The sequence below is a fragment of the Dietzia sp. 2505 genome (assembly GCF_040546785.1).
Lineage (GTDB): Bacteria > Actinomycetota > Actinomycetes > Mycobacteriales > Mycobacteriaceae > Dietzia.
Genome location: NZ_JBEPON010000001.1, coordinates 113,704 through 170,076 on the forward strand (window position 1 = coordinate 113,704; position 56,373 = coordinate 170,076).

The following is a 56,373-nucleotide window of genomic DNA, read 5'->3' on the forward strand; positions in this document are numbered from 1 at the left end:
GCGCCTCATGCGCACCGCCCCCTGATCGGGTCTGGCCAGGCGGGCCCGCGCAGGGGTGGGCGTAGCCTGCTCCGGTGACCACGAGCCCCGCCACCGGCGCCGCGCCCACCCCCCGTCGCGTGGCGGTCGCGATCCTCGCCCTGGCGCTGGGCGGGTTCGGCATCGGCGTCACCGAGTTCGCGGCGATGGGGCTGTTGAGGTCGATCGCCGACGACTTCGGGCTCACCGAACCGCAGGCGGGACACGTGATCACGGCCTACGCGCTCGGCGTGGTGGTGGGCGCGCCGCTGTTGACCGTGTGGACCTCCCGGTGGCGCCGCCGCACCCTGCTCCTGGTGCTCATGGCGTTGTTCACCGTGGGCAACACCGCCGCCGCCTTCGCGCCTTCCGCCGAGATCCTGGTGGCCGCCCGCTTCCTCGCAGGCATCCCGCACGGGGCCTACTTCGGTGTGGCCTCGCTGGTGGCCGCCTCGCTCGCCGGTCCGGGCAAGCAGGCACGCGCGGTGTCGCTGGTCCTGCTGGGTCTGTCGGTGGCGACCGTGATCGGTGTCCCCGCGGCCACGTGGCTGGGGGAGGCCGCCGGGTGGCAGGCGGCCTTCCTCGCGGTCGGGGTGATCGGGGCACTGACCGTGGCGGCCATCTTCGTCGTCGTTCCCGAACCGTCGGGCGCGGTGGTGGTCAGGGCGCGCGAGGAGCTGGCCGCGCTGGCCCGCCCCCAGATCCTGGCGACCCTGGCCGTGGGCGGTGTGGGATTCGGCGGGATGTTCGCCGTCTACACCTACATCCAGTGGACGATGGTCGACGTCGCCGGAATCGACCGCGGCTGGATGCCCGCGGTGCTGGCCATCTACGGCCTCGGGATGGTGACCGGCAATCTGCTGGGCGGCGTTGTCGCGGACCGGGACCTCGACCGCGGGTTGGTCGCGATCGCCTCGGCCATGACCGTGGTCCTGGCCCTGTTCGCGGTGGCCGCGCACCATCCGGTCACGGCACTGGTGGGTCTGTTCCTCGTGGGGGCGACGGGGTCGGCACTCGTGCCGGGCCTGCAGGCCCGGCTGATGCAGTACGCGGGCCGGGGGCAGACGCTGGCGGCGGCGCTCAACCACTCTGCGCTCAACGCCGCCAACGCCCTGGGCGCGTGGCTCGGCGGAGTGGTGATCGCGCTGGGCTTCGGCTACACCGCCCCGGCGCTCGCGGGCGCCGCCCTCGCCGCGGTCGGACTGGCGATCCTCGTGGGCGCGGTCGTGGCCGCGCGCCGACCGGACAGGGGCGGGGTCAGCGGCGGGGTCAGGACGGAGTGAGCGCGGGCACGAGCCACCGTTCGAGCAGCGCGCGGACCTCGTCCTCCGGGCGCGGCACCTCCGTGGAGGAGTCCAGCAGGGAGATGAGCAGCCGCATGATCATCTCGGCGAGACCGTCGAGGTCGGCGTCGGAGACCCCGGCGTCGGCCCACTCCACGGGGAACCGGCGCAGCATCGCCGAGCCGTAGTCGAGCATCATCGGCGAGGTGGCCGCCCGGCTGAACGTGGCGGTGTCGCCGAGTTGCAGCAGCAGGTTGAGTCGCGGGTCGCTCGGCACCGTGCGCAGACAGAACAGGATGCCCTCGACCACGGCCTCCGCGGGGGTCCGGCTGCCCTCGAGGTGGGAGACCATCCGGTCGACGAAGTCCTCTGCACCACGGGCCGCCACGACGCTCACGATCTCGCCGATGCTCCCGAGGTGTCGGTACACCGTCTGCCGGGTCACACCGAGCTCGGCCGCGACGTCGGAGAGCGTCGTCTTGGCGACCCCGTGCCGGTCGATCAGTCCGGCGGTGGCGTCGATGATGCGCTGACGCGCCTCCTCCTCGTCCTTCGGGGGCCGGCCGCCCCACCCGTGTCTCGCCATCGGATCAGGGTGTCACATCGGCCCCGCGCGGCCGCTGCTCACCCGTTCCCGTGGAGGTGCCGGAGGTGGTGCCGGCGCTGCCAGAGGGGCCGGTGGTGGTCCGGGTCGCGAGGACGGCCGCGACGACGAACCAGGTGGCGGCTGCGAAGCAGGCCAGCGCGTACCACCCGCTCCCGATCGGGGTGCCTTCGGCGGTGACCCCGGCCGTCGCTCCCAGGAAGGCGGGGAGCGCCGCGATCCAGAACAGCGCGTGCACACCGACGTAGAGGGCGGGGTAGACGCGGACGAAGGCGGGTGAGGCGACCGGTGGCGTGGAGCCCCGCCACGTCCGGCGGGTCCCGTCCGCCAGCAGCCACAGGCCGACGAGCCAGAGGATGCCGAGGAGCGTCCAGAGGACCGTCCGTTGGAGGGTTCCCTCGCCCTCGGCGTCCACGCCGACCCTGGTGGGCGCGGCCAGGATCACCATGAGCACCGGGGTGAGCACCCCCGCGACGACGGTCCGCCAGGCCAGCGACCCGCCGCCCATGGGCGTTCCGGTGCGCCCCGGCCCGCCCAGGAGCTTCACGACGAGCCACACCATGACGCCGAAGGAGACCGAGGCGAACACCCACATGCTGTTCATCGGGACGGAGGCGAGCATCGGTTGGTTAATCATGTTCTCGGGGTTCCACGCCCACCACTTGAGCTGCGGCCCGAGCTGGTCGAAGATCTCGTAGAACACCTGGCTGGCGAAGGCGGTGGCGATCGCCCCGATCGCGGGCCCGCGTCGTTCGAAGATCCCCAGGGCCCGGACGAGCTCGTAGGTGAGCTGTGAGATCACCGGGTAGAACGCCACGATGTACAGGGGCAACCGGTCGAACATGAACTGCACGGTGAAGACGTTGTGGGAGAAGATGAATCCCACGTAGTCCTGCAGGCCGAACCACTCGGGGAAGTACAGCGGCGGCTCGATGACCGCCAGGTAGATCAGGGAGGCGAACCACAGCCCGAGGTTGACCGGGTCGCCGTCGCGCCGCCAGCGCCGCCACGCGTGGACCAGGGCGAAGACCGCACCGGCGATGATCAGCACCTCGAGCAGGGGCATGGTCCAGTGCTCCAGCGCGAACGGTGAGCGAACGGCCCCCACGGGGTGTGCGTCGTCGCAGGCGAAGCCGAGGAGATCGGCGACCTGCCGGGCATGGGGTTCACAGGAGTACGCCATGGCTCAGCCCTTCGTCTGTCGGGTCGCGGGCCGGGCGGCGGCGGCCGTCGGCTCCACGGGGTTGCCTGGATCGGAGTAGTCGGTACCGGGCGGGTCGAGGCGGATGTCGAAGCCGCCCGGCACGCGGGTGCGGCCCAGCGCCTCGCGGACCTTGTGGCGCAGGAGGCCGTAGACGAACCGCGGGTCCGTCATCATGTCGCGCAAGGACTTGTCGAGGTTGAACACCGCGGTGAACGTCTGCTCCACGTGGTCGTCCTCACGGGCGGCGGCGGTGATGGCGTTGAACACCGGCCACGACACCCGGGACATGATCCTGCGTCGCCACGCGGGCGCGACCTCCGTGCCCTCGGCGAAGTCGTATCCCTGGTCGCGGGCCATGGCCAGCATCCACGGCACCTCCAGCGACGTGCGCTGCCGGTCGAGGAACGCGCGGGTGAACGAGGAGTCGAGTGACCGGTGCTCCGCCAGGACGTCGGAGAGCACGACCGCCGAGCGGGCGGCAGAGCTCATACCCTGGGCATAGAACGGGTTGAAGGCGCAGGCCGCGTCCCCGACGGCCACGAGACCCAGCGGTGGGTGGGCCAGCTCGTCGTAGCGGCGCCACTTGTTGCCCGTGGCGCGGGTGAGGTGCACCTCCGAGATCGGGGTGCCGGCGCGCATGGCGGCGGCGAAGGTGGGCGCGCGGAGTCGGTCGGCCGCGGCCTCGAACGTCTCGGGCCTGCGAGGCATCTGGATCCCCCACGAGCCCATACACGCGATCGCGCGGTCCCCCTCGACGGGGAATAAGTTGGAGAGGAACTCGTGCTCCTGCGGATGGGGGCCGGTGTCCTGCGTGGGGGTCAGGACCAGGTGCTTCCACCACCAGTTCGGCGGTCTCTCCGAGGCGTCCGGGAGTTGGTACCAGCGGGAGGTGTAGGTGACCTTGGCGTCGAGGGTCTTCTCGGGAACGGCCGGCCAGCCGGCGGCCGCGAGCCAGTCCCTGACCGAGGAACCGCGGCCCAGGGCGTCCACCACGAGGTCGCCCTGGAGAGTCCGGGTCTCGCCGTCGGCCTCGCGGTACTCCACCCCGGTCACGCGCCCGGCCGGCGTCCCGCCGCCGGTGGTGGTCAGCCCCGAGGCGGTCACGCCCTCGCGGATCTCGATGGTCGGCAGGTCGCGGACCTTCTCCCGCAGGACGCGCTCGATGAGGATCCGGGAGGAGTAGATCATCGTCATGGTGCTGGCCTTGCGCGGCCCCCAGCCGTCCATCTCGCCGTAGGCCGCGTCCATCGACGGCATCAGCAGCATTCCGCCGGCCGCGATGAGCGACTCCTCGAACCCGGGGAAGATCGTGCCGATCGCGCGTCGCCCGGCGTTGAGGACGAAGTGCGGGTGCTTGCTCTGCGGTACCCCGCGCCGGTGCTCGGCACCGGGTGGCAGTTCGTCCCGCTCGAGGACCACCACCCTGTCGAATTGCGGCGCCAGGACGCCGGCCGAACACAGGCCCGCCACGCTTCCGCCGAGGACCACTGCCGTCGCTCCGTGCATCCTTGTCGTTCCCTTCATTCATACAATAATTGTCTTAATGTATGAATGTGCGAACCGGGTGTCAACGGATACGTCGGACGGGGTCGGTAGCCTGAGCGCGTGAGCCTCACCGTCAGCACCGTCAACGTCAACGGGATCCGCGCCGCCGTCAAACAGCGGTCGGAGACCAACCTCGGATTCCTGCCCTGGCTGGAGGACAGTGGCGCGGACGTCGTCGCGCTCCAGGAGGTCCGCGCCGACGAGAGCCAGACCCGGAAGGCCCTGGCCCCCGCCCTCGACGCCGGCTGGCACCTCGTCGGCTCGGCCTCCTCGCTCAAGGGCCGGGCCGGCGTGGCGTTGCTGTCCCGGCACGAACCCGCCGAGGTGCGCATCGGGCACGGTGATCCCGAGTTCGACGAGTCCGGCCGATACATCGAGGCGATGTACCCCGGCGCCGTCGACGGCGAGACCGTCACCGTCGCCAGCCTCTATCTGCCCTCCGGGACGGCCGAGACCCCCAAGCAGGACGAGAAGGACCGCTTCATGGCGAGCTTCCGCGAGCACCTCGCCGAGAGTGCGAGGGTGGTCGGCGCCCGAGACGGTCACGAGATGATCATCTGCGGCGACTGGAACATCGCCCACCGCGAGGCGGACCTGAAGAACCACAAGGGGAACCACAAGAGCTCCGGTTTCCTGCCCCACGAGCGTGAGTGGATGTCCGAGTTGTTCGCCGATGCCAGCGGGTGGACCGACATCGTCCGCCATCGTCGCCCGGACGAGATCGGCCCGTACTCCTGGTGGAGCCAACGGGGCAAGGCCTTCGACAACGACGCGGGCTGGCGCATCGACTACCACGTGGTGACCGACGGCCTGGTCGATCGTGCCGTGGCCGACCGGGTGGACCGCGCGAGTGCCTACGACATGCGGTGGTCCGACCACGCGCCGGTCACCGTCGTCTACGAGTGACGACGACGAGGGCGCCGGTCCCGGACGGGCCCGCGTTCGCGGATGCCGCGCGTCGCACACACCCGTAGCCTCGATTCCATGCCGACGTACGCGACAGCCGACCGTCCCGATCGAGCCGGACTCGAGGAGTTCCTGCGCCCGCGACACCGCGCCGTGCTCATCACGCGGAAGTCGTCGGGAGGGCTGCAGAGCTCGCCCGTGACCTGTGGTGTCGACTCCGAGGGCAGGCTCGTCGTGGCCACCTACCCGCAGCGGGCGAAGGTCGGCAACATCCGACGAGACCCGGCGGTCAGCGTGTGCGTCCTGTCCGACGACTTCAACGGCCCGTACGTCCACCTGGACGGCACCGGCGAGATCGTCGACCTGCCCGAGGCCGTCGAACCGCTGGTCGAGTACTTCCGCAGTGTGGCGGGTGAACACGACGACTGGGACGAGTACCGCGCGGCGATGGTGCGGCAGGGCAAGTGCCTCATCCGGGTGACTATCGACGACTGGGGACCGGTGGCCACGGGCGGGTTCCCGCCCGAGCAGGACCAGCCCGACGGTCGATGAGGGCGTGATCGGGGGTCCGGCGGCGCCGTGGGAAGATGGGCGCCATGTCTGAGCAGTCCACTTCCGCGGCTCCCGCGCCCACGACCGCCGCGACCGGGGCGCCCGCGAAGCGCCAGCGCGTCCTGTCCGGCATCCAGCCCACCGCCGACTCCTACCATCTCGGTAATTACCTGGGCGCCGTGCGGCAGTGGGTGGACCTGCAGGACGACCACGACGCCTACTACTTCATCCCCGACCTCCACGCGATCACCGTCAAGCAGGATCCCAAGGAGCTGCGCGAGCGGGTGTTCCGTGGGTGTGCACAGCTCCTCGCGCTGGGGGTCGACCCCGCCCGCTCGGTGTTGTTCGTGCAGTCGCACGTGCCCGAGCACGCCGAGCTGGCCTGGGTCCTGGGGTGCATCACCGGGTACGGCGAGGCCGCGCGGATGACCCAGTTCAAGGACAAGTCGTCCAAACAGGGGACGGAGGGGACGACCGTGGGGCTGTTCACCTACCCGGTGCTCATGGCCGCCGACATCCTGCTCTATCGCCCGAACCTCGTGCCGGTGGGGGAGGACCAGCGGCAGCACCTCGAGCTGACCCGCGACCTGGCGATGCGGTTCAACTCCCGCTACAAGAAGACCTTCGTGGTGCCCGAGGGCAAGATCCTCGAGGGCTCCGCGAAGATCTACGACCTGCAGGACCCCACGGCCAAGATGAGCAAGTCGGGGGAGAACCCCAAGGGGATCGTCAATCTGCTCGACGACCCGAAGGTCTCCGCCAAGCGCATCCGCAGTGCGGTGACCGACTCCGACGGGGACATCCGCTTCGACCGCGAGATGAAGCCGGGCGTGTCGAACCTGTTGACCATCCAGTCGGCGTTCACCGGGCGGTCGGTGGCGGACCTCGTGTCCGATTACCAGGCCGCGGGGGCGGGGTACGGAGCGCTCAAGGCCGACACCGCCGATGCCCTCGAGGCCTTCGTCACCCCGTTGCGCGGTCGGTTCGACGAGTACATGTCCGACAGGGGCCAGCTCGAGCAGATTCTCGCCGACGGCGCAGATCGCGCGCGGTCCGTGGCAGGGCCCGTGCTCTCGCAGGTCTACCAGGCGGTCGGATTCACCGCGCCCCGCCGGGGATAGATCCCCGTGGTCGCGGGCGACCAGATGAGAAATAATCTATACAGATGTAGCCTTACGTGGATGAAACCCAAGTTCACAGCGTTGATTATCGAGCGAAACACCTCCGTCACACTACGTCTCTAGAGTCGGTGTCAGCTCGACGGGGAGAGGAACCCGTCGGGTGTCACATCACCTGTAGGGAGTGGAAACATGGGTCTAGTCGCCGGTCTCATCGGAATCGTGGGGGATCTGCTCCATCTGCTGCTGGGCGGCCTGTAGGCCCCGCGCCACGGTCGACGAACGGCGCCCCTCGCCAGACGTGGTGAGGGGCGTCGTTCGTGTGGAGCGCGCCGCCGCGGGCCGCCGTCCGGGGGAGGAACCGGGTGTCCCCCCGGCATGACGTCCGCGCGGGGACTCAGGTCTCGGCAGTGCCCTGGTGGAAGGTCTGTCGCCAGGAGCCCCCGGACCGAACCCACACCGAGCTGCGGAGGATCGAGTCACCACGTGACCGTTCGCGCCAGACCACCAGGATCGTGTCGGAGGCGAGTTCGCGCGCCTCGATGACCTCCATCGTGCGTTCTCCGGTTGCCCGGTCGGGCGACCCGGTGGCCGCGAGCGTGTCCCCGCGCGACCAGATCTGTCCGCGGGCGCACACGTGGCTCCACGAGGGGTCCAGGAGGGCCTCGAGCCTGCGTCGGTCACCGCGGACGACATCGGTGAGCAGTGAGCGTTCCAGTTCGACGACGAGGTCGACCTCCGAGGCGCTCGGCGGGTTCGACGCGGACCGCGAAGTCGTTGTGGACTGCGCAGTCGCTGTGGACGGCGCGGTGGCGGTGCCGGGATCCTCGAGGCTGAACAGATCCGGCTCGGCGTCGGCGTCAGTGGGGCCCGCCGGTGCAGCGGGCGCGGCTGTGGCCGGGCGTCCGCCCGTCGCCGTCGCGGGCGGCGCGTCTCCGGCTGCCACGGGGGGGACGGCCGGGTCGTCGCCCGCGCCGACCGACCGGGCTCCCGGGAACCCGGGACCGGCCGCGGGCTCCCGACGCGACGCATGGGCCTTGGCGGCCCCGTTGGCCAGGACGTCCGCCTTCTCGTTGAGTTCGTGGCCGGCATGCCCCTTGACCCACTCGAAGGTGACCTCGCGGCCCCTCATCGCCTCGTCGAGCGCCTTCATGACCTCGACGTTGAGTACGGGCTTCCCGTCGGCCTTCTTCCAGCCCTTGCGCTTCCACCCATTCATCCATTTGGTCACCGAGTTGATGACGTACTGAGAGTCGCACAGGATGTGCAGTGGCTCGGGGGAGTGCGCGGTCTGACGAAGGAGGTCCAGGACGGCGGTGAGCTCGCCCTGGTTGTTGGTGCCCCGTGTCCAGCCGCCGCAGCGCCACCTGGACTCGTCGATGTACCAGGCCCAACCGGCCGGGCCGGGGTTACCGAGAGCGGAGCCGTCCGCGGCGGCGATGATCGTCACGTCGAGCGATCCTGCCACCGTGGCCGGGGGGAGATCCCACCGGCCACGGTCATCGGGTCACCAACGGTCTCATCCGTTCAGGTCGCCGTCCTCGATACCGTCCAGGTCGATCGCGGGAGAACGCTTGCGCTCGTCGAGGCGGGCGGCGCGGGCCGCCTCCCTCATCTCGATCCCGTCGGTGACGAAGTCACCGACCTCCTTGGCGATGGAACCGACCGCGTCGGTGATGATGACGGCGATCCGGCCGACGAGGGACGCCCCCGCCTGGACACCTGCCTGGACCTGGTCCTTGTTGCGCTCGAAGTCGCTCATCGGATCCGCTCCCTTCGTCAGTGGTGTCCACGAAGGTACCCCGGCTCAGGCCGCGGGTGTCACCTTCCTGCGCTCGATGAGCACGGCCGGCGTGTCCGCCGGGGTGGGCGGCAGCGGCAGGGCCAACCGGAACATCTTGGCCCAGACGTTGGACACCTGCTTCCACAGCGGGCCGGTCGTGTACGGGAGCCCGTGCTCCTCGCAGATGGCCCGCACCTCCTCGGCGATCTCCGGGTAGCGGTGAGCGGGTAGATCGGGGAAGAGGTGGTGCTCGATCTGGTGCGACAGGTTGCCGGTGGCCAGGTGCATGAACGGGCTGCCCGAGATGTTGGCCGAGCCGAGCATCTGACGCACGTACCATTCGCCGCGGGTCTCCTCGGCCGTCTCCTCCTGGGTGAAGACCTGGGCGCCGGAGGGGAAGTGCCCACAGAAGATCACCGAGAACGCCCAGACGTTGCGGACGAGGTTGGCGGTGAGGTTCCCCGCGAAGGTGAGCGGGAACAGCGGCCCGGTGAGCGCCGGGTGGACGATGTAGTCCTTGGCGACCTGTCCTCGCATCTTGCCCCACCAGCCGGCGAGCAGGCCCTTGACGTCCGACCACTTGCGCTTGCCCTTGAGCACGTTGTCGTACTCGAGGTCGTGGAGCATGACGCCCCACTCGAACGCCATCATGAGTCCGAATGCGTACAGGGGGTTACCCAGGCGCAGCGGGGTCCATTTCTGCTCGTACTCCATGCGCAGGATGCCGTATCCGATGTCGCGGTCGAGATCAAGGATGTTGGTGTGCGTGTGGTGCATGTAGTTGTGCGAGTGCCGCCACTGGTCGGACGGGCACACGTTGTCCCACTCGAAGCTGGAGGAGTGGAGCATGTCGTCGCGCATCCAGTCGTACTGGCCGTGCATGACGTTGTGCCCGATCTCCATGTTGTCGAGGATCTTGGAGGCGCTCAGCGCGGCCACCCCTGCGAGCCACGCGGGAGGCAGGAAGCCGAGGAACATCAGGGCGCGCCCGGTCAGCTCGAGTCGACGCTGCATGCGGACCACCCGGAGGATGTAGTCGCGGTCGGCGGTGCCCAGGTCGGCCACGACCCGGTCGCGGATGGCGTCGAGCTCACGGCCGATGATCTCCACCGATTCGGCGGACAGCACCACCGGTTCGGGGCCGGTGGTGTCCGGCTTACCGGTCTTCGGCTTCTTGGAGCGGATGGTGGGGAGCTGCAGGAGGGTCATGACGGGAGTCCTTCCGGTCGTTCCGGTGGGGGTACGGGGTGGGATGTGACGGTGTCAGGGAGGTCTAGAGCTCGATCTCGACGTCGCCCACGGGCGCGGAGACACAGATCTGGACCAGGCAACCGGGCTCGGTGTCGACCTCGCCCGTCCTGAGATCGCGGGTGGCGCCGGAGACCCGGACGGCGGTGCAGGTGTGGCAGATGCCCATCCGGCAGCCGTGCTTCGGGGACAGCCCCGCCGCCTCGGCGCCCTCCAGCAGCGTGGTGCCGGAGTTGTGGGCGGACACGCCGCTCCTGACGTGGGTGACGGTGCCGCCGTCGCCCTCCGGCACGGGTCCGTTGGAGGCCGTGAACCGCTCGCGGAGGACGCCGGCGTAGCGATCTGCTCCGAGGGCGTCCGACAGGCCGTCGGCCAGGCCGTCGGGTCCACAGAGGAAGACGGTGGCGTCGGCGTGCCACGGTGCCACCTCGTCGAGGTGGCTCTCCGTGAGGTGGCCGACCAGGTCACGCGACGACGGGTCCGAGTGGTCCGAGGGGTCTGCCGGGTCCGGGTCCCCGGTGGGGACCACCCGGACCTCGACCCCGGCGCGCGAGAGCTCGCGGATGCGGTCGCGGAACGGCACGTCCTCGACCCGGCGGGCGTAGTGGAGCCAGGCGACCCGGCCGGTGGCCCCCTCCCCGCAGTGGCCCTCCCCGGCCAGGGTGGAGGCGATGGAGAGCATCGGGGTGATCCCGCTGCCGCCGCTGACCAGCAGCACGTCGGTCGGGCGTGTGTCCGGCAGGGTGACCTCCCCGAGGGGATTCCCGAGGAGCAGGCGCATCCCGGGAGCGGCTTCGGACCACAGGTGTTCGGAGACCACGCCCCCCGGATGCCGGCGGACGGCGATCGTCGCCAGTCCGTCGGACCGCGCGGCGGAGTCCACCGGGGAGTAGTGACGGCGGTGGACTACGCCGTCGACCACGACGCCGATCTCGAGAGCGGCTCCCGGCGCGGGCCGGTCGACCCCGGCGGGGAGTCGGAGCGTGATGACGGTGACATCGGAGACGGGCCGGTCGACGGCGACGATCGTCGCACCGGTCGGGTCGTCGGACCAGCTCACTCCGAGTGAGCGGACGTAGTGCTCCACCGGGTGCGGCGTGAGCAGGGTGCGGGTGATCCCGCGGGAGAAGAGTCGGCTGATGGTCGGGGCGGTCATGAGGACCTCCGGAAGGTAGTGGTCGGTGTGGTCGTGCGCCGTCGGACGCGGCCTACTGCCTTGATGCGCGGTCCCGACCTCCCGGCCGCGGTCGCACTACGGGGGCGTATCCGTCCGGTTCGACCACCGGACGAGTTTGAGTGTACATACGTTCTCTCAAATGGAAAGGGGCCCGGTGCTGTCACGTGGGTCACACTCCGACGGGGGGTTGCCCACGTGCGGGTACAGCCCTCAGGCGATACCATCACGGGCGTGGCGACACCAGGAATCAGGGCGGAGCAGAAGCGGCACACACGTGCACTGATCGTTGCCGCGGGCCGCCATGCCGTGGCCACGCGGGGATTCACCGGCCTGGTCGTCCGCGAGCTGGCACGCGAGGCGGGCATCGTCCCCACCGCGTTCTACCGGCACTTCGAGTCGGTGGACGCCCTGGCCACCGAAATCGCGGCGGGGGCTGCCGAGGCGCTGGGCGCCCTCGTCGACGACCTGGTCGCAGGGCCTGCGTCGGACCCCGTCGTGGACTGGCCCGGTCGGGCCTCGACCGCCGCCGTCCGGGACCCGCAGACCTGGTCGGTGCTCGCCCGCGGGCTCGTCGACACCACCCATGCCGACCACCGGGTGCTCTCGGCGGCCGTCGACTCCGCACGCCGACGGCTGGGGATCACCCTGGGTCGGCTCGAGTCGCTCTCCGGCGCGGACGGAAGCGCGGTGGACATCGCGGCGGACCTCGTCGTCGTCGTCCTGTTGCGACTACTCGTGGAGGTGGCGGTCGGCTACGACGCCCGCGCGGCCGCCGAGGAGTGCTCGGGCCGCCTGCGCGTCATCCTCGCCGGAGCCGGCACGGTCTCCTGACGGCTCGGCACCGCATGGACACCGCCCGCGGGTCGGTCAGCGGCGCGACCGCAGTGCCATCACCGCGCCGGCCACCACGACCAGCCCCGCCGCGCCCACGGCCAGCCACGGCCCGTACCGCACCAGCACCGAGCCCCTCGTGCTGGACGGGTCGAGCCGGGCGGCCGTACCGACGGAGCCGAGGGGACCGGAGGCCAGGTGCTCGGTGCCCGCTCCCGGCCCGGCCGGCGGTCCCGTCACCAGGCTCCCCACGGAGTCGGCGGTGTCGAAGCCGGCGTCGAGCAACTGCGCCGCCTGTTCCCACGGCGACGCGGGCACGCGGGTGCCGTCGAGGAGGACCACCGCCAGACGCCGTCCGTCCCGCTCGGCCGCCCCGATGAACGTGTGCCGGGCGTCGTCGGTGAAGCCGGTCTTGCCGCCGATCGCGCCCGGGTAGTTGTAGAGCAGCTGGTTGTCGTTGGCCAGCACGAAACCCGGGTTGACCACGGTCCCGTCCCCGCGCGTCGTGGGACCGGTGAGGCCGGGCGCGGCGGCCGGATCGGGTGCGCCCGCGCCCTCGCCCGCGGGATACCCGGGGAACCCGGACATCTCCGTGCCCACGATGCGGGCGAACCCCGGGCGGGTCATGGCGTCGCGGAAGATGAGCGACAGGTCGTACGCCGTCGACATCATCCCGGGCCCGTCCAGGCCGTTCACGGTGGCCGCGTGGGTTCCCACGGCGCCGAGGCCGGCCGCGTGCGCGTTCATCGCCTCGAGGGTCTTCTCGACCCCGCCCATCCGCCGGGCGAGCACGAGAGCGGCGTCGTTGCCCGAGGACATGAGCAGGCCCCGCACCAGGCGGTCGACGGAGTACTGACCGCCCGGGCCGATCCCCACCAGGCTGCCCTCGGCGCCCAGGAGGTCCTCGTCGGTCACCTCGATGACGCGGTCCGCGTCCAGGGTGTCCAGGGCCACGGTGGCGAGCAGGGTCTTGATCAGGCTCGCCGGGCGGTAACGACCATGCGGATCGCGCGCGGCCACCACCTCGCCCGTATCCAGGTCCGAGATCATCCACGCGCTGGCGGTGACGTCCCGGGGCACCTCGAAGCCGTCCGGTGCCACGACATCGCACCCGTCGAGCGAGTCGCCGCCCGGGGGCGTCTCGGGCACCGGACGAGGCTCGGGCGAGGTCTGACCGGGCAGCGGGACCTCGGACTCGTCGACGGGGGCGGGCGGGGAGGTGCGGTACGGGCACCCGGTGAGGTCCCGGGGGGTGTCGAAGTACTCGGGCGACGTGGTGGACGGCAACACCGCGGCCGGGGGCGGCTCGGTCAGGGCGGTACCGTGCTCGGGCTCGACGGCCGTAGCGGGAACGGCGAGGGCGAGCGGTCCCATTCCCACGAGTACGGCCGTGACGAGGCCGACCGCTCTCCGTGCAGGGCGTCGTCGTGGGCGGGTCACGGGTACCGAGTCTACGTCCGGGCGGGCACGTTCCGGACGGGACCCGCCCGGAGAACGCCGGCGGGGCCGCACCCTCCGCTCAGTGAGGGTGCGGCCCCGCCGGGGAGACCAGGGATGGTCAGCGCGCGAACAGCAGGGCGCGCTTGACCTCCTGGATCGCCTTGGTCACCTGGATGCCACGGGGACACGCGTCGGTGCAGTTGAAGGTCGTGCGGCACCGCCAGACACCCTCGGCGTCGTTGAGGATCTCCAGTCGCTCGGCCGCACCCTCGTCGCGGGAGTCGAAGATGAACCGGTGCGCGTTGACGATCGCCGCCGGGCCGAAGTACGACCCGTCCGCCCAGAACACCGGGCACGAGGTGGTGCAGCAGGCGCACAGGATGCACTTGGTGGTGTCGTCGAAGCGGGCCCGGTCCGTCTGGGACTGGATCCGCTCGGCGGTCGGCTGGTTCCCGGACGTGATGAGGTACGGCATGACGTCACGGAACGACTTGAAGAACGGCTCCATGTCGACGTACAGGTCCTTCTCCACCGGCAGCCCGCGGATCGGGGCGATGGTGATGGTGATGGACTTGCCGTCCTTGGGGAGCATGTCCTTCATGAGGACCTTGCACGCCAGACGGTTGACCCCGTTGATCAGCATGGCGTCCGAACCACAGATGCCGTGAGCGCACGAGCGTCGGAACGCGAGGCTGCCGTCCATGTAGTTCTTGACGTACATCAGCAGGTTGAGCAGGCGGTCCGACGGGAGTGCCGGGACCTCGTACTCCTTCCACCCCGCCGAGTCCGGATCCTCCGGGTTGAAGCGGGCGATCTTGAGCGTGACCATGGTGGAGCCGGGGGGCACGGGACGGTTCGAGCCCGGGTCCTTGCCGTCGGTGGCCTTGGTGGTGTCGACTGCGGTGGTCATCAGTACTTACGCTCCATCGGCTCGTAGCGGGTCTGCACGACCGGCTTCCAGTCCAGCCGGACCTCCGAGAGGAGGCCGAGACCGTCCTTGAACGCCATCGTGTGCTTCATGAACTCGTCGTCGTTTCGGTCGGGGTAGTCCTCCCGGGCGTGCCCGCCGCGGGACTCCTTGCGGTTGAGCGCACTCACGACCGTCACCTCCGCCATCTCCAGGAGGAAGCCCAGCTCGACGGCCTCGAGCAGTTCGGTGTTGAACCGCTTGCCCTTGTCGCTGACGGTCACGTCGGCGTAGCGCTTCTTGAGGGCGCGGATCTCGTCACGGGCCTCGGTGAGCGACTGCTCGGTGCGGTACACCGACGCCTTGTCGTCCATCATGGCCTGCATCTCGGTCCGGATGTCGTTGGCGTTCTCCGCGCCGTGGTCGGCGAGCATGCTCTCCATCCACTCGCGGACCATCTTCTCGGGCTCCTCGGGGAGTTCGACGAAGTCGTGGCCGGCAGCGTAGTCCGCGGCGGCGATCCCCGCCCGCCGGCCGAACACGTTGATGTCCAGCAGCGAGTTGGTGCCCAGGCGGTTGGACCCGTGTACGGACACGCACGCGCACTCGCCGGCGGCGTAGAGACCGGGCACCACGTCGTCGTTGGTGCGAAGGACCTCACCCTTGACGTTGGTCGGGATGCCGCCCATGACGTAGTGACAGGTGGGGAACACCGGGACGAGCTCGGTGACCGGGTCGACACCCAGGTAGGTCCGGGAGAACTCGGTGATGTCGGGCAGCTTCTCCTCGAGCACGTCGGCGCCGAGGTGGGTCACGTCGATGTAGACGTAGTCCTTCTCGGGCCCGGCGCCGCGGCCCTCGCGCACCTCGAGGACCATCGAGCGGGCGACGATGTCACGCGGCGCGAGGTCCTTGATGGTGGGGGCGTAGCGCTCCATGAAGCGCTCGCCGTCCGCGTTGCGTAGGATGCCGCCCTCGCCGCGGACGGCCTCGGAGATGAGGATGCCCAGGCCCGCGAGTCCCGTCGGGTGGAACTGGTGGAACTCCATGTCCTCCAGGGGCAGGCCCTTGCGGAAGACCACGGCCATGCCGTCACCGGTGAGGGTGTGGGCGTTGGAGGTGGTCTTGTACATCCGTCCCGAACCACCGGTCGCGAAGACGGTGGCCTTGGCGTGGAAGACGTGGAGGTCGCCGGAGGCGAGCTCGTAGGCGACGCAGCCGGTGGCGACGGGGCCCTCGGGGGTCTCGGTGAGGCAGAGGTCCAGCACGTAGAACTCGTTGAAGAACTCCACGTTGTGCTTGACACAGTTCTGGTAGAGCGTCTGCAGGATCATGTGACCCGTGCGGTCGGCGGCGTAGCAGGCCCGTCGCACGGGAGCCTTGCCGTGGTCGCGGGTGTGACCACCGAAACGACGCTGGTCGATCTTGCCCTCGGGCGTGCGGTTGAACGGCAGACCCATGTTCTCCAGGTCGATGACGGCGGTGATGGCCTCCTTGGCCATGATCTCCGCGGCGTCCTGGTCGACGAGGTAGTCGCCGCCCTTGACCGTGTCGAACGTGTGCCACTCCCAGTTGTCCTCCTCGACGTTCGCGAGGGCGGCGCACATGCCGCCCTGGGCGGCGCCGGTGTGGGAGCGGGTGGGGTAGAGCTTGGTGAGGACTGCGGTACGGGTCCGCGGGCCCGACTCGATGGCCGCGCGCATGCCTGCGCCGCCGGCGCCGACGATTACCACGTCGTACTGGTGCTGGTGGACCTGACGATCGGTCATGGGATTCTCAGTGCTCGCTTTCGAAGTGGAACGGTCCGCAGGCGTCGATCAGACGTCGTAGGCGAGGCCGAAGAGGGCGTAGGTGCCCAGGGCCAGGACGAGGACGGTCGCGGCGATGAGGATCGCGTTGAGCCAGAACCGCGTCGAGTCCTTACGTGAATAGTCCGCGATGACCGTCCGGACGCCGTTCGCGCCGTGGAGCTGCGCCAGCCAGAGCATGAGGAGGTCCCACGTAGCCCAGAACGGGCTCTGCCAGCGATCCGCGACGTAGGCCCAGTCGATGCGGTGGACTCCCTCGTCGATCATCAGGCCCACGGTGAGGTGGCCGAGCGTGAGGATGACCAGCGCGACGCCCGAGGCGCGCATGAAGATCCACGCGGTGCGCTCGAAGTTGCCGCGTGAGCGCAGGCGCGGCGAGCGCGGCTGGGCGAGCGAGGCGGGGCGATCGTATGACGTCTGGAGAACAGGTGCGTCTGCCATGGTGATCGTTCTCCTTAGATGTGCTGGAAGAGAAGGAAGAGGAGGCGGGCGGTCGCCGCGGCGAAGACCACGACCCAGATCGCCAGGACGGCCCAGAGCATCTGGCGCTGGTACTTCGCGCCCTTGGACCAGAAGTCGATGGCGACGATGCGCAGACCGTTGAGGGCGTGGAAGAGGACCAGCGCGACCAGGCCGACCTCCAGGAGCCCGACGATCGGGGTCTTGTACGAGTCGATGACCGCGTTGTAGGTCTCCGGGCTCACCGTGACGAGCGAGGTGTCCAGCACGTGCACGAAGAGGAAGAAGAAGATCGCCACGCCCGAGATGCGGTGCGCGACCCACGACCACATCCCCGGGTCACCCTTGTAGATGCTGATCTTCTTATTGGGGGCCGGACGCGCCGGCGCCTGCGCAGTACTCATGGGCTTGTCGTGCCTCCGAATCGTCTGGGCGTGGTGCCATCGGCGCGCGTTCCCTGCCCGAGAGCACAGCGGGCGCCTACTAGGACTTTAGACCTGAGAGGACGCGGACGAGAAGCTGGGTGGGTAGCGTGGTCCGAACGGGTAATGCCTGTTAGGGGACCCTAATCGAAGTTACCGGAGGGTAGAAAAGGGTGTCGGTCGACGAAACCGCAGCACAGAGGAACGTGGCCGTCAATGGTCTGCGCGAGGCCGCGCTGGTGGCCGCACGGAACGCCTACCGGCCGTACTCAGGATTGGGGGTGGGGGCCGCCGCCCTGGCGTCGGAACCCGGCGGCGACGAGTGCAGGGTCGTGACCGGATGCAACGTCGAGAACGCCTCCTACGGGCTCACGCTCTGCGCCGAGTGCTCACTCGTATCCGACATGTACCGGACGGGTGGCGGGAGACTGCTCGAGCTCGTCGTCGTCGGCCACGACGGTGAGCCGCTCGCACCGTGCGGGAGGTGCCGCCAACTCCTCCACGAGCACGGCGGCCCGGACCTGGTCGTCCACACCGCCCGCGGCCCCGTCCGCCTGGACGAGCTCCTGCCGGACGCCTTCGGGCCGGAGGACCTGACGTGACCCGGTCGATCGACGCCGTGCGGATCATCGAGGCCAAGCGCGACGGCCAAGAGCTCGACGACGACGAGATCGACTGGATCGTCGACGGGTACACCCGCGGTGTCGTGCCCCCCGAGCAGATGTCCGCGTTGGCGATGGCGGTGTACTTCCGGGGCATGACCGATCGTGAGATCGCCCGCTGGACCTCCGCGATGGTCGACTCCGGCACCCGGCTGGACCTGTCCGACCTGACCCGGGCCGGTCGTCGTGTCCCCACGGTGGACAAGCACTCGACCGGCGGGGTGGGCGACTCGGTGACGCTCGTGCTGACGCCTCTGCTCGCGACCTGGGAGCTGGCGGTGCCCCAGCTCTCGGGGCGCGGGCTCGGTCACACGGGCGGCACGCTCGACAAGCTCGAGGCGATCCCCGGCTGGCGCGCCGAACTGGACGCCGCCACCAGGCGCCGGATCCTCGAGGAGACCGGGGCCGTGATCTGCGCGGCCGGTGCCGACCTCGCGCCCGCCGACCGGGCGCTCTACGCGCTGCGGGACGTCACCGGGACCGTCCCGTCCATCCCCATGCTGGCGGCGTCGATCATGAGCAAGAAGATCGCCGAGGGCACCGGCGCGCTGGTGCTCGACGTCAAGTGCGGATCGGGGGCCTTCCGGCCCGGCCGCGCGGACGCGGACGAGCTGGCCCGGGTGATGGTCGCCATCGGCACGGCCGCCGGCGTCCGGACCAGCGCCCTGGTGACCGCCAACCACACGCCACTGGGTCGGGCGGTGGGCAACGCCCTCGAGGTGGCCGAGTGCGTCGAGATCCTCGCCGGGGGAGGCCCGCCCGACATGGTCGATCTGACCTGCGCATTGGCGCGGGAGGCGCTGGCCGCGGTGGGGGTCGACGACGACCCGCGTGAGCGACTCCGCGACGGTCGGGCCATGGACTCGTTCCGCGCGATGATCACCGCCCAGGGCGGGGATCCCCTCGCCGCGCTCCCGACGGCCGCGCACACGGAGGACCTGCGGGCGCCGGACTCGGGGGAGTTGAGGTGGGACGCCCTGGACGTGGGCCGCGCGTCGTGGTTGGCCGGTGCGGGCCGTACCCGACCGGGCGAGACCGTCGACCCGGCCGCCGGCGTGCTGCTGCATCGCGTCGAGGGTGACCCGGTACGGGCCGGCGAGGTGGTCGCCACCGTCCACGCCGGGGACCGGGAGCGGGTGCCCGTGGCGCTGACCGAACTGGCGTCCGCCCTGGAGATCGGTGGACCCGGGACCGCGCGTGGGCCGGCCGGGGTGGTGCTGGACCGACTACGCGGGTGGTGACGCGCCAGCCCGCCGATTCGACAACCCCGTCGAGAAGAGTGTTTAGACCGCATCGGCCGAGTGAAGATGTGCGGAACGCTCTTTTCGATGAGTCCGGGTGGTGACGGCGGGCGGGCCGGTTCAGGCGATGTCGGGGGTGGTCACCAGGCGCTCGACGTCGTCGACCAGGTCGCGCCACTCGCCCGCCTCGTCGTCGAACGGCGCACTGGGCTCGAGCAGCCTGGCGTCGTCCGGGTTGAGGACGTAGTGCAGGAACCGGCGCAACGAGGTCCCTCGGCCGGTGACCGCGGCCTCGAGGTCGGAGTCGCCCACGTAGTTCGCGAGGTCGGTGACCAGTTCCACCGCGAGCGCGAGTTGGCCGGAGTCGACCATCCCGGGGCCGACCTCGATGTCGCGGTCGAGGCCGGCGAGGACGTAGGTGTTGTCCTCGGTCACGTGGACGTCCAGGCTGCCGTCGATCGCCGCGATCTTGACGCGCTCGTAGGTCGCCACGTGGCTGAGCGTCTCGTCGTCGTTGTCCGCCAGGTACCGGGACAGACCGCGGGCGCTGGTGAACACGTACGCCTGGTCCCCGTCGCCGAGGAACACCGGCTGATCGCCGAGATAGCAACGCAGGCTCAGGTACTCCTGATCGGCGAAGATGATCTTCACGGGGTCGATCCCGACCGTCTCCCACAGCGAACCCTCCGGGTATCCGGTGGGAGCGGCCTCGGGTTCGGGCGCGGGCTCGGGGAGCGCGGCCTCGGCCGCCTCCAGGTCCGCACGGGCGCGCTCGACCTCGGCGCGCGGGACCTCGGGCGTGGTCATGACGTCCTGGATCGCGTCGAGCACGTCGTCCCAGCCCTTGGCGACGGTCTTACGGATGGACTTCCACAGCTTCAACCCGTCCCGCCCGTAGAACTCGTCCATCCCGCGGGTGACGGCGGCGAGGATCGGGTTGCCGTTAAAGAACTTGGTGACGGTGTCCAACTCGCACACCTCGCCGATCGAGCGGGCGATGGTGAAGGACTGGTCGATCTCGTCGACCGAGGACTCCGTGGGGTTCTCGCCGAGGAGTTCGAGGACGCCGACGAGGTCGTAGCAGTTCTCGTCCGCGGCGCGGAACGCCAGCACGTCGGAGGTCGCGAACTCGCCCCAGGACGGGTGGTCCTGCAGGTCGTGCTGCGCGCCGCTCCGGACCAGGGCCAGGAGTTCGGCAGTCGAGTCGAACGCGTAGAGGTCCTCGTCGAGGCCGAGGAACGCCTCCCAGTCGTCGTTGTCCTCCCGCCAACTGGGCGCCCAGAGGGTCGTGACGTCTCCCTCAGGGAGACCGAGCTCGATCGGGACTATGTCCTTGGCCATGCCGGTCAGCATATCCACGGCCCGTCAGCCGGTGCCACGGCCCGCCGACGGGGCGCCGGCTGAGTCGCCTCCGGCGACCTCGGCGGCCTGCGCGCGGCCGCTCACCGCGAGCGCGACCGACCCCGAGACCAGCTCGGCGCGCCGGGCGTTGGCCTGCCGGACGGCACTGGAGGCGGCCTCGAGGATGGCGGACGCCACCGTCTCGCAGCCGTGTGCGCGCAACCCGGCCGCCAGCACGAGGTCGACCACCGCGCCTCCGGAGTCGGCGGTGGCGGTGGCGATCCGGTCCGGGCTCGAGGCCACCACCCGCAGTGCCTCCAGTTGATCGTGGGCGGACTCCCACTCGGCGGCGATCCCGCGCAGGCGGTCGAGGAACGCCTCGACGTCCAACCCGCCGCCGCTCACCGTGCGCTCCCGGTCCGGCCGTCGTCCGTGTCCGCCCGGCCCGCCTCCGTGGTCTCCCATCCCTCGTCGTCCCGGTCCGCCTCACCCGGGTCCGCGTCACCCCAGTCCGCCCGGTCCCATTCCTGCCCGTCCCATTCCTGCTCGGCCAACCGGTCGAGGAGGTCCCGGGCCTCGCACGCCGCGGCCGTGAGCGTGCGCAGTACCGCCCGCGCGACGTCGGCGGGTGCGCGGTCGAGCAGCTCGGCGGGCAGGGCCAAGCCCACCGGCACGCCGTCGGTACCGACCTCGGCGACGACCCCGGTCACCGGGTCGGTGTGGCGGCAGGTCTCGGACGTCATCCGCCGGTCGGACGGTAGAAGCCGTAGAAGGACATGCCGATGTTGTCGGTACGCAGACCCGAGACCGACACGGGGTCACCGGCCTCGACGAGTTGGCCGTTGCCGATGTACATCGCGACGTGGCCGTCCCACACCGCCAGGTCGCCCGGCATGAGGTCCGACCGCGGCACCTGCGCCCCCACCCCCTGTTCCTGTGCCAGTCGGGGGATCTCGACCCCGGCGTCCCGGTACGCCCACTGGGTCAGGCCGCTGCAGTCCAGGCCCTGGCCGGGAGTGGTCCCGCCCCAGACGTAGGGGACGCCCTGCTGGCTGAGCGCGTTGCGGACGGCACCGGCGGCCTGCTCGTTGGGTGCGGTGGCCACGGACCCGTCGGGCAGCACGACGTCGACGCCGCCCCCGAGCACCCCGGCCCCGGCCCCTGCGGACTCACCCGTTCCACTCGCTGACCCCCCGGCTCCGCCCGGATCCGCGGCGCCACCCGTCGACGCGACTCCGCCGGCGGGAGTGGTTGCCGGGGCGCCGAGCGAACCCGGTCCCGAGCCGGTGTGGGCGGCGGTCGAGGCGTTGATCGCGCCGCCCGTACTCGAGTCCGCGATGACCCCCGGCACGCCCGGGGCGTCGGGGATGCCGGCGGTGATGGCGCGCAGTTCGAGGGTCGGTCCCTTGAGCTCGAGTTGGACCCGCTCGGCCACCTGGATGCCGCGGGCCAGGTGTTCCGTCGCCAGACCCAGCAGCGCGACCTGGCCGGGCGGGGTCACCAGCGTGGGTCCCAGCGCCGCGGCGCGGGCGATGAACTGCTGCACGATGCCGATGACCTCGATGGTGCCGCGGACCACGATGTCGGCGGCGACGGCGGTGACCCTCGCGATCTCGACCGCGGACTCCGTGAGCGCCCCCACCGTCCGACCGATCTCGGCCACGGAGTGAGCGGCGCCCAGTGCGGCCAGCGAATCCCACGTCTCCGAGAGCAGTCGCTCGAGCGGTGGTCCCAGCCGCTGGGCCACCTCCAGGCCGTCACTGACCGGTCGCATGACGTCCCGGGCCGGTTCGGGGACGAACTCCTCGGCCGAGAGCAGGTCGAGGATCTGCCGGATGGGCCCCGCGTAGGCCAGCGCGTCGGCGATCAACGTCCCGGACCTGTGATCCCGGCGACATCGGTCCCGGCGGCGCCGATGGCGTCGGCACCCGCCGCATCGGTCTCGGAGTACAGCCGGCCGGTCTCCAGGACCAGCTGCCCGGCGGCGTCGCTGACCCGGGCCACCCCGGCGAGCACCTCACGGTGTCGCGCGGTGGCCGAGAGCAGCGCCGACAAGAAGTCGGCCCCGACCGGCCCGAGTACCGGTGCCACCGCATCGATGGGTAGCGAGTCCACGGCCCCGAGCGCTCCCCCCAGGACCTCCGCCAACGTGGTCAGCCCCGTACCCAGCTCCCGCAATCCGTCCACGTGGACGTCGATCGCTCCGTCCGCCATTGCCTCGCCCCTCGTCGCCTCTTGTCCCGTCACAGGGTTCGACGCGCCGCGGACTCGCTCCGGTTCCGCCCGATCGGAGAATTCTCCGCTGTGGAATCCTGTCGGGCATGGACATCATCGTCGTGGACCACCCGCTGGTCGGAGACCGGCTCCGTACGCTGCGGGACTCCGCCACCGACACCGCCGGCTTCCGGGCGGCGATGGACGCACTCGGCACCATGCTCTGCTACGAGGCCTTCCGTTCCATCCCGACCACCGAGGTCCCCGTCACCACGCCCGTGGCCGAGACGACCGGTGTCGCGGTGGACGGCGTCCCGCTCGTGGTGCCCGTCCTGCGGGCGGGACTGGGTCTGCTGGATCCGGCCACCCGGTTGCTCCCGGGTGCGCAGGTCGGGTTCGTGGGCCTGGCGCGCGACGAGGAGACCCACGTCCCGGTGTCCTACCTGTGCTCCCTGCCCGACGACCTCTCGGGCAGGCACGTGGTGGTGCTGGACCCGATGCTCGCCACCGGGGGCTCGCTGGTCTCGACCCTGGAGACCCTCGCCGAGCGCGGCGCGACCGGGGTCACGGTGGTCTGCGTCCTGTGTGCACCGGAGGGGATCGAGACGGTGCGGTCGTCGGGACTGGCGGCCCGGCTGGTCACCGCGACCGTCGACGACCGGCTCGACGACGACGCCTTCATCGTCCCCGGACTCGGCGACGCCGGCGACCGCCTCTTCGGACCCCGCTGACCGAGGCCCGGGACGCCACCGCCCGGGACGCCACCGTGCGGAATCCCTCCGCGCCGAAACCCTCCTCGCGAAAGTGCGCCGCTCAGGAGGCGACGGCCGCGGCGACCGACACGGCGAGAGCTGCCACCCGTCGCGCCGCGTCCGCCCGGTCGGACCCGGACGGTCGTGCCCGGGTCCACGCCTCGACGTAGGTCTTGAGCAGGGGCTCGGTGCCGGACGGACGGATCACCGCACGGGCGCCCGGGGTCGAGACACGGAAACCGGCGGAACCGTCCAACGGGGTCACCGTGCCGGTCGAGTCCAGCAGATCGGCCGCCCGCCGGAGTTCCACGGCGGGGTCGGAGCCGGGCTGAAGAGGGAGCGGGACGTTGCGCCGCAGGTGCACCCCGAACTCCTCGGCGAGCGCGTCGAGTCTGGCCCCGACCGGCGGGCCGCCCGATCCGACCATCGCGCACCACACGCCGGCCGCGGAGATCCCGTCCTTGTCCGCCACCACCTCCGGCAGCACACAGTGGCCGATCGCCTCCTCGTACGCGTAGCGGAGGGGATCGCCGGCCCGGACCAGCCACTTGAACCCGGTGGGCGTGACCACGTGTCGGCCTCCGCGGGCCGGGACGAGGAGCGAGGGCAGTCGCGAGGACACGATGGTCGAGGCCACGACCGGGATGTTGGGATCGCCCCCGACCGGCCGGGCCGATCCGGGGAGCGGGGAGGTCAGCAGGTGCTCGGCGAGCAGCCCCCCGGTCTCGTCGCCGTCGAGCATCCGCCACCGGCCGTCGGCGCCCACGAACCCCATGGCGCAGCGATCGGCATCCGGGTCGAGCGCCAGCGCCACGTCGGCGCCGATCTCCTCGGCCAACCGGCGGAGCCGCAGCGTGGTGCCCGGTCGCTCAGGGTTGGGGGAGTCGACGGTGGGGAAGTCCGGGTCCGGGCCCGCCTGCTCGGCCACCAGGGTGACGTCGTCCACCCCGATCCCGGCCAGGACGCGGCGGCAGATCTCGCCCCCCACTCCGTGCACGGGGGTCAGGGCCACGCGCGGGGGCCGCCCGGGGGTGGGCAGGCCGGCCACGACGGAGGCCACGTAGTCGTCGACGAGTGTGGGGTCCACGCGCCCGCCGGGCGTCCCGGCGGGCGGGACACCGACCCCCTCCCGCGTCGCTGCCCTGAGGTGCTGTTCGATCTCGGAGTCCGTCGGCGGCACGATCTGTGCCCCGCCGGGGCCGTAGACCTTGATCCCGTTGTCGGTGGCGGGGTTGTGCGAGGCCGTCACCATCAGGCCGGCGACCGCGCCCCGCGCCCGCACCGCCGCCGCGACGACGGGGGTGGGGACGGGAGACCCGGGGACGACGACGACGAGGCCGTGTGCGGCCAGTACGGCGGCGGCCACCTCCACGAACCGCGCGGACCCGTGCCGGGCGTCGCCTCCCACGATCACGGTCGAGCCGGCGGGTTCGCGCGTCCGCACGTGGCGGGCGACGGCGGTGGCGACCAGGGCGACGGTCCCGGCGTTCATCCGGTCGGGCCCGGGACCCAGCGGGGCGCGGACGCCGGCGGTGCCGAAGGTCAGGGGCACGGCGCGCTCCCGGGCATGCGCCGCTCAGCCCCGCGCGACGGCGGGGACGAGCGCGCGCAGGGCGCCGGTGAGCCGCTCGGCCCCCGCGGAGCCCGCGGCCAGGACCTCGGCGTGGTCGAGGGGCTGCCCGGTGACCCCGGCCGCGAGGTTGGTCACCAGGGACAGGGCCACCACCCGGAGCCCGAGCCCCCTGGCCGCCACGGTCTCCGGGACGGTCGACATCCCCACCAGGTCCGCGCCGAGGGTGCGCAGCATGCGTATCTCGGCGGGGGTCTCGTACTGGGGCCCGGGCATCGCGGCGTAGACGCCCTCGGCGGGCCGGGACCCGGTGGCCGCCCGGAGCGCCTGCGCGGCGGCGTCGCGGAGGCGGGGCGAGTAGGCGTCCACGAGGTCCACGAACGCGGGACCGGTCAGGGGGGAGCGGCCCGTGAGGTTGAGGTGGTCCGAGATCAACACCAGGTCACCGACCGTCAGGCCGTCCCGCACGCCGCCGGCGGCGTTGGTGAGCACCAGGACGTCGGAGCCGACGGCGGCCGCGACGTGCGCGGGGTGGACGACGGGGTCGGTTCCCAGGCCCTCGTAGAGGTGGCTCCGCCCGGCCACGGACAGCAGTGGCACCCCGTCGACCAGACAGCTCGTGACCGTTCCGCGGTGGCCGGCGGCCGACGGCGGCGCGAACCCCGGCAGATCGGCCATCGGGATGGTGACCGCGGTCCCGGGGTCGGCCAGTCCCACGACGACCTCGGACCAGCCTGAGCCCAGGACCAGGGTCACCTCGTGCACCGACCGGCCGCACGCGCGGGCGACGGCGTCGGCGGTCGCGCGGGCGTCGGGGGTGGGGGTGAGGATCGGCGGCACGGGGGTGGACGGCACGGGGGCGGGCGGCACGGGGGTGGACGGCACGGGGGTGGACGGCACGGGGCTAGGCGCCCGGGCCCACGTTGCGGGACTCCCGGGTGCGCAGCTGCCGGACGTAGGAGTCGGGGGCACCCGCGCACTCGGCCGCGTCCGCCAACAGTCCGAGGTAGCGCGCCGACGGCAGGCCCCCCTCGAAGGCGTCCATGACGTACAGCCAGACCAGCTCGGTGCCCTCGGGCGCGGTGGGGGAGGGCGAGGCGACCGCGAACTCGGACTCCTGGGCCCCCACCGGGGGGCCGGGGGGGACGGTGGGACGGCGCTGCACCCGCACCCGGATCTTCCGGGCCGGGATCCGGTCCGTGCCCTCCCATCGGTCGAGCGCGCGGGCATCCTCGTCCGGGACGTCGTAGAGCACCACGAACACCCTGGAATCGGGGTCCTCGACCACGGTGGCCACGGCGCCTTCCCACGTGGGGTCCTCACCCGCGAAGGTCAGGCGCCAGCCCTCCAGCCAGCCGGTTCCGGCGAACGGGGAGTGCGGCGCGCGGGCGTTCATCTGTTCGGGATGCATGTTGGTCCCGTACGCGGCGTAGAGAGGCACGGCGACCAGAGTAGTCCCTGGCGCCGGGTGTGGCCCCGGCGTCCTCCGGCCGCGTGCCGCCGGTTCGACTACCGTGTACGGCGGACGCGACGCGGTCCACCACAGTGGCCCGCGGCGCCCGGCCCCGACCCCGTGACCCGTGGAGGACCACCTGTGACCCAGCGCATCATCATCATCGGCGGCGGCCCCGCCGGTTACGAGGCCGCGCTGGTGGCCGCACAGTACGGTGCGGACGTCACGATCGTGGACGCCGAGGGGATCGGCGGCAACTGCGTGTTGACCGACTGCGTGCCGTCCAAGACGTTCATCGCCACCACGGGTGTGCGCACCGACATGCGCCGCGCCGAGGAGATGGGCGTCGAGATGCACTTCGACCCCACCGCGTACCGGCTCGGTCAGGTCAACGGCCGGGTCAAGTCACTGGCCCGCGCCCAGTCCGCCGACATCAGGTCCCAGCTCCAGCGCGAGGGTGTGCGACTGCTCTCGGGGACCGCGCGACTGCACGATTCGCAGCCGGGTATGGCGTCGCACCGCGTCCACGTGTCGCTGGACGGCGGCCGGGAGAAGATCCTCGACGCGGACGTGGTCCTGGTCGCCACCGGGTCCAACCCGCGAATCCTCTCCGGTGCCGAGCCGGACGGGGAGCGGATCCTGACCTGGCGGCAGCTCTACGACCTCACCGAACTCCCCTCCCACCTGGTGGTCGTGGGTTCGGGCGTGACCGGCGCCGAGTTCGTCTCCGCGTTCACCGAGATGGGCGTCAAGGTCACCATGGTGTCCAGCCGCGACCGTGTGCTGCCGCACGAGGACGCCGACGCGGCGCTGGTGCTGGAGGAGGCGCTCAGCGAGCGTGGCGTGTCGCTGGTCAAGCACGCCCGGGCGGACGCGGTCGAACACCACGAGGACGGGATCATCGTCCGACTGGGCGACGGCCGGACCGTCAAGGGGTCGCACGCCCTGATGTGCGTCGGTTCGGTTCCCAACACCGGTGACCTCGGGCTGGAGAGCGCTGGCATCGAGGTCCAGCGCAGCGGTCACATCAAGGTCGACCGGGTCTCGCGAACCACCGCCGCCGGCATCTACGCGGCCGGGGACTGCACCGATCTGTTCCCCCTGGCCTCCGTCGCGGCGATGCAGGGCCGGATCGCGATGTACCACGCGCTGGGCGAGGGGGTCAGTCCCATCAAGCTCCGCACCGTGGCCTCGGCGGTGTTCACCCGGCCCGAGATCGCCACCGTGGGCATCTCCCACGCGCAGATCGAGAGCGGAGAGGTCCCCGCCCGCGTCGAGGTCTTCCCGCTGGCGGGCAATCCGCGGGCCAAGATGCGCAGTCTGCGGCGCGGTTTCGTCAAGCTGTTCTGCCGCCCCGCCTCGGGCGTGGTGATCGGAGGGGTGATCGTGGCGCCGACCGCGTCCGAGCTCATCCTGCCGGTGTCGGTGGCCGTGCGGAACCAGCTCACCGTGGGCGACCTCGCGGGGTCGTTCTCCGTCTATCCCTCGATGACCGGGTCGATCACCGAGGCCGCCCGGCAGCTCATGCGGCACGACGACCTGGACTGATCCGGACCCGGACTGATCCGGACCCGGACTGATCCGGACCTGCACTGATCCCGCGCCGGTGGACCGGGGTTAAGGGGCGAATTAGATTAGGCTAAGCTCATCTCCGGTGCCCGTGCCGGGGCACCGGAACCGTGAGGAGAAACCGTGATGATGCGACGCCGTCTCGCCGCGCTCGCCGCAGCCGGTTCGCTCGTGGTGGGTCTGGCGGCCTGCACCACGGACGACACCGGGAACGACTCGGACGCGCTGGTGGTCTACTCAGGCCGCAGTGAGAACCTGGTCGGCCCGTTGCTGGCGCAGATCGAGGAGTCCACCGGGCTCGACATCGAGGTCAGATACGCCAGTACCCCCGAGATGGCCGCGCAGATCGCCGAGGAGGGCGAGGCCAGCCCGGCCGACATCTTCTTCTCCCAGGACGCCGGCGCGCTGGGCGCACTGTCCAAGGAGGGGCTGCTCGCGGAGCTCGACGACGCGACCATCGACGTGGCCCCCGCCGAGTACCGGGCCGCCGACGGAACGTGGGTCGCGACGAGTCTCCGCGCCCGCGTCCTGGTCTACGATTCCGAGGTGCTCGAGGAGTCCGACGTCCCGGACACCATCGACGCGCTCACCGACCCCGAGTGGAGGGGCAAGGTCGGCTACGCCCCCACGAACGCCTCGTTCCAGTCGTTCGTCACCGGCCTGCGGGTCGATCGCGGCGACGAGGCCGCCGAACAGTGGCTCCGCGACTTCCTGGCCAACGAGCCGAAGACCTACGACAACAACAACGCGCTCCTCGAGGCCGCCGACACCGGCGACGTCGAGCTCGGACTGACCAATCACTACTACTGGTACAACAACGCCCAGGAGAAGGGCGAGGAGAACATGCGGGCCCGAGTCCGGTACATGGCCCAGGGTGATCCCGGTGCGCTGGTCAACGTGGCCGGGGTCGGCGTGCTGGCCTCGTCGGACCGCTCGGATGACGCCCTGCGCGTGGTGCAGGAACTCCTCGGTGAGCAGGCGCAGCTCTACTTCCTCGAGGAGTCCAGCGAGTACCCGGTGGTGCCCGGCATCACCTCGGACGACGTCGATCTGCCCCCGATCGAGACGCTCGGAGGCCCCCAGATCGACCTGGGCGACCTCGACGGACTCGAGGAGACCCAGCAGATGCTCACGCGCGTGGGCATGATCTGACGGGACCGTCATAGACCTCCGGACCCGTCTGCGTGGCGGCCGCCCCCTACTCGGGGCGGCCGCCACGCTCGCGTGCTCCGCGGCCGTCATCCCGCTGGTCTACCTGTTCATCCGAGCGGGTGAGCGGGGTCCCGCCCATGCGATCGAGGTGGTCCGGTCAGGCCGCTCGGCCGAGCTGCTCGTCAACACCGTCGTCCTCGTCGTCCTCGTCACCGCGGCGAGCGTGGTGGTGGGTGTCGCACTCGCGTGGCTCACCGTGCGGACGGATCTCCCCGGTGCGCCGGTGGTCGGCGCTCTGCTCTGCGTGCCGCTGGCGATGCCCTCCTACGTCCTGGGATACCTGTGGGTCGCTGACTTCCCCGGGGTCATGGGTCTGACGGGATCGGTCATCGTGTTGACGATCTCCTGCTACCCGTACGTCTTCCTCCCCGCGGCCGCGGCGCTGCGGACCGTCGATCCGGGTCTGGAGGAGGTCGCCAGGACCCTGGGACGGGGATCGGTCAGGGCCGTACTCGGTGTGACGTTGCGTCAGATCCGGCCCGCGGTCGCTGCCGGCGCACTGCTGGTGGCGCTGTACACGCTCTCCGACTTCGGGGCGGTGGCCATGTTGCGGTACGAGGCGTTCACCGTCGGGATCTACCACAGCTACCGGGCCTCGTTCGACAGGGTGCCCGCTGCGGTCCTGGCCTGTGTGCTCGTCCTGGTGGCGCTCGTGGTGATGGTGGGTGAGCGGCGGGCCCGGCGGGGTGAGGTGGCCAGGGTCGGCTCCGGTGTGGACTCTCTTCCCGACCGGGCCCCGCTCGGACGGTCGATGACGCCGGCACTGGTGATGGTGGGATTCGTTCTGGCCGGCGGCGTACTCGCCCCGCTCGTCGGGCTGGTCCGGTGGGTGCGGGCCGCCGCCGAGGTGGACGTGTCGTGGGGCCCAGTCCTCGGTGCGGCGGCCACCACCGCGGGGGTGTCGGGCATCGCCGCGCTGGTGACGATCGTGCTGGCCCTGCCCATCGGCATCCTCGCGGCGCGATCGAACGGCCCGCTCGCCCGGACCACCGAGGCGGTCGCCCAGATCGGCTTCGCCCTCCCCGGGATCACGGTGGGGCTGGCCGTGGTGTTCGTGGGGATCCGGTTGGTCCCCGGTCTGTACCAACAGGTGCCCATGCTCGTGTTCGGGTACGTGGTGCTGTTCCTCCCGCTCGCCGTGGGAGTGGTCCGGTCCGCGATCGGCGCGATCCCGACCGCGCTCGAGGACGCCTCGGGGGCGCTGGGGTCCGGCCGGTTCCGGACCTTCTTCCGCGTCGTCGCACCGCTCGCGATGCCGGGCGTTCTCGCCGGGGGCAGCCTGGTGTTCCTCAGCGTGGCCAAGGAACTCCCCGCGACCCTTCTGCTGCGCCCCACGGGGACGGAGACCCTGGCCTCCGCCATGTGGGCCCACACCGAGGTGGCCGCGTACTCACAGGCCGCTCCCTACGCCGCGATGCTGGTGGCCGTCGCGGTGATCCCCGCCGTGGTGCTCGGCCGGTCGTTCGGGTGGGGTGCGGGAGGGTCCGGCCGAGGCGTCCCGGCACGGACCGCCATCTCGGCCCGTTCGGAGGAGACACAGGTGAGTGCCCCATGACGGTGAGGAAGCGCGCCGGCGGAGTGCTCGAACTTCGCGGGGTGGCCGGCGGGTACGGCGGGACCACCGTCGTCCGGGACCTCGATCTGACCGTGGGCTCGGGTGAGGCACTGGCCGTTCTCGGTGCGTCCGGGTCGGGCAAGACCACCGTCCTGCGCATGATCGCCGGGCTCCACCCGGTCTCGGCAGGACGCATCCTCGTGGACGGCCGCCGCGTGGACCCCCTGCCCGCCCAGCACCGAGGGATAGGTCTCGTCCCCCAACAGGGCGCACTGTTCCCCCACCTGTCCGTGGCCCGGAACGTCGGCTTCGGACTCGTCCCGGTCTATCCCGTGGCGCGGTGGCGCAGCCGCGCCGAGCGGGCGGCACGGGTCCGTGAGGTCCTCGAGCTGGTCGGGCTGGCGGACCGCGCCGACGAGCGTCCCTCCCGTCTGTCCGGCGGGCAGCAACAGCGGGTCGCGCTCGCACGCGCCCTCGCCCCGGGCTCGGGCCTGATCCTGCTGGACGAACCGTTCAGCGCGCTCGACGCCGCCCTGCGGGGACGGGTCCGCGCGGAGGTCTCGACACTGCTCGCGGAGTCCGGCGCGACGTCGGTCCTCGTCACCCATGACCGCGCGGAGGCGCTGGCCACCGCCGATCGGGTCGCCGTGCTCATCGACGGCCGCCTCGCCCAGGTCGACACCCCCGAACGGCTGTACCACCACCCGGTGAGCCGCGAGGTCGCCCAGCTGGCGGGGGAGGTCGTCCTGCTCCCGGCCACCGCGGACGGCGGGGTCGCGCACACCACCATCGGGGCCGTCCCACTCGACTCGCCCGCTCGCGGGGTCGGCACCGTCCTGTGGCGCCCCGAGAGCCTGACTGTCCGTCGGGTAGGGGCGGAGGGGCACGGCGTGTGCACCGGCGTCGAGTTCGTCGGCGCGTCGACCCTCGTCCGGATGTGTGTCGACGGGACCGAGCAGAGTTTCGCGGTCCCGGTCTCCGGTGGGGAGGTCTTCGAGGTGGGGGCCCGGGTGGAGGTCACGCCGTTGCGTCCCGCCGTCTTCCACGCGGGGCCCCCCGTGCCCGCCTGATCAGCTCTCGGTGGCGGCCCAGCCCAGCGTCCGTTCGACGGCGTCGTTCCAGCGGCCCCACAGGCGCGCGCGCTCGTCCTCGGCCATGCGTGGCTCCCACCGCCGGTCCTCCCGCCACAGCTCGCGGAGCCGGTCGGGGGAGTCCCACTGGCCCACCGCCAGTCCCGCGGCGAAGGCGGCACCCAGCGCGGTGGTCTCGGTGACCTCGGGCCGGATCACGTCGATGCCCAGGATGTCGGCCTGGAACTGCATCAGGTAGTCGTTGACCACCATCCCGCCGTCGACCCGCAGCGCCTCGGCGGTCTCGCCGGCGTCGGCGGCCATCGCGTCGGTCATCTCGCGGGACTGGAACGCGGTGGCCTCGAGCGCCGCCCGCGCCAGGTGTGCCCGGGTGTGGAACCGGGTCAGGCCCACCAGGGTGCCGCGCGCGTCCGGACGCCAGCGAGGGGCGAGGAGTCCGGAGAACGCGGGCACGAGATAGCAATCGCCGTTGTCCTCCAGTGACTTCGCCAGTTCCTCGGTCTCCTCGGCGCTCGAGATCACCCCGAGGTTGTCCCGCAGCCACTGCACCAGCGAGCCCGCCACCGCCACGGAGCCCTCCAGCGCGTACACCGGGTCGGCGTCCCCGAGCTTGTAGCAGACGGTGGTGAGCAGCCCGTTGTCGCTGAACTGAGGGGTGGTGCCGGTGTTGAGCAGCAGGAACGCGCCGGTCCCGTAGGTGTTCTTGGCGTCGCCGGGGTCGAAGCAGGTCTGGCCGAACATGGCCGCCTGTTGGTCGCCGAGGATCCCCGCGATGGGGGTCCCTCCGAACATGCGCCGCTCGGTCACGTGACCGATCACCCCCGAGGACGGCACGATGTCGGGCAGCATCGCCCGCGGCACCCCGATCTCGCGGCAGAGCTCGTCGCACCACTCCAGGGTCCGCAGATCCATGAGCAGGGTCCGGGAGGCGTTGGTGACGTCGGTGACGTGAAGAGCCGGTTCGCCATCGGTCCCGCCGCGGCGGCCACCGGTGAGATTCCACACCAGCCACGAGTCGATGGTCCCGGCCAGCAGTTCGCCGGCCTCGGCCCGCTCGGTGCCGCGACGGCCCTCGGAGTCGAGGTGATCGAGGATCCACCGGATCTTCGGACCCGCGAAGTAGGTGGACAGAGGCAACCCGGTGGCGTCCCGGAACCGGTCGTCGCCCTCGGGGTGTCCCTCCGCCAACCGAGCGCAGATCCCGGAGGTCCGGGTGTCCTGCCAGACGATCGCGTTGTAGACCGGCTCACCGGTCTCCCGCTCCCACACCACCACGGTCTCCCGCTGGTTGGTGATGCCGATCGCGCTCACCAGCGCCGGTTCGAGGTCGGCGTGGCCGGCCACCTGGGCCATGGCCGTCCGCACGTTCTCCCAGATCTCCAGCGGGTCGTGCTCCACCCATCCGGCCCGCGGCAGGATCTGCCGGTGTTCGACCTGGGCGGTGGCCGCGGGCACCGGCAGGCCGTCGTGGTCGAAGAGGATGGCCCGCGAGGACGTGGTCCCCTGGTCGATCGCGAGGATGAACGTGTTACGCGTCACGTCGTCAGACTACGTCCGCCCGGGCGTAGAGTCGGGCGCGACCGGCCGGAATCCGATACCCGGCCCCGGAGGGAGCACGATGCCCACGATCAGATCACGGTCCGTCCTCGGTCCCGAACGCCGGGCCGAGGCATGGCGGAGGTTGTCGGAGGAGTCCTTCGACATCGTGATCGTGGGTGGTGGTGTGGTGGGCACCGGCAGCGCGGTCGACGCCGCCACTCGCGGCCTGAGTGTCGCGGTGGTGGAGGCCCGGGACTTCGCCGCCGGGACATCCTCGCGCAGCTCCAAGATGTTCCACGGCGGGCTGAGGTATCTGGAGCAGCTCGACTTCGGGCTCGTCGCCGAGGCCCTCCACGAGCGCGAGCTCAGCATGACGCGACTGGCCCCGCACCTGGTCAAACCGCTCAAGTTCCTCTTCCCGCTCACCCGCCGGTTCTGGGAACGTCCCTACATGGCCGCGGGGTTCGTCCTCTACGACCTCATGGGCGGCGCCAAGAGCGTCCCCCCGCAAAAGCACTACAGTCGCGCCGGTGCACGACGCGTGGCGCCGGGTCTGCGTGAGGACGTCGTGGTGGGGGGGATCCGGTACTGGGACACGTTGGTCGACGACGCCCGTCACACCCTCACGCTCGCCCGCACCGCCGCCCTGCACGGCGCGGTGGTCGCCAACTCCACGCAGGTGATCGGGTACCTGCGGGAGGGCGAACGGGTGACCGGCGTACGGGTCCGCGACGCCGAGACCGGCCGTGAGACCGACGTCCGCGCCGGGGTGGTGCTCAACGCGGCGGGGGTGTGGACCGACCACCTGCAGGAGATGCTGGGCGAGGAGGGCGGCTTCACGGTCCGTGCCTCCAAGGGGGTCCACATCGTGGTGGACCGTGACAAGGTCGACTCGGAGGCCGCCCTCATCCTGCGTACCGAGAAGTCGGTGCTCTTCGTGATCCCCTGGGGCGAGTACTGGATCATCGGCACCACCGACACCGACTGGCAGCTCGATCTGGCCCACCCGGCGGCGACGGGCGCGGACATCGACTACATCCTCGGCCACGTCAACGCCGTGCTCACGACCCCGATCGGGCGGGACGACGTCCGCGGTGTGTACGCAGGGCTGCGCCCGCTGCTCTCGGGCGGCGCCGACTCCACCGCCAAGCTCTCGCGGGAACACGCGGTGATGCGCGCGGCTCCCGGGGCCGTGGTGGTGGCGGGCGGCAAGTACACCACCTACCGGGTCATGGCGGCGGACGCGGTCGACGCAGCGGTGGCCGAGTTGGGACCGGAGCGCGCGGAATCCGTCCCGGCCTCCACCACCGATCGCATCCCCCTCCTCGGCGCCGACGGCTACCCGGCGATGGTCAACCGCGCGGACCGGATCGCGGACCACTACGAGATCAGGGAGGAGCATGTCCAGCACCTGCTCGACCGCTACGGTTCGCTTCTCGAGGACGTGTTGGACCTGGCGGCGGACCGCCCCGATCTGCTGGAGACCCTCGACGGCGCCGATCGCTACCTCCGGGTCGAGATCGTCTACGCCGCGCTCGCGGAGGCCGCGCTGCACCTGGAGGACGTCCTGGTCCGCCGGACCCGGATCTCCATGGAGTACCAGCACGGAGGGGTGGCGTGCGCCCGAGAGGCCGCGCAGCTCATGGCGGAGGTGCTGGACTGGGATACCGACCGCGTCGAGCGGGAGGTCGAGATGTTCGAGCAACGGGTCGCCGCCGAGCTGGCCAGCCAGGTGACCGACTCCGACGACGAGGCGGACGGCTTCCTCCGCGGCGTCCCAGAGGTCCGCGAGTTCCTGGTCGAGGCGGCCGTCGATCCCGCGAGCGCAGAGCCGGTCGTCGACCACCCGGCCTGACCGGGAGCCTGACCGAGAGCCTGACCAGGGGCCGGTGGGGCCGGGCGCGCGGCGGTGGGCCGACGACGCCGCCCGGGTGGACGGCGCCGTCAGCGGCTCACTTGATCTCGCAGAGCACCGTTCCCTGGGTGACCGCGGCGCCGGCGTCCACGGACAGGTCGGTGACGACGCCGTCCTTGTGGGCGGTGACCGGGTTCTCCATCTTCATGGCCTCGAGCACGGCGATGAGCTCACCGGACTTGACTTCCTGGCCCTCCTCGACGGCCACCTTCACCACGGTGCCCTGCATGGGGGCCGAGACGGCGTCCCCGGAGGCGGCGGCGCCGGCGGCCCCGCCGCGGGTGCGGGCCTTGGCCTTGCGGCGGACGGTGCCACCGTTGTGCGACCCGCCGAAGGCCAGGTCACCGGGAAGCGAGACCTCGACGCGGCGGCCGTCCACCTCGACGACGACCTTCTTGCGCTCGACCGGCTCGTCGTCGTCGGCGGGGGCGCCGGTGGCGCTCCACGGCTCGATCGGGTTGTCCCACTCCTCCTCGATCCACTTGGTGTAGACGTCGAAGCCCTTCCCGTCACCCACGAAGGCGGGGTTGGCGACGACGTGGGCGTGGAACGGGATGACGGTGGCCATTCCCTCGACGGTGAACTCCGCGAGGGCACGGGCCGACCGCGCGAGCGCCTGGTCGCGGTCCTCGCCCCACACGATCAGCTTCGCCAGCATCGAGTCGAACTGGCCACCGATCGTGTCGCCCTGCTCGACGCCGGAGTCGACGCGGACGCCCGGCCCACTGGGCTCGTGGTAGCCGGTGATGGTGCCGGGGGCGGGTAGGAAACCGCGGCCGGCGTCCTCACCGTTGATGCGGAACTCGAAGGCGTGGCCGCGCGGGGTCGGGTCCTCGGTGAACTCGAGCACCTCGCCCTCGGCGATCTTGAACTGCTGCAGCACGAGGTCGATGCCCGCGGTCTCCTCGGTGACCGGGTGTTCCACCTGGAGGCGGGTGTTGACCTCGAGGAAGGAGATCGTGTCGCCCTGGACCATGTACTCCACGGTGCCGGCGCCGTAGTAGCCGGCCTCCTTGCAGATGGCCTTGGCGGAGTCGTGGATCCGCTTGCGCTGGTCGTCGGTGAGGAACGGGGCGGGGGCCTCCTCGACGAGCTTCTGGAAGCGGCGCTGCAGCGAGCAGTCGCGGGTTCCGGCGACGACGACGTTGCCGTGCTGGTCGGCGAGGACCTGGGCCTCGACGTGACGCGCCTTGTCGAGGTACTGCTCGACGAAGCACTCGCCGCGACCGAAGGCGGCGGTGGCCTCACGGGTGGCCGAGTCGAAGAGCTCGGCGACCTCGGACATCTCGTGGGCGACCTTCATCCCGCGCCCGCCGCCACCGAAGGCGGCCTTGATGGCGATGGGCAGTCCGTACTCCTCCGCGAACTTCACGACCTCGTCGGCATTGGCGACCGGGTCCTTGGTGCCGGCCGCCATCGGAGCCTTGGCGCGCTCGGCGATGTGGCGGGCGGTGACCTTGTCGCCGAGGTCGCGGATGGCACTCGGCGGCGGCCCGATCCAGATCAGTCCGGCGTCGATGACGGCCTGCGCGAAGTCGGCGTTCTCGGAGAGGAAGCCGTACCCGGGGTGGATGGCGTCGGCCCCGGACTTGGCGGCGGCGTCGAGGATCTTGTCGAAGACCAGGTACGACTCCGCGGAGGTGGTGCCTCCCAGGGCGAAGGCCTCGTCGGCCAGCTTGACGAACAGGGCATCGGCGTCGGGCTCGGCGTACACGGCCACGCTGGCCAGACCGGCGTCCTTCGCCGCGCGGATCACACGTACAGCGATCTCGCCGCGGTTGGCGACGAGGACCTTGGTGATGTGAGAGCTGGCATGACTGGGCACTCAGGGCCTCCTGGTGATGGACGTCTCTTAGACCGGTGCGCCCGGTAGGGGCACCGATATTCTCCAGCAGTCTAATGAGAGGCCCCCCTCATGTGTGGGATTGGGGGTCCAAGGGCTGGCCGATGGGGGCGGGACGGGCACCTCGCCGCCTCTCTGACCTGCTGTTCAGGTGCGGAGCTCGGGACGCCACAACTGGTGGGCGTGGATTCCGGCGGCCTCGAGGAGGCGCCGCAGCAGCGGCAGACTGAGTCCGATGACGCTCGACGGGTCGCCGTCGATCCGGTCGATGAACCAGCCGCCGAGCGACTCGATGGTGAAGGCGCCCGCGCACTCGAGGGGTTCGCCGGTGCGGAGGTAGACGTCCAGGTCGGCGTCCGACGGCGCGCCGAAGTGAACGGTGGTGTCGGAGGTGTCGGTCCCACTACTGCTGACGACGAGGGGTCCGTCGCCGGTGAGGTCGGCGACCATCAGGGCGTGGCCGGTGATCAGGACCCCGTGACGACCGCGCATCTTCCGCCACCGCTCCATCGCCCGCTCGTAGGTGTGAGGCTTGCCCTCGAGCCGGCCGTCGACCAGGAGCATCGAATCGCATCCCACCACGACGAGCGTGTCGGCCCCCGCGGTCCGGGCCTCGGCCGCGAGGGACTCCCCCTCCCGTCCGAGGACGTCCTCCGCCTTCGCGCGGGCGAGCTCCTCCACCACGCGCACATGCGGGGTGGCCGCGGGGAGTGCGGCCTGGAGGGCGTCCTCGTCGACCTGCGGGTGTCGGATGAGCGGGTCCACGCCGGCCTGCTGGAGGATCCGCAGGCGGGATGGGGAGGCCGAGGCGAGGACGAACGTGATCATGGGCCCAGCGTAGCCAGGGCCTCAGGTCCGCGGCAGCAGCATGGTGACGGTGAGCGTGGTGGGGTCGATCGCGCGCACCGAGTGCCGCAGCCCCGCGGTGAGGTGGAGCATCTCGCCGGGCAGCAGGACGACCGTTCGGTCGGGGAGGCCGAACGCCACCCGGCCCCGCAGTACCTGGACCAGGATCGGGTGGTGGGCCGCGTGGTCGCCGAGCTCGTGACCCTCCGCGAACTCGAACGCCACGATCTTCGCGGTCTCGTCGTCGTGCACGACGGAGGCCCGCGGCCGGTTCTCGAACGGCTCGGCGCGACCGATGATGTCGGTGAGGTGGGTGGCGGTGCCCTCGGTGGTCCCGGCGCGGCTGCCGTGATCACGGTCGTCACGCGCGGAGGTGCGGCCGGAGAGGTTGTGGTCAGGGGCGGTGTGGTCGGGGGCGGTGGACTCGTCGGACACGCGGCGCCTCCTGGTGGTGGGTGTGCGCAGACACCGCAGCCGCCCCTGGCTCTGCACTCCGGCCCGCGCTTCGGTGCGCGCGGGCGTGCAGGGCCGGGGGCGGCTGTGTGGTGCTGCCGGGGATGGTCGGGTCAGTACTGGCGGCGGTTGAGGAACGACGTGGGGTTGTACCCGAACGGCGGCCGTAGTCGGTCCTCGTAGGACCCCCAGTCGTCCTTGATGCCCGTGGGGAACTCGCCCTCGTGCACGGCGTTCCCCTGCGCGGTCGCGAGCACGGCGGCCAGGACGCCCACCTCGACCGCGGTGGGGTTGCCGCGCACGATCTGGAAGAACGGCGCTGCGGCCTTGTCCTCCGCGGCCTTGTCCGCCGAGGCCTTGTCCGCCGAGGCCTGCTCCTGCTCGGCGGCGGTCACAGCGGGATGTTCCCGTGCTTCTTGGCGGGCACCTCGACGACCTTGCGGTCGAGCAGGCGGAGCGCCTGGGCCACCTGCAGCCGGGTGTGCGACGGCGGGATGACGGCGTCGACGTAACCCCGCTCGGCGGCGACGTACGGGTTGACGAGGGTGTCCTCGTACTCGGCCTGGAGCTTGAGTCGGAGCGCGTCGACGTCGTCCCCGTTCGCCGCGGCCTGCTTGAGCTGGTCGCGGTAGACGAACCCGACGGCGCCGGACGCGCCCATGACGGCGATCTCGGCCGTCGGCCACGCCAGGTTGATGTCGGCGCCCATGTGCTTGGACCCCATGACGTCGTACGCGCCGCCGTAGGCCTTGCGGGTGATCACGGTGACCTTGCCGACGGTGGCCTCACCGTAGGCGTACAGCAGCTTCGCGCCGCGGCGGATGATCCCGTCGAACTCCTGGCCCGTGCCCGGCAGGAAGCCGGGGACGTCGACCAGGGTGAGGATGGGGATGTTGAAGGCGTCGCAGGTGCGGACGAAGCGCGCGGCCTTCTCCGAGGCCTTGATGTCCAGGCAACCCGCGAACTGGGTGGGCTGGTTGGCCACCACGCCGACGCTGCGGCCCTCGACGCGGCCGAACCCGACGATCACGTTCATGGCGTACTGCGCCTGGGTCTCGAGGAACTCGCCGTCGTCGACGATGTGCGAGATGACCTCGTGCATGTCGTACGGGCTGTTGGAGGAGTCCGGGATGATCGTGTCCAGCTCGTGGTCCTCGAGGGTGAGGTTGTCCTCGATCGCGCCCTCGGTCGGCGGGACCGGGAAGCGGGGAGCCTCGGCCCGGTTGTTGCTGGGCAGGTAGGACAGCAGGTCCTTGACGTAGTCGAGGGCGTCCTGCTCGTCGTTCGCGGTGTAGTGCGAGACGCCCGACTTGGTCATGTGCGTGGTGGCGCCGCCGAGCTCCTCCTGGGTGACCTCCTCGCCGGTGACCGTCTTGATGACGTCCGGGCCGGTGACGAACATCTGCGAGGTCTTGTCGACCATCACGGTGAAGTCGGTGAGGGCGGGGGAGTAGACATGGCCACCTGCGGAGGGACCCATGATCAGGGACACCTGGGGGATCACGCCGGATGCCTGGACGTTGCGGTGGAAGATCTCGCCGTAGAGGCCGAGCGAGACCACACCCTCCTGGATGCGGGCGCCGGCGCCGTGGTTGATGCCGATCATCGGGCGGCCGGTCTTGAGCGCCAGGTCCATGACCTTGACGATCTTCTCGCCGTAGACCTCACCGAGGGAGCCGCCGAAGACGGTGGCGTCCTGCGAGAACACGCACACGCTCCGGCCGTCGATGGTGCCGTACCCGGTGATGACACCGTCGCCCAGCGGCCGACGCTCGGCCAGGCCGAAGGTCGTGGCACGGTGGCGGGCGAGCGCGTCGATCTCGACGAACGAGCCCGGATCGAGCAGGTTCTCGATCCGCTCGCGGGCCGTCATCAGGCCCTTGTCGTGCGTCCTGTCGACCGCGGCCTGTCCCATCGGTGCGCGGGCTTCGTCGAGCCGACGACGCAGCTCGGACAGCTTCCCGGCGGTCGTGTGGATGTCGGGCGTCGCAGCGTCGGTCTGGACGTCGTCACTCACGTCCGGTTCTGAGGCAGTCGTCATGTTGTAAGACTCTAACGACTCGGGTGGCTCCGTGGCGACGTGACCCGGTGTACTCCCCCGACACCGACCCCGCCGTCGGGCGGGGTTCGGACCTACTCTGGACGTCGTGCACGCAGACCCCGGACCCGAATCGCCGCGCCCGCTCGACGCCGTTGCCCTCCGCCGGGAGCTGGTCGAGGGGCCGGGTGCGCCGTACACCTCGCTCGAGGTCCTGGAGGAGATCGGGTCGACCAACGCCGAGGCGATGAGGCGAGCGTTGTTGGGTGCCGCGGACCGCAGTGTGCTCCTGGCCGAGTACCAGGCGTCGGGACGCGGGCGGCTCGGGCGCACGTGGACGGCGCCTCCGCGGACCCAGGTGGTGGTGAGCGTCCTGCTGCGGCCCGGCTCGGTCTCACCCACCCTGTTCGGGTGGCTGCCCCTGGTCACGGGTCTCGCGATCCGGGACGGGCTCGTGGCGGCGGGCGGGGTGGACGCCACGCTCAAATGGCCGAACGACGTGCTCGTCGACGGGAGCAAGATCGCGGGGATCCTCTCCGAGATGACGGGCGTCCCCGCGGAGGGGGACTTCGAGTTGCGCCTGCCCGCGCTGGTGGTGGGTGTGGGGATCAACGTGACACTGACGCGGGAGCAACTCCCCGTCCCGCACGCGACCTCTCTCGCCCTCTCCGGTGGGACTACCGACCGTGACGCCGTCGCACGGGCGGTCCTCGAGGCCCTGGCGCACCGGCACGAGCAGTGGCGTCGATGCGAACGCGGGAGCGGATCGACCATCTCGGACGAGCTCATGGCCGAGTACTCGGCGGCCTGCTCGACCGTCGGCGCCGAGGTCCGCGTCGAACTGCCGGGCGACGTCGTGCGGACCGGTCGAGCCGCACGGGTGGACAGGGAGGGCCGCCTCGTCGTCGTCACCCCGGACGGGGAGCTGTCCGTGGCCGCCGGGGACGTCACCCACGTGCGTCCGGCCGCCGGCCGGTGGGGCGGCTGACCAGTGGGGTTCGTCCGTTCGGTCGTCACTCCGGGGGAGACGCTGATCGTCCACAGTCATCCGCACTGGCGAGCGCTCGTGCGCCCCGGGTTGGTGACGGTGATCGGCGCCGGTCTCGCCGGGATCGCCGGGGGGTTCATCGAGACGCAGGTGGTGCACTCGGGGGACCGGGTCGCGACCTGGGCGATGGTCGCGGGGATCTACCTCCTCGTGGTCCTGCGCTTCGGCCTGTGGCCCGCGCTGCGGTGGGCGCGCACCGACCTCGTGGTGACCGACGAACGCGTGCTCTACCGGCCGGCAGGGTCGACGCGACGGTGCGTCGACGTGCCGTTGCGGCGGATCAGTGCCGTGCGGTTCCGGCACACGCTCACCGATCGGGCCCTGGGCACCGGGTGTCTCATCCTCGAGTGCGGGCACCTGCCCCCGGTCGAGATCGACCATGTCCCCGCCGTGGCGCGGGTCCACGCCACGGTCTACGACGAACTGCTCCGTCTGCCCCCGGTGCCCCCGCCCGGCCCGCTCGCCCCGCCACCCCGCTTCCGCTGGGGGCTGCCGGGGCGGCGGTGACCTCCCCACCACGCGTGAGAACATGGACCACGTGAACGACGACTCGCGCATCCGCCGCAATCCCCTCGGTTCGCCCGTCGTGGCGATGATCGGAGGCGGGCAGCTCGCCCGTATGACCCACCAGTCGGCGGTGGCGCTCGGACAGACCCTGCGCGTCCTCGCCGCCGACCCGCAGGACCCGGCTGCGCAGGTCACCCCCGACGTCGTGATCGGCGCCCACGACGACCCGGACGCGGTCCGGGGTGTCGCGGCCGGCGCCGACGTGATGACCTTCGACCACGAGCACGTGCCGCCGGAGATCCTCGTCGAGCTCGAGTCCGCCGGCGTGGCCGTGCGGCCCCGGGCCTCGGCGCTCATCCACGCCCAGGACAAGCTGGTCATGCGCCGCGCGCTCGAGGAGATCGGGGCGCCGATCCCGCCGTTCACGGCGGTCGATTCGGTCGAGGACGTCCGGCGATTCCACGGCGAGCAGGAGGGGCACATCGTCCTCAAGGCCGCGCGTGGCGGCTACGACGGCCGCGGCGTGTGGATGCCGGGCTCGCTGGAGGAGGCCGAGCGCATCGCGACGGAGCAACTCGACTCCGGTGTTCCGATGATGGCCGAGGCGCGGGTGCCGTGGACCCGGGAGCTCTCCGCGCTCGTCGCCCGCTCGCCGTTCGGCCAGGGGGCGGTGTGGCCCGTCGTGGAGACGGTCCAGCGCGACGGTATCTGCGCGGTGGTGGTGGCACCGGCCACCGGGCTGCCCGACGATCTCCGCTCCGCGGTCCAGGCCACCGCCCTGCGCCTGGCCGAACACCTCGACGTCACCGGGGTGATGGCGGTCGAACTCTTCGAGGTCACCGGTTCCGACGGCCGCCCGGGTGTGCTGGTCAACGAACTGGCGATGCGTCCGCACAACTCCGGCCACTGGACCATGGACGGAGCCACCACCAGCCAGTTCGAGCAGCATCTGCGGGCCGTTCTCGACTATCCACTGGGCTCCACCGTACCGACGGCTCCCGTGACCGTGATGGCCAACGTGCTCGGTGCGGCACGGACCCCGGAGATGAGCATGGACGAGCGGGTGCACCACCTCGGGGCCCGGTTCCCGCACGCCAAGGTCCACCTCTACGGGAAGTCCGAGCGGCCGGGGCGCAAGATCGGGCACGTCAACGTCCTCGCCGACCCCGGGGTCGACCCGGATGACGCCGACCAGGTTGCCACGGTCCGCGCGGTGGCCGAGCACGCCGCCCACTGGCTGTCCCACGGGGAATGGGCCGACGGCTGGGACCCCCACACGGGGGCGCCGGTCGGCGACTTCGACCGCTGACGCCACCTCCCTTCGACGAAAGGCACCACCATGACCGCACCACAGGGCGGGCCGCAGGTCGGTCTGATCATGGGCAGCGACTCCGACTGGCCGACCATGGAGGGGGCCGCGGAGGCGCTCGCCGAGTTCGGGATCCCCTTCGAGGTGGGCGTGGTCTCGGCGCACCGGACCCCGCAGAAGATGCTCGACTACGCCCGCTCGGCCGCGGGCCGGGGTATCCGGGTGGTGATCGCCGGTGCCGGCGGGGCCGCACATCTGCCCGGGATGGTCGCCTCCGCCACCCCGCTCCCGGTCATCGGTGTTCCGGTGCCCCTCAAGCACCTCGACGGTATGGACTCGCTGCTCTCGATCGTGCAGATGCCGGCGGGGGTGCCCGTGGCCACCGTGTCGATCGGCGGGGCCCGCAACGCCGGGCTCCTGGCGGTCCGGATCCTCGCCGCCTCCGACCCCGCGCTCCGGTCCCGGATGGAGGGTTTCCAGGCCGATCTGGAGGCGATGGTGGAGCACAAGGACGCCGCGCTGCGGCAGAGCCTTCTGGGCTGATCCACCCCGTCCTCCGCGGCCCTGTCCGCCCGGCCCGGGGGGCCCGCCGCCCGGGAGGGGCGAGCGGTGCGCGACTGGTAACTTGGATGGCCGGGCGCGGCACGTCAGACCCCGCGGCGATATCGACGGTGAAGGTGCGTCGTCGGCATCGCCGGGAGGTGCCCCGGACGGTGTCCGCCGCGCGATCAGCACCGACGATTCCCTCTTGGAGGACCGCACATGTCCGGTAACCCCGACTTCGACCTGTACCAGCCCGCGGAGGAGCACGAGGAGCTCCGCGCGGCGATCCGTGCCCTCTCCGAGAAGGAGATCGAGCCGCACGCCGCGGACGTCGACGAGAACGAGCGGTTCCCGCAGGAGGCGCTCGACGCGCTCAACGCCTCGGGCTTCAACGCGGTCCACGTGCCGGAGGAGTACGGCGGGCAGGGCGCGGACTCGGTCGCGGCGTGCATCGTCATCGAGGAGGTCGCCCGCGTGTGCGGTTCGTCCTCGCTGATCCCGGCCGTGAACAAGCTCGGCACGATGGGCTTGATCCTGGCCGGTGGTGAGGACCTCAAGCAGCAGGTCCTGCCCGGGATCGCCGAGGGCGCGATGGCCTCGTACGCACTGTCGGAGCGCGAGGCCGGGTCTGACGCCGCGGCCATGCGCACCCGCGCCCGCCAGGACGGCGACGACTGGATCCTCAACGGCGGCAAGGCGTGGATCACCAACGGCGGCAAGTCCACCTGGTACACCGTCATGGCCGTGACGGACCCCGAGAAGGGCGCCGGCGGCATCTCCGCGTTCATGGTCCACGCCGACGACGAGGGCTTCGGCGTCTCCAAGACGGAGAAGAAGCTCGGTATCAAGGGCTCGCCCACCGCGGAGCTCTACTTCGAGAACGTCCGCATCCCGGGTGACCGGATCATCGGCGAGCCGGGCACCGGCTTCAAGACCGCGCTGCAGACCCTGGACCACACCCGCCCGACCATCGGCGCGCAGGCCGTGGGCCTCGCCCAGGGCGCGCTCGACGCGGCGATCGCCTACACCAAGGAGCGTAAGCAGTTCGGCAAGGCGATCTCGGACTTCCAGAACACCCAGTTCATGCTCGCCGACATGGCGATGAAGGTGCAGGCCTCCCGCCTCATGGTGTACACGGCCGCCGCCAACGCCGAGCGCGGCAGCGCGCCGGGTGGGCAGAAGCTGGGCTTCATGGCCGCGGCGTCCAAGACGTTCGCCTCGGACGTCGCGATGGAGGTCACCACCAACGCCGTGCAGCTCTTCGGCGGCGCGGGCTACACCCGCGACTTCCCGGTCGAGCGCATGATGCGCGACGCCAAGATCACCCAGATCTACGAGGGCACGAACCAGATCAACCGCATGGTCATGGCGCGTCAGCTCCTGGGCTGATCCGCCCGCCGGGCCTCGCCCCGAGCCCTGAGAACAGCCCCGGCCCGAGCCCAGAGATCCGCTACTCCGAGGCCGGATCCGCTACCCGCCGGCGGGTAGCGGATCCGGCGCCCGGGTAGCGGATTTCCTTGTTGTGGGGGGTGCCCAGACGGTCAGAGGGTCAGGGTGGTCCGCTCCGTGGTGGCCACGTCGGCCACCTCCCGCGCATCCGGGTCCGCGCCGGTGACCAGGACGGCGGAGCCCCCCGAGGCGAGGATCCGGGCGAGGACGCCCACGACGTCGTCCCGCTCGCGGCCGGCGACGAGCGCGCGGCCCGACAGGGCAGGGTCCGTCAGGTGCTCGGCCGACCTCCCGTCCAGGGCGGACGGACCCTGCCCGGACGGTATGAACGCATCGGGGTGGATCCGGCACGACTCGGCCAGGTCGATGACGCCCGGGGGGACGTCCACGCCGCCCGCGGCCAGCGGGCGACCCATCGGGTCGGTGGTCATGAGGAGCGTCTCGACGTCGGCCGGGTGGCGTTCCAGGCGGTCGGCGGTGGTGATCACCGCCACGGCGTCGTCGGCCTGCCCGGTCCGCACCTCGGCCCCTGCCCACCAGACGCCCAGGAGCACCCCGGCGGTGAGCCAGTGGGCCGGGAGGTCGCACACCACGACGTCGCCCGGGGCCACGCCCACCTCGTCCCGCAGGAGCCCCGCGATCTTGGCGGCCCAGTTGGCGGTGGAGGTCACGGACAGCTCGATCCGGGACGGTGCGCCGAGGTCGTAGTGCGTGATCAGCGGCGCGCCCGGGTCCGCTGCGAGGAGCGGCTGGAGCACGGTGTCTGCGGCGGTGTTCACGGGTCGTCCTCCGGACGGTCGGTCGGGTGCGGCTCGGTCAGTTCACGCAGGGGACGTCCGAACCACCGGCGTCGAAGGTCGGGCGCTGCGCGATCGACGGTGGCAACGGGGCGTAGGTGGTGGTCTCGGGGGAGTAGGACTCGGTCGCGGAGGCGTCGCCAGTGGGACCGCTGTAGTCCTCCGCCAGGACCACGCGGACCGCCCCGGGGGGTACCGCGGGATCCACCTGGACGGGCAACCCGCCCAGCGCGTCGGAGACCGCGAACGCCGACGGGTCGTCGGCCGAGCCGGCGGCGACGTGGGAGGTGTACGCGGCGGCCGGATCGGTGAGCAGGTCCCCGACGGCGTACCCGAGTTCGGACAGGGAACCGGAGACCCGGGCCGCGAGACCGTCGATCGCGGTGGTGTTGACCACCGAGACGGTCACGGCGGCGGGGTCCACCCCCGGAGTGCCAGTCTGTTCCGGTTCCTCCTCCGCGTCGTCGGTGCTGGCGAATCCGCCGACGAACTCCGCGACCTGGTCGGGGTCGACGGTGACGATGGACTCGCCCCACTCGGTGAAGGAGTCGATGCTCGTGACCGGGATGGTCTCGAACCGCACGTTCCCGCCGCTGATGTCCTGGAGCTTCATCGCGAAGTCCACGAAGTCCCAGTTCTCGTCGATGACGAACGACCGTCGGGCCGCGTCGACGAGCGCTCCGAGCTTCGTCGGGTCCGCGAGGGTGCCGGCGGACAGGGTCTTCTTGACCAGCTGGGACATGAACGCCTGCTGGCGGACGATCCGGTCGAGGTCGCCTGCGGGCAGGTCGTGCCGTTGACGCACGAAGCTCAGGGCGTCTGACCCGGACACGGTCTGGACCCCGGCCCGGAAGTTCGCACCGGACAGCGGTTCGTCGACGTCCTCGTTCAGGCACACCGGCACGCCACCGACGGCGTCGGTGAGCAGGACGAATCCCAGCAACCCGATCTCGGCGTAGTGGTCGGCCTGCACGCCGGTGAGATCGCGGACGGTGTTGATCAACCCGTTGCGGCCGGCCTGGACGGCGTCGCGTTGGTCCTGCTCCGTGAGCGCACCGTCGGGGTCGGCGGCCACGGCCTGATCGAGGTACGTCTGTTTGTATCCGGCGTAGACACCGTTGATCTTGCTTCCCCCGATCTCGCGGGTCTCCACGTAGACGTCCCGTGGGATCGAGATCGCGGTGGCCGAGCTCCCGTCCTCCGGGATCCGGATGAGCAGGATCGTGTCCGTGTTCTCGCCCTCGTCCTCGCCGGTCCGGACGGTGGCCAGTTCCTCCTGGCTGAGCGCGTTGCCCTGCGCGTCGGTGCGGTTGTCCGTCCCCACCAGGAGGATGTCGACGGCGCCGTCGAGCCCGCCGTCCCCCACGTCGAGCCCTCCGGCGGAGGACAGGTCGGAGCTCAGACCGTTGAACAGCGACCAGCCCACGCCGGTCACCAGGAGACAGAAGACGGACGCCAGTGCGGCGAGGGTACGGGCGATCCGCGAGCCCAGCGGGCGGGAGGGGGTCGCGTGGCGCCGACCGCGCCCGGGGGCGGGTGCGCGCCGGGGCGTCGCTGGTAGCTCGGCGCTCATCCACCGTCCTTGTCGTCGAATCGGGGCGGTCGGTCCGCTCTCGTGAGAGGAGTGACCGGCCCGCGGGGCGGTGCCGTCGGTGTGGCACGGGGACCGCGCGAGGCCGCCGATGATGACCCCACGGTACCGCGCCGCGCGCCGGGCGTCGGAATCGGCGTGCGGCGTCGTAGGGTGTTGCGCGTGACGACCCGACTGCCCGTCGTGACGGTGACCTACTCACCCGGCGACCACCTCCGCCGCTTCATCGAGACCCTGCCCGGGTCCACGACGCGGCCGGTGGGGTTGGTGATGGCGGACAACGGCTCCACCGACGGCGCGCCCGAGGCGGCGGCGGCCGCGCACGACTTCGCCGAGTTCTTCCCGACGGGCGGGAACCTGGGGTACGGGACCGCGATCAACCGTGCCGTCACCGAGATCTCCCGGCGCCCAGGGGATTTCGACCAGGAGTTCGTGCTGGTCGTCAATCCGGACGTGTGGTTCGAGCCGGGTTCCGTGGACGCCCTGCTCGACGCCGCCGGCCGGTGGCCCAGGGCGGCGGCGTTCGGCCCGAGGATCGCGGAGACCGACGGTTCCGTGTACCCCTCGGCCCGCGCCGTGCCGCGGCTCGGCGCCGGTATCGGCCACGCCCTTCTGGGACCGGTGTGGCCGGGTAACCCGTGGACCGCCCACTACCTCGACGACTCCGACATGGATTCCGAGCGGACCGCGGGGTGGTTGTCCGGGTCGTGCCTGCTGCTGCGGCGTGAGGCGTTCGACGCGCTAGGCGGGTTCGACGAGCGGTACTTCATGTACCTGGAGGACGTGGACCTGGGGGACCGGCTCGGCCGGGCCGGGTGGCAGAGCGTCTACGTGCCGTCGTCGGTGATCCACCACGACCAGGGACACGCTGCACGGACCGTGCCGGAGTTCACCCTCCGGGCACACCACAACAGCGCGTACCTGTTCCAGGCGGACAGGCATCCGGCCGCGTGGCAGGCACCGATACGCTGGGCGCTGAGGGCGGGCCTGGAACTGCGGTGCCGCCTCGCGATCCGATCAGCCCGGCGCGAGCTGCGCTGACGCGGGACGAGACCATCCACCGGCCCGTGTGGGCCGCGCGAGCGCGCGGCCGGGGCCCACGACATCGGGAGTAGGACTGTGACCTCGACGACCCCCTCCAGTGCCGAGCCGCGCGATCTGATCGCCGACACCGAGGCGGTGGTCCTGGTGGGCGGCAAGGGGACCCGCCTGCGGCCGCTGACCATCTCGGCGCCCAAGCCCATGTTGCCCACGGCCGGTCTGCCCTTCCTCACCCATCTGCTCTCGCGGATCCGGGCGGCGGGCATCCGGCGCGTGGTGCTGGGCACGTCGTTCAAGGCGGAGGTGTTCGAGGAGCACTTCGGGGACGGGTCCGACCTCGACCTGGAACTGACCTACGTGGTGGAGACCGAGCCCCTGGGCACGGGCGGCGGCATCCGCAACGTCCTGGACGAGCTCACCGCGTCGACGATCATGGTGTTCAACGGCGACGTGCTGGGTGGTACCGACCTCACCCGGATCCTCGACCTCCACCACGCCAAGAACGCCGACCTGACGATGCACCTGGTCAGGGTCTCCGATCCCCGTGCGTTCGGCTGTGTGCCGACCGATGACGACGGCCGGGTCCTGGAATTCCTGGAGAAGACTCAGGACCCGCCGACCGATCAGATCAACGCCGGTTGCTACGTCTTCCGGCGCGAGCTGATCGCACAGATCCCCGAGGGCGTCCCCGTCTCGGTGGAGCGTGAGACCTTCCCGCAGCTGCTCGCCGAGGACAAGCGGGTCTACGCCTTCGTCGACTCGGCCTACTGGCGCGACATGGGGACTCCCGAGGACTTCGTCCGCGGGTCCTCCGACCTGGTGCGCGGAATCGCGCCGTCGCCCGCACTCGAGAGCCACCACGGCGAGGCACTCGTCCACGAGGGCGCGGGGGTCGGCGCCGGGGCGGTCCTCATCGGGGGGACCGTGGTCGGACGCGGCGCCGAGATCGGGGCCGGAGCCCGACTGGACGGCGCCGTGGTCTTCGACGGCGCCCGGATCGAGGCCGGGGCGATGGTCGAACGGTCGATCATCGGCTTCGGCGCGCGCATCGGGCACCGGGCGCTGATCCGCGACGGGGTGATCGGCGACGGCGCGGACATCGGTGCGCGCTGCGAGTTGTTGCGCGGGGCCCGGGTCTGGCCCGGGGTCGTGATCCCCGACGGCGGGATCCGCTACTCCACGGACATGTAGGCCCGCTACTCCACGGTCAGGTAGCGGTCCCCGGCCGGGCGCGGGACCCGGGGCGGGACCTTCTCGGCCGGGACGCCCACGGCCACCGCCCCCAGCGGTCGCCACGACACCGGCAGGGCGAGCTCCCGGCGGGTGGTGTCGGCGGCGAAGATGGTCGACCCCACCCAGCAGGACCCCAGTCCGCGCGCGGCCAGGGCCACCAGCAGGGACTGCACGGCGGCGCCGCCGGCCACCGTGAACATGGTCTCCTCGCAGGCGTTGCGGCGCGGGTCCGGGTAGTCGTGGGCGCCGGCCGAGTCGTCGACGAACGGCAGGATCAGTTCCGGGCAGGTGCGCAGCAGATCGCCGCGGGCAAGGCGTCGGGCCAGGACGTCACCGGAATGCCCGTCCGCCCGCAGGTCCGCCTCCCAGTCCGCGCGCAGCGCGTCGAGCAGCCGGTGGCGCGCGTCCCCGGTGACCCGGACGAACCGGACGGGGGTGCTGTGGTGCGGGGCCGGTGCGGTGAGCGCGTCGGCCACGGCATCGGCGAGCACCTCGGTGGCTACCGGCTCGTCCGAGAACCGTCGGACCGAGCGGCGGCCGGGCACGGCCTCGCACCGCCCCTGTTCCCGCCCCTGCGCCAGTGCCTCGGCGGTGCCCAGCCGGAACAGGTCCGAAGCGCTGTCCCGGACCAGGTCGCGGGCCCGCCGGGGGCCGCTCTCCTCGTCGTCGTCCGCGAGCAGCAGGTGCCCCACCCCCCGCACCACAGCGACCGGCCGGGCGCCCAGCTTCCCCTTGACCAGGTCGGCCGCCGCGGCGATCTCGTCGGCCACGGCGACGTCGGTGACGAACAGCTCGTTGCCCTGGCGGTCCACGGCACCGTCGTACCCGACGGAGACCCGCAGGCCCGCGGCGCCGATCGCCACGTCGGTCTGGCCGGTGCGCCAGGCCCGTCCCATGGTGTCGGTCACCACCACGCCGACGCGCACCCCGGTCAACCGGTGGAGGTCACGGGCGAGGGCTGCGGCGGAGGCGTCGGGGTCCTCGGGGAGCAGGGCGAGCTCGCGGGCGTCCACGTTGGAGCCGTCGACCCCGGCGGCGGCCTGGACGATGCCCAGCCGGTTCTCCGTGATCAACGTCCGGTTGACCCGGGCCACCACCCGCACGGACTCCTCGTCGACGAGGCGGCGGCGCAGGGCGTCCCGCTCGTCGGGGTCCGTGGGGGCGGGCACGATCCGTCCCTCGGTCTTGGACACCACCTTGGAGGTGAGCACCACGACGTCGCCGTCGACCAGGCCGTGTGGGTCGGCGGTGAGCGCGTCGGCCAGGATGCCCGCGAGGTCGTCGCCCGGCCGGAACTCCGGCAGGCCGTCCGGAGCCCACAGCCCGAGGTCGGCGGGGGCGGCGTGTTCCCCCGACCAGCGCCGGACCTCGGGGACCGCGTCGTCGGTCATCGCCCGGACCGCACGGGGATCTCGAGCCCGGCCAGGTCGATCGCGGCGGCCACCATCTGCGCCGTGGCGTCAGGGTCGGTCATGAGCAGCGGTGCCTCGCGGACGGCGATCCCGTCCACCTCGCCGGAGGGGTCGGTGGGGCCGTCGCCGGGAGCGACCAGCCAGCCGTCGAGCAGACCGGTGCCGGACCGGGCCCCGAAGTGGCGGGCCACGGCCAGGGCGGAGGTCTCCACCCCGATCGCGGTGAGGCACGCGTCGGCCATCCCGCGCAGCACGGCGCCACCGATCACGGGGCTCACCCCCACGACGGGCGCGGAGGTGGAACGCAGCGCGGCGCGGATCCCGGGGACGGCGAGGATCGCGCCGACGGAGACCACGGGGTTGGAGGGTGCGACGACGACGAGGTCGGCCGCCTCGATGGCCTCGAGGGTCTCCGGGGTCGGCCGGGCGGCCTCGGCGCCGATCTGCACGAAGGCCGAGGCGGGCAGCTGCGCGCGGTGCCGGACCCACCACTCCTGGAAGTGGATCGCCCGTTCGCCGTCCCCCTGCGCACCATCGGGGTCGCCGGGCACCACGACGTGCGTCTCGCAGCGGTCGTCGGTCACCGGCAACAGCCGGATGCCGGGGGACCAGCGGGTGGACAGGGCCTCGGTGATGTCGGTCAACCGGTATCCGGCGCCCAACATCTGGGTGCGGACCAGGTGGGTGGCCAGGTCCTTGTCCCCGAGTCCGAACCAGTCCGGCTGGACGCCGTAGGCGGCGAGTTCGTCGCGGCAGTTCCACGTCTCGCCCGCGTGACCCCATCCGCGTTCGGGGTCGATGCCCCCGCCGAGGGTGTACATGCAGGTGTCGAGGTCGGGACAGATCCGGACGCCGTGCATCCACGCGTCGTCCCCGACGTTGACCACCGCGTCGAGGCGATGGACCGGGTCGCCTCCGTTCGGCGGGGTGTCCGCGGCCCCGGACGCGGGGTCCAGCCCGAGAAGTCGGCGTGCGCCGAGCAGGAAACGGGCGCCACCGACGCCACCGGCCAATACACAGATCCTCACGTCGACCCAGAGTAGTGACGGGGTGGCGGCGAGGCCCGGGTGGCCGGGTGTCCGGACCCCGCTACGACCCGCGAGGGTGTTCCACGCCACACAATCCGCGGCGTGTCACTCGTGGGACCCGCGCACGAAAATGCTAGGTATCCCCGATTTCGCTTGACCTGGGCGACTCGCATGTGTGTAATCACAGGTGTGTCATTCGTATCGGAGCGGCACGCCGGGCCGGGCAGACGCACGAGCGACGAGCAACGTAACACGAGGGGATGACCGTGGATCGACAGTCACGCACCGCAGCGGGACCCGAGCTGACCCTGGTCGACTTCGGCACCGGTGCGCTCTTCGTGGAGGACGAGGAGGAGAGCTGGCAGGATCGGGCCCTCTGTTCCCAGACCGATCCCGAGGCGTTCTTCCCGGAGAAGGGCGGCTCGACCCGCGAGGCCAAGAAGATCTGCACGGGATGCGAGGTCAAGGCCGAGTGTCTCGAGTACGCGCTGGCCAACGACGAGCGCTTCGGTATCTGGGGTGGACTGTCGGAGCGCGAGCGTCGGCGGATCAAGCGCGAGGCCGTGATGTGAGGTCGTCAGGGCCCGGTGTTCCCCGGGCCTCCGACGGCGCCTGTCCGGCACCTTCCTGACCGCCCCGGCACCTTCCTGACCACTCCGGTACCTTCCTGACCACCCCGCGGGGTGGTCAGTTCTCGTTGGGGCCGGCTTCGACCTCGTCCGGTGAGATCTCCAGGTGTTGCGAGACGAGTTCCACCAGGACCGAGTAGACCAGGTCCCTCAGGTCGTCCCCGCCGGGGGCCCGGCGGGTGAGCGGCCTGCGGAACAGGACCAACCGGGCCCGTGTGGGCTGGCCGGCCCGGTCGACGCCGGCGGGGACCAGCCGGGCGAGCGGCACCAGGCCGTCCGCCACGACCTCCTCCGGCCAGGTCTCGCCGGGCTTCAACCGCATGCGCGGCACCATGTCGACGGCGAGGTCCAGGTGCACCAGGCGGGAATGCCAGTGCTGGTCGATCTCGGCGAACGCCTCGAGCGCGGCGGCGTCGAACTCGGCGGCACGGCTCCGCCAGCGGGGGACCTCCGGGGGCAGGATCGGACCGCGCGGACCGTGCCCCCGCCGGGCGGCACGCCGGGAGGTCACCACTCGCCGACCACTGCGTCCGGGGTCGCCCGGGAAGTCCCGGACCGAGATCCTGCTGCCCGAACACACGTCGTTCTGGCCGGCGCCCGGGATCGCGTTCCCGGTGGGCGGCCGTCCGGGGACCGGTGCGTGTGGGGTCATGACGCGAGGGTAGCCGTCGTCCCGCGGGCTCCGCGGCACCGACGCGGCGGGTCGCGGCGCACGTGACGGCCGCGCGGGACTACTCTGGGGTCTCGTGAGTGAGAACCGTCGTTGCTGCCGCCCGGGGTGCCCCAATCGTGCGGTCGCCACGCTCACCTACGTCTACGCGGACTCGACCGCCGTCGTCGGGCCGCTCCCCGCGATCCGGGAACCGCACTCCTGGGACCTCTGCGCGGCGCACGCCCTGCGCATCACCGCCCCCCGGGGCTGGGACCTGGTGCGCCATCCCGATATCGACGCCTCGGCGGAGGACTCCGATCTCACCGCCCTGCTGGACGCCGTGGCCGGCGGGCCCGTCGGCGGCCGGCGAGCGGGGGCCGCCCTGGTGGACGCGGACCGGCTGCGGCGGCTGGGGGTCTCCGACCCCGGACCCGTGCTCGCCGGGGCGCCGGTCGAGTCCTCCGGTGGTCGCCCCCACCTGCGGGTGGTCCCCAACGCCCCCGACGGCGACGAGGCCCCCTCGGCGGGGCCCGTCGACCGCGCGCGCGAGCCGGGGCCGGGACTCGGCTGACGGGACACCGACCAGTCCACGGCCGCAAGCGACGGCCCGGCCGGGAACCCGCCGGGTAGGGTCGAATGATGACACCGTCCGACCGCCTCTCACCCCTGGAGCAGCACGTGGCACGCAGCGCCGAGTCCGTCCGAGCAGTCATCAAGGCCTACGATGTCCGCGGCGTCGTGGGCGAGCAGATCGACGAGGACTTCGTCCGTGAGGTGGGCGCGTCGTTCGCCCGTCTGATGCGGTCGGAGGGGTCGGACACCGTGGTGGTCGGCCATGACATGCGGGACTCCTCCCCGTCATTGTCCCGGGCTTTCGGCGACGGCGTCACCTCCCAGGGACTGGACGTGGTGACGATCGGCCTCGCGTCGACCGACCAGCTCTACTACGCCTCGGGACTGCTCGACTGCCCGGGTGCCATGTTCACCGCCAGCCACAACCCGGCTCGCTACAACGGCATCAAGCTGTGCCGTGCGGGTGCGAAGCCGGTCGGTCAGGAGTCCGGGCTCCGGACGATCGCCGACGAGGTCGTCGCCGGGGTGCCCGCACACGACGGTGAGGCCGGGACGGTCTCCGAGCGTGACGTCCTCGACGGCTACGGTGCCTACCTCCGGGAGTTGGTCGACCTGTCGGGTATCCGCCAGCTCAAGGTGGCGGTCGACGCCGGGAACGGGATGGGCGGCCACACCGTGCCCGCGGTCCTCAGCGGACTGCCGCTGGAGATCGTCCCGCTGTACTTCGAGCTCGACGGGAACTTCCCCAATCACGAGGCCAACCCCCTCGAACCGGCCAACCTGGTCGACCTCCAGGCGCTGGTGCGGGAGAGCGGGGCGGACATCGGCCTCGCCTTCGACGGAGACGCCGACCGCTGCTTCGTGGTCGATGAGCGGGGTGAGCCCGTGGCCCCGTCGGCCATCACGGCGCTGGTGGCCGGGCGCGAGCTCGACAAGGAACCCGGCGCCTCGATCATCTACAACCTGATCACCTCCCGGGCCGTCCCCGAACTGGTCGAGGAGAAGGGCGGCGTCGCGGTCCGCACCCGCGTCGGCCACAGCTTCATCAAGGCCCAGATGGCCGACACCGGTGCGATCTTCGGCGGCGAACACTCGGCGCACTACTACTTCCGTGACTTCTGGGGCGCCGACTCGGGGATGCTCGCCGCGATGCACACCCTCGCCGCCCTCGGGGAGCAGGACGCCCCGCTGTCACAGGTGATGGCGGAGTACACCCGGTACGCGGCGTCCGGGGAGATCAACTCGACGCTGGACTCCGCCGAGGCGCAGGTGGCCCGGATGGAGGAGGTCATCGACGCGTTCTCCGGCCGGGCCGCGTCGGTGGACCGACTCGACGGCGTGACCGTCGACCTCGGCGACGGCGCGTGGTTCAACCTGCGGGCCTCCAACACCGAACCGCTGCTGCGCCTCAACGCGGAGGCGCCCACCAGGGAGGACGTCGCCGCGGTGGTCGACGAGGTCCTCGCGATCGTCCGTGCCTGACCTGACCAGCGACACCGGGGCCGGCCGGGTGGACCTGGACGACGCCGAGGCCCTCCGCTCCTCCGACGCCACCGGGGCCCTGCTCCACGCGTCGATGGCCGGGGCCCAGCTCCGATCGGTCGCGACGGCCGTCGACTCGGGGGCGCTGGACGGCCTCGCCGGCTTCCGACCCCGGGCGCTCGTGTGGGTCTCGGGTCGCTCGGACCGGGCCCGCCACGCCGCGCGGGTGGTCGCCGCCCTCTGCGAGATGGTGGGCGGAGCCGCCGTCCCGCCGCTGGTCCACGCCCACACCCTCCCCACCTGGGTCGGGGCCCTGGACGTCGTCCTGGTCTCCGGGGACGATGCCGGCGACCGTGACCTCGCATCCGCCGTCGAGTCCGCCGCCCACCGGGGTGCGATGGTCGTCGTGGACGTGCCGAGGGAAGGTCCCGTGGGTGAGTCGGGAGGGGGCCGGGCCGTCTGGCTGCCCCCGCTCCCGTA

Annotated in this window: 55 protein-coding genes and 2 pseudogenes (2 of these 57 cut by a window edge); 25 read left to right on the forward strand and 32 right to left on the reverse strand. The window is 71.6% G+C overall.

Annotation, left to right across the window (positions count from 1 at the left end):
* Both ABIE38_RS00510 and ABIE38_RS00515 read left to right on the forward strand, forming a co-directional pair.
* Positions 1-25, forward strand: partial view of a bile acid:sodium symporter family protein gene (locus ABIE38_RS00510; protein WP_354053520.1) — the 3' end only. Its footprint begins 848 nt before the window's first position; only the last 25 of its 873 coding nucleotides appear in the window; the start codon falls outside the window, past its left edge; it ends in the stop codon at positions 23-25.
* A gap of 106 nt (positions 26-131) precedes the next feature.
* Positions 132-1,301: an MFS transporter gene (locus ABIE38_RS00515; RefSeq protein ID WP_502914705.1), complete on the forward strand. Its 1,170-nt coding sequence runs from the start codon at positions 132-134 to the stop codon at positions 1,299-1,301.
* Here the strand turns inward: ABIE38_RS00515 and ABIE38_RS00520 are convergent.
* From ABIE38_RS00520 to ABIE38_RS00530, 3 genes are read right to left on the reverse strand one after another with little or no spacing between them, the layout of a single operon-like run.
* Positions 1,288-1,887 carry a TetR/AcrR family transcriptional regulator gene (locus tag ABIE38_RS00520; RefSeq protein WP_354053522.1) on the reverse strand — a complete coding sequence of 200 codons (600 nt, stop codon included), beginning with the start codon at positions 1,885-1,887 and terminating at the stop codon, positions 1,288-1,290. The genes ABIE38_RS00515 and ABIE38_RS00520 overlap by 14 nt on opposite strands.
* Before the next feature lie 4 nt (positions 1,888-1,891).
* Positions 1,892-3,088, reverse strand: coding sequence for a hypothetical protein (locus ABIE38_RS00525; protein ID WP_354053523.1), 1,197 nt, complete (start codon positions 3,086-3,088; stop codon positions 1,892-1,894).
* Between the two features lie 3 nt (positions 3,089-3,091).
* Positions 3,092-4,633, reverse strand: coding sequence for an FAD-dependent oxidoreductase (locus ABIE38_RS00530; protein ID WP_354053524.1), 1,542 nt, complete (start codon positions 4,631-4,633; stop codon positions 3,092-3,094).
* Between the two features lie 81 nt (positions 4,634-4,714).
* Here ABIE38_RS00530 and ABIE38_RS00535 point away from each other — a divergent pair, with 81 nt between their 5' ends.
* The 3 genes from ABIE38_RS00535 (at position 4,715) to trpS (ending at position 7,233) form a co-directional block, all read left to right on the forward strand.
* Positions 4,715-5,560 carry an exodeoxyribonuclease III gene (locus ABIE38_RS00535; protein ID WP_354053525.1) on the forward strand — a complete coding sequence of 282 codons (846 nt, stop codon included), beginning with the start codon at positions 4,715-4,717 and terminating at the stop codon, positions 5,558-5,560.
* A 78-nt stretch (positions 5,561-5,638) separates the two neighbouring features.
* Positions 5,639-6,112 (forward strand): PPOX class F420-dependent oxidoreductase, encoded by a 474-nt coding sequence (locus tag ABIE38_RS00540; RefSeq protein WP_354053526.1) that lies wholly within the window; start codon positions 5,639-5,641, stop codon positions 6,110-6,112.
* A gap of 44 nt (positions 6,113-6,156) precedes the next feature.
* The gene (gene trpS, locus ABIE38_RS00545) at positions 6,157-7,233 is read left to right on the forward strand and encodes a tryptophan--tRNA ligase (RefSeq protein ID WP_354053527.1); all 1,077 of its coding nucleotides are present in this window, start codon (positions 6,157-6,159) and stop codon (positions 7,231-7,233) included.
* 394 nt (positions 7,234-7,627) lie between these two features.
* Here trpS and ABIE38_RS00550 read toward each other — a convergent pair whose 3' ends face one another.
* From ABIE38_RS00550 to ABIE38_RS00565, 4 genes are all read right to left on the reverse strand, one after another.
* The gene (locus ABIE38_RS00550) at positions 7,628-8,680 is read right to left on the reverse strand and encodes an RNase H family protein (RefSeq protein WP_354053528.1); all 1,053 of its coding nucleotides are present in this window, start codon (positions 8,678-8,680) and stop codon (positions 7,628-7,630) included.
* A 69-nt stretch (positions 8,681-8,749) separates the two neighbouring features.
* Entirely contained in the window at positions 8,750-8,992 is a 243-nt protein-coding gene (locus ABIE38_RS00555; protein WP_179524739.1) for a hypothetical protein, read from the reverse strand.
* Positions 8,993-9,037: 45 nt separating this feature from the next.
* Complete coding sequence (locus ABIE38_RS00560) at positions 9,038-10,222, reverse strand: fatty acid desaturase family protein (protein WP_354053529.1); 1,185 nt, start codon at positions 10,220-10,222, stop codon at positions 9,038-9,040.
* A gap of 64 nt (positions 10,223-10,286) precedes the next feature.
* Positions 10,287-11,417, reverse strand: a complete 1,131-nt coding sequence (locus ABIE38_RS00565) for a flavin reductase family protein (RefSeq protein ID WP_354053530.1) — start codon at positions 11,415-11,417, stop codon at positions 10,287-10,289.
* A 252-nt stretch (positions 11,418-11,669) separates the two neighbouring features.
* Between ABIE38_RS00565 and ABIE38_RS00570 the strand changes: the two genes are divergently transcribed.
* Entirely contained in the window at positions 11,670-12,269 is a 600-nt protein-coding gene (locus ABIE38_RS00570; protein WP_354053531.1) for a TetR family transcriptional regulator, read from the forward strand.
* A 36-nt stretch (positions 12,270-12,305) separates the two neighbouring features.
* Here ABIE38_RS00570 and ABIE38_RS00575 read toward each other — a convergent pair whose 3' ends face one another.
* The 5 genes from ABIE38_RS00575 to sdhC form a co-directional block, all read right to left on the reverse strand.
* On the reverse strand, positions 12,306-13,709 hold the full coding sequence (locus ABIE38_RS00575; protein WP_354053532.1) for a serine hydrolase: 1,404 nt from the start codon (positions 13,707-13,709) through the stop codon (positions 12,306-12,308).
* Positions 13,710-13,827: 118 nt separating this feature from the next.
* The gene (locus ABIE38_RS00580) at positions 13,828-14,619 is read right to left on the reverse strand and encodes a succinate dehydrogenase iron-sulfur subunit (protein ID WP_354053533.1); all 792 of its coding nucleotides are present in this window, start codon (positions 14,617-14,619) and stop codon (positions 13,828-13,830) included.
* A complete protein-coding gene (gene sdhA / locus ABIE38_RS00585) occupies positions 14,619-16,385 on the reverse strand; it encodes a succinate dehydrogenase flavoprotein subunit (RefSeq protein ID WP_354053534.1) in 1,767 nt (588 codons plus the stop codon). Before sdhA ends, ABIE38_RS00580 begins: the two co-directional genes overlap by 1 nt.
* A 48-nt stretch (positions 16,386-16,433) precedes the next feature.
* Positions 16,434-16,865 (reverse strand): succinate dehydrogenase hydrophobic membrane anchor subunit, encoded by a 432-nt coding sequence (locus ABIE38_RS00590; RefSeq protein WP_179524745.1) that lies wholly within the window; start codon positions 16,863-16,865, stop codon positions 16,434-16,436.
* 14 nt (positions 16,866-16,879) lie between these two features.
* Positions 16,880-17,287 carry a succinate dehydrogenase, cytochrome b556 subunit gene (gene sdhC, locus ABIE38_RS00595; protein WP_182609616.1) on the reverse strand — a complete coding sequence of 136 codons (408 nt, stop codon included), beginning with the start codon at positions 17,285-17,287 and terminating at the stop codon, positions 16,880-16,882.
* A gap of 191 nt (positions 17,288-17,478) precedes the next feature.
* Here sdhC and ABIE38_RS00600 point away from each other — a divergent pair, with 191 nt between their 5' ends.
* Positions 17,479-17,907: a cytidine deaminase gene (locus ABIE38_RS00600; protein WP_502914695.1), complete on the forward strand. Its 429-nt coding sequence runs from the start codon at positions 17,479-17,481 to the stop codon at positions 17,905-17,907.
* The gene (locus tag ABIE38_RS00605; protein ID WP_354053535.1) at positions 17,904-19,208 is read left to right on the forward strand and encodes a thymidine phosphorylase; all 1,305 of its coding nucleotides are present in this window, start codon (positions 17,904-17,906) and stop codon (positions 19,206-19,208) included. The genes ABIE38_RS00600 and ABIE38_RS00605 overlap by 4 nt, the downstream gene beginning before the upstream one ends.
* Positions 19,209-19,328: 120 nt before the next feature.
* Here ABIE38_RS00605 and ABIE38_RS00610 read toward each other — a convergent pair whose 3' ends face one another.
* The 5 genes from ABIE38_RS00610 to ABIE38_RS00630 are packed head-to-tail and all read right to left on the reverse strand — an operon-like array spanning position 19,329 to position 22,763.
* Entirely contained in the window at positions 19,329-20,549 is a 1,221-nt protein-coding gene (locus tag ABIE38_RS00610) for a SatS C-terminal domain-containing protein (RefSeq protein WP_354053536.1), read from the reverse strand.
* 24 nt (positions 20,550-20,573) lie between these two features.
* A complete protein-coding gene (locus ABIE38_RS00615) occupies positions 20,574-20,954 on the reverse strand; it encodes a YbaB/EbfC family nucleoid-associated protein (RefSeq protein WP_354053537.1) in 381 nt (126 codons plus the stop codon).
* Complete coding sequence (locus tag ABIE38_RS00620; RefSeq protein WP_354053538.1) at positions 20,951-21,292, reverse strand: hypothetical protein; 342 nt, start codon at positions 21,290-21,292, stop codon at positions 20,951-20,953. Before ABIE38_RS00620 ends, ABIE38_RS00615 begins: the two co-directional genes overlap by 4 nt.
* Complete coding sequence (locus ABIE38_RS00625; RefSeq protein WP_354053539.1) at positions 21,289-22,419, reverse strand: C40 family peptidase; 1,131 nt, start codon at positions 22,417-22,419, stop codon at positions 21,289-21,291. Before ABIE38_RS00625 ends, ABIE38_RS00620 begins: the two co-directional genes overlap by 4 nt.
* The gene (locus ABIE38_RS00630; RefSeq protein ID WP_354053540.1) at positions 22,416-22,763 is read right to left on the reverse strand and encodes a type VII secretion target; all 348 of its coding nucleotides are present in this window, start codon (positions 22,761-22,763) and stop codon (positions 22,416-22,418) included. The genes ABIE38_RS00625 and ABIE38_RS00630 overlap by 4 nt, the downstream gene beginning before the upstream one ends.
* Before the next feature lie 107 nt (positions 22,764-22,870).
* On the opposite strand from ABIE38_RS00630, the gene upp reads away from it, so the two are divergent.
* The gene (gene upp / locus ABIE38_RS00635) at positions 22,871-23,494 is read left to right on the forward strand and encodes a uracil phosphoribosyltransferase (protein WP_179524753.1); all 624 of its coding nucleotides are present in this window, start codon (positions 22,871-22,873) and stop codon (positions 23,492-23,494) included.
* An 82-nt stretch (positions 23,495-23,576) separates the two neighbouring features.
* Here upp and ABIE38_RS00640 read toward each other — a convergent pair whose 3' ends face one another.
* The 4 genes and pseudogenes from ABIE38_RS00640 to ABIE38_RS18080 form a co-directional block, all read right to left on the reverse strand.
* Entirely contained in the window at positions 23,577-25,067 is a 1,491-nt protein-coding gene (locus ABIE38_RS00640) for a phosphohexomutase domain-containing protein (RefSeq protein WP_354053541.1), read from the reverse strand.
* A 24-nt stretch (positions 25,068-25,091) separates the two neighbouring features.
* Positions 25,092-25,925, reverse strand: a complete 834-nt coding sequence (locus ABIE38_RS00645; protein WP_354054058.1) for a purine-nucleoside phosphorylase — start codon at positions 25,923-25,925, stop codon at positions 25,092-25,094.
* A gap of 64 nt (positions 25,926-25,989) precedes the next feature.
* Positions 25,990-26,148 (reverse strand): annotated as a pseudogene (locus ABIE38_RS18075) (gamma-glutamylcyclotransferase); the annotation flags it as partial.
* 93 nt (positions 26,149-26,241) lie between these two features.
* A pseudogene (locus tag ABIE38_RS18080) lies at positions 26,242-26,526 on the reverse strand (gamma-glutamylcyclotransferase family protein); the annotation flags it as partial.
* Between the two features lie 153 nt (positions 26,527-26,679).
* Here ABIE38_RS18080 and ABIE38_RS00655 point away from each other — a divergent pair.
* The 4 genes from ABIE38_RS00655 (at position 26,680) to ABIE38_RS00670 (ending at position 31,944) form a co-directional block, all read left to right on the forward strand.
* The gene (locus ABIE38_RS00655; RefSeq protein ID WP_179524756.1) at positions 26,680-28,086 is read left to right on the forward strand and encodes an NAD(P)H-quinone dehydrogenase; all 1,407 of its coding nucleotides are present in this window, start codon (positions 26,680-26,682) and stop codon (positions 28,084-28,086) included.
* A gap of 147 nt (positions 28,087-28,233) precedes the next feature.
* Positions 28,234-29,259, forward strand: coding sequence for an iron ABC transporter substrate-binding protein (locus ABIE38_RS00660; protein WP_354053543.1), 1,026 nt, complete (start codon positions 28,234-28,236; stop codon positions 29,257-29,259).
* 148 nt (positions 29,260-29,407) lie between these two features.
* Positions 29,408-30,874, forward strand: a complete 1,467-nt coding sequence (locus ABIE38_RS00665) for an ABC transporter permease (protein ID WP_354053544.1) — start codon at positions 29,408-29,410, stop codon at positions 30,872-30,874.
* The gene (locus ABIE38_RS00670; RefSeq protein WP_354053545.1) at positions 30,871-31,944 is read left to right on the forward strand and encodes an ABC transporter ATP-binding protein; all 1,074 of its coding nucleotides are present in this window, start codon (positions 30,871-30,873) and stop codon (positions 31,942-31,944) included. Before ABIE38_RS00665 ends, ABIE38_RS00670 begins: the two co-directional genes overlap by 4 nt.
* On the opposite strand, the gene glpK is transcribed toward ABIE38_RS00670, so the two are convergent.
* The gene (gene glpK, locus ABIE38_RS00675; protein WP_354053546.1) at positions 31,945-33,504 is read right to left on the reverse strand and encodes a glycerol kinase GlpK; all 1,560 of its coding nucleotides are present in this window, start codon (positions 33,502-33,504) and stop codon (positions 31,945-31,947) included.
* Positions 33,505-33,583: 79 nt separating this feature from the next.
* Here glpK and ABIE38_RS00680 point away from each other — a divergent pair, with 79 nt between their 5' ends.
* Positions 33,584-35,359, forward strand: a complete 1,776-nt coding sequence (locus tag ABIE38_RS00680) for a glycerol-3-phosphate dehydrogenase/oxidase (protein ID WP_354053547.1) — start codon at positions 33,584-33,586, stop codon at positions 35,357-35,359.
* A 97-nt stretch (positions 35,360-35,456) separates the two neighbouring features.
* Here the strand turns inward: ABIE38_RS00680 and ABIE38_RS00685 are convergent, their stop codons facing one another.
* From ABIE38_RS00685 to ABIE38_RS00705, 5 genes are all read right to left on the reverse strand, one after another.
* Complete coding sequence (locus ABIE38_RS00685; RefSeq protein WP_179524761.1) at positions 35,457-37,244, reverse strand: acetyl/propionyl/methylcrotonyl-CoA carboxylase subunit alpha; 1,788 nt, start codon at positions 37,242-37,244, stop codon at positions 35,457-35,459.
* Between the two features lie 165 nt (positions 37,245-37,409).
* Complete coding sequence (locus ABIE38_RS00690) at positions 37,410-38,090, reverse strand: Maf family protein (RefSeq protein ID WP_354053548.1); 681 nt, start codon at positions 38,088-38,090, stop codon at positions 37,410-37,412.
* 21 nt (positions 38,091-38,111) lie between these two features.
* Positions 38,112-38,543, reverse strand: coding sequence for a cupin domain-containing protein (locus tag ABIE38_RS00695; RefSeq protein WP_354053549.1), 432 nt, complete (start codon positions 38,541-38,543; stop codon positions 38,112-38,114).
* Between the two features lie 131 nt (positions 38,544-38,674).
* Positions 38,675-38,956: an acyl-CoA carboxylase subunit epsilon gene (locus tag ABIE38_RS00700; RefSeq protein ID WP_354053550.1), complete on the reverse strand. Its 282-nt coding sequence runs from the start codon at positions 38,954-38,956 to the stop codon at positions 38,675-38,677.
* A complete protein-coding gene (locus tag ABIE38_RS00705; RefSeq protein WP_182609609.1) occupies positions 38,953-40,602 on the reverse strand; it encodes an acyl-CoA carboxylase subunit beta in 1,650 nt (549 codons plus the stop codon). Before ABIE38_RS00705 ends, ABIE38_RS00700 begins: the two co-directional genes overlap by 4 nt.
* A 106-nt stretch (positions 40,603-40,708) precedes the next feature.
* On the opposite strand from ABIE38_RS00705, the gene ABIE38_RS00710 reads away from it, so the two are divergent.
* The 5 genes from ABIE38_RS00710 (at position 40,709) to ABIE38_RS00730 (ending at position 45,395) form a co-directional block, all read left to right on the forward strand.
* Positions 40,709-41,587: a biotin--[acetyl-CoA-carboxylase] ligase gene (locus ABIE38_RS00710; RefSeq protein WP_354053551.1), complete on the forward strand. Its 879-nt coding sequence runs from the start codon at positions 40,709-40,711 to the stop codon at positions 41,585-41,587.
* A 3-nt stretch (positions 41,588-41,590) separates the two neighbouring features.
* The gene (locus ABIE38_RS00715; protein ID WP_354053552.1) at positions 41,591-42,154 is read left to right on the forward strand and encodes a PH domain-containing protein; all 564 of its coding nucleotides are present in this window, start codon (positions 41,591-41,593) and stop codon (positions 42,152-42,154) included.
* A 22-nt stretch (positions 42,155-42,176) separates the two neighbouring features.
* The gene (locus tag ABIE38_RS00720) at positions 42,177-43,463 is read left to right on the forward strand and encodes a 5-(carboxyamino)imidazole ribonucleotide synthase (RefSeq protein ID WP_354053553.1); all 1,287 of its coding nucleotides are present in this window, start codon (positions 42,177-42,179) and stop codon (positions 43,461-43,463) included.
* A gap of 30 nt (positions 43,464-43,493) precedes the next feature.
* On the forward strand, positions 43,494-44,006 hold the full coding sequence (gene purE / locus ABIE38_RS00725) for a 5-(carboxyamino)imidazole ribonucleotide mutase (RefSeq protein WP_354053554.1): 513 nt from the start codon (positions 43,494-43,496) through the stop codon (positions 44,004-44,006).
* Between the two features lie 219 nt (positions 44,007-44,225).
* On the forward strand, positions 44,226-45,395 hold the full coding sequence (locus ABIE38_RS00730) for an acyl-CoA dehydrogenase family protein (protein ID WP_179524769.1): 1,170 nt from the start codon (positions 44,226-44,228) through the stop codon (positions 45,393-45,395).
* 152 nt (positions 45,396-45,547) lie between these two features.
* Here the strand turns inward: ABIE38_RS00730 and ABIE38_RS00735 are convergent, their stop codons facing one another.
* Together ABIE38_RS00735 and ABIE38_RS00740 are read right to left on the reverse strand one after the other, a co-directional pair.
* Positions 45,548-46,234, reverse strand: coding sequence for a TIGR03089 family protein (locus ABIE38_RS00735; protein ID WP_354053555.1), 687 nt, complete (start codon positions 46,232-46,234; stop codon positions 45,548-45,550).
* A 37-nt stretch (positions 46,235-46,271) separates the two neighbouring features.
* Positions 46,272-47,825: an LCP family protein gene (locus tag ABIE38_RS00740; RefSeq protein ID WP_354053556.1), complete on the reverse strand. Its 1,554-nt coding sequence runs from the start codon at positions 47,823-47,825 to the stop codon at positions 46,272-46,274.
* A gap of 180 nt (positions 47,826-48,005) precedes the next feature.
* Here ABIE38_RS00740 and ABIE38_RS00745 point away from each other — a divergent pair, with 180 nt between their 5' ends.
* Together ABIE38_RS00745 and manB are read left to right on the forward strand one after the other, a co-directional pair.
* Positions 48,006-48,884: a glycosyltransferase family 2 protein gene (locus ABIE38_RS00745; RefSeq protein ID WP_354053557.1), complete on the forward strand. Its 879-nt coding sequence runs from the start codon at positions 48,006-48,008 to the stop codon at positions 48,882-48,884.
* 78 nt (positions 48,885-48,962) lie between these two features.
* On the forward strand, positions 48,963-50,075 hold the full coding sequence (gene manB / locus ABIE38_RS00750; RefSeq protein WP_354053558.1) for a mannose-1-phosphate guanylyltransferase: 1,113 nt from the start codon (positions 48,963-48,965) through the stop codon (positions 50,073-50,075).
* A 5-nt stretch (positions 50,076-50,080) separates the two neighbouring features.
* Here manB and ABIE38_RS00755 read toward each other — a convergent pair whose 3' ends face one another.
* Positions 50,081-51,508 (reverse strand): coenzyme F420-0:L-glutamate ligase, encoded by a 1,428-nt coding sequence (locus ABIE38_RS00755; RefSeq protein WP_354053559.1) that lies wholly within the window; start codon positions 51,506-51,508, stop codon positions 50,081-50,083.
* Positions 51,505-52,557 (reverse strand): 2-phospho-L-lactate transferase, encoded by a 1,053-nt coding sequence (gene cofD / locus ABIE38_RS00760; RefSeq protein ID WP_354053560.1) that lies wholly within the window; start codon positions 52,555-52,557, stop codon positions 51,505-51,507. The genes ABIE38_RS00755 and cofD overlap by 4 nt, the downstream gene beginning before the upstream one ends.
* A 260-nt stretch (positions 52,558-52,817) precedes the next feature.
* Between cofD and ABIE38_RS00765 the strand changes: the two genes are divergently transcribed.
* Positions 52,818-53,129 carry a WhiB family transcriptional regulator gene (locus ABIE38_RS00765; protein ID WP_241727050.1) on the forward strand — a complete coding sequence of 104 codons (312 nt, stop codon included), beginning with the start codon at positions 52,818-52,820 and terminating at the stop codon, positions 53,127-53,129.
* Positions 53,130-53,244: 115 nt separating this feature from the next.
* Here ABIE38_RS00765 and ABIE38_RS00770 read toward each other — a convergent pair whose 3' ends face one another.
* The gene (locus tag ABIE38_RS00770; protein ID WP_179526176.1) at positions 53,245-53,697 is read right to left on the reverse strand and encodes a metallopeptidase family protein; all 453 of its coding nucleotides are present in this window, start codon (positions 53,695-53,697) and stop codon (positions 53,245-53,247) included.
* Between the two features lie 235 nt (positions 53,698-53,932).
* On the opposite strand from ABIE38_RS00770, the gene ABIE38_RS00775 reads away from it, so the two are divergent.
* From ABIE38_RS00775 to ABIE38_RS00785, 3 genes are all read left to right on the forward strand, one after another.
* On the forward strand, positions 53,933-54,409 hold the full coding sequence (locus ABIE38_RS00775; protein ID WP_354053561.1) for a DUF3499 domain-containing protein: 477 nt from the start codon (positions 53,933-53,935) through the stop codon (positions 54,407-54,409).
* A gap of 107 nt (positions 54,410-54,516) precedes the next feature.
* Positions 54,517-55,893 carry a phosphomannomutase/phosphoglucomutase gene (locus ABIE38_RS00780; protein ID WP_354054059.1) on the forward strand — a complete coding sequence of 459 codons (1,377 nt, stop codon included), beginning with the start codon at positions 54,517-54,519 and terminating at the stop codon, positions 55,891-55,893.
* Positions 55,886-56,373, forward strand: the 5' portion of a protein-coding gene (locus ABIE38_RS00785; RefSeq protein WP_354053562.1) for a hypothetical protein. It continues 607 nt past the right edge of the window; only the first 488 of its 1,095 coding nucleotides appear in the window; its start codon is at positions 55,886-55,888; the stop codon falls past the right edge of the window. Before ABIE38_RS00780 ends, ABIE38_RS00785 begins: the two co-directional genes overlap by 8 nt.

Coding starts and splice junctions, on each gene's coding strand:
- ABIE38_RS00590 (WP_179524745.1), bottom strand. CDS start 16,865: ATGGCAGACGCACCTGTTCTCCAGACGTCATACGATCGCCCCGCCTCG.
- sdhA (WP_354053534.1), bottom strand. CDS start 16,385: ATGACCGATCGTCAGGTCCACCAGCACCAGTACGACGTGGTAATCGTC.
- ABIE38_RS00705 (WP_182609609.1), bottom strand. CDS start 40,602: ATGACGACTGCCTCAGAACCGGACGTGAGTGACGACGTCCAGACCGAC.
- ABIE38_RS00530 (WP_354053524.1), bottom strand. CDS start 4,633: ATGAAGGGAACGACAAGGATGCACGGAGCGACGGCAGTGGTCCTCGGC.
- ABIE38_RS00540 (WP_354053526.1), top strand. CDS start 5,639: ATGCCGACGTACGCGACAGCCGACCGTCCCGATCGAGCCGGACTCGAG.
- ABIE38_RS00670 (WP_354053545.1), top strand. CDS start 30,871: ATGACGGTGAGGAAGCGCGCCGGCGGAGTGCTCGAACTTCGCGGGGTG.
- ABIE38_RS00560 (WP_354053529.1), bottom strand. CDS start 10,222: ATGACCCTCCTGCAGCTCCCCACCATCCGCTCCAAGAAGCCGAAGACC.
- ABIE38_RS00765 (WP_241727050.1), top strand. CDS start 52,818: ATGACCGTGGATCGACAGTCACGCACCGCAGCGGGACCCGAGCTGACC.
- ABIE38_RS00565 (WP_354053530.1), bottom strand. CDS start 11,417: ATGACCGCCCCGACCATCAGCCGACTCTTCTCCCGCGGGATCACCCGC.
- ABIE38_RS00660 (WP_354053543.1), top strand. CDS start 28,234: ATGATGCGACGCCGTCTCGCCGCGCTCGCCGCAGCCGGTTCGCTCGTG.
- ABIE38_RS00680 (WP_354053547.1), top strand. CDS start 33,584: ATGCCCACGATCAGATCACGGTCCGTCCTCGGTCCCGAACGCCGGGCC.
- ABIE38_RS00720 (WP_354053553.1), top strand. CDS start 42,177: ATGGACCACGTGAACGACGACTCGCGCATCCGCCGCAATCCCCTCGGT.
- ABIE38_RS00730 (WP_179524769.1), top strand. CDS start 44,226: ATGTCCGGTAACCCCGACTTCGACCTGTACCAGCCCGCGGAGGAGCAC.
- ABIE38_RS00755 (WP_354053559.1), bottom strand. CDS start 51,508: ATGACCGACGACGCGGTCCCCGAGGTCCGGCGCTGGTCGGGGGAACAC.
- ABIE38_RS00690 (WP_354053548.1), bottom strand. CDS start 38,090: ATGATCACGTTCGTCCTCGCCTCGGCCTCCCCATCCCGCCTGCGGATC.
- sdhC (WP_182609616.1), bottom strand. CDS start 17,287: ATGAGTACTGCGCAGGCGCCGGCGCGTCCGGCCCCCAATAAGAAGATC.
- ABIE38_RS00630 (WP_354053540.1), bottom strand. CDS start 22,763: ATGGCGGACGGAGCGATCGACGTCCACGTGGACGGATTGCGGGAGCTG.
- ABIE38_RS00525 (WP_354053523.1), bottom strand. CDS start 3,088: ATGGCGTACTCCTGTGAACCCCATGCCCGGCAGGTCGCCGATCTCCTC.
- ABIE38_RS00580 (WP_354053533.1), bottom strand. CDS start 14,619: ATGACCACCGCAGTCGACACCACCAAGGCCACCGACGGCAAGGACCCG.
- ABIE38_RS00520 (WP_354053522.1), bottom strand. CDS start 1,887: ATGGCGAGACACGGGTGGGGCGGCCGGCCCCCGAAGGACGAGGAGGAG.
- upp (WP_179524753.1), top strand. CDS start 22,871: ATGGACATCATCGTCGTGGACCACCCGCTGGTCGGAGACCGGCTCCGT.
- ABIE38_RS00740 (WP_354053556.1), bottom strand. CDS start 47,825: ATGAGCGCCGAGCTACCAGCGACGCCCCGGCGCGCACCCGCCCCCGGG.
- purE (WP_354053554.1), top strand. CDS start 43,494: ATGACCGCACCACAGGGCGGGCCGCAGGTCGGTCTGATCATGGGCAGC.
- ABIE38_RS00620 (WP_354053538.1), bottom strand. CDS start 21,292: ATGACGTCCGAGACCTGCCGCCACACCGACCCGGTGACCGGGGTCGTC.
- trpS (WP_354053527.1), top strand. CDS start 6,157: ATGTCTGAGCAGTCCACTTCCGCGGCTCCCGCGCCCACGACCGCCGCG.
- ABIE38_RS00610 (WP_354053536.1), bottom strand. CDS start 20,549: ATGGCCAAGGACATAGTCCCGATCGAGCTCGGTCTCCCTGAGGGAGAC.
- ABIE38_RS00555 (WP_179524739.1), bottom strand. CDS start 8,992: ATGAGCGACTTCGAGCGCAACAAGGACCAGGTCCAGGCAGGTGTCCAG.